The sequence below is a fragment of the Vibrio splendidus genome, assembly GCF_001557875.1.
GTDB classification, from domain to species: Bacteria; Pseudomonadota; Gammaproteobacteria; order Enterobacterales; family Vibrionaceae; genus Vibrio; species Vibrio splendidus_F.
In genome coordinates, this window is the sequence record NZ_LNRF01000002.1 from 288,357 (window position 1) to 346,027 (window position 57,671).

General features: G+C 43.7%; 59 protein-coding genes and 1 pseudogene (2 of these 60 cut by a window edge). 11 read left to right on the forward strand and 49 right to left on the reverse strand.

The annotated features are described in order from the left end of the window. On the forward strand, positions 1-173 hold the 3' portion of the coding sequence (locus tag ATB74_RS08930; RefSeq protein ID WP_061018021.1) for a BamA/TamA family outer membrane protein. It extends 1,006 nt beyond the left edge of the window; 173 of the gene's 1,179 nt are visible here — the last part of the coding sequence; its start codon lies beyond the left edge, outside the window; the stop codon is at positions 171-173. Between the two features lie 33 nt (positions 174-206). Here ATB74_RS08930 and catB read toward each other — a convergent pair whose 3' ends face one another. From catB to ATB74_RS08950, 4 genes are all read right to left on the reverse strand, one after another. Then, positions 207-833, reverse strand: a complete 627-nt coding sequence (catB, locus tag ATB74_RS08935) for a type B chloramphenicol O-acetyltransferase (RefSeq protein ID WP_060981989.1) — start codon at positions 831-833, stop codon at positions 207-209. A gap of 93 nt (positions 834-926) precedes the next feature. Further along, positions 927-1,658, reverse strand: coding sequence for a glucose 1-dehydrogenase (locus ATB74_RS08940; RefSeq protein ID WP_060981988.1), 732 nt, complete (start codon positions 1,656-1,658; stop codon positions 927-929). A gap of 16 nt (positions 1,659-1,674) precedes the next feature. Beyond that, positions 1,675-2,094, reverse strand: a complete 420-nt coding sequence (locus ATB74_RS08945) for a nuclear transport factor 2 family protein (protein ID WP_061018023.1) — start codon at positions 2,092-2,094, stop codon at positions 1,675-1,677. Between the two features lie 70 nt (positions 2,095-2,164). Next, complete coding sequence (locus tag ATB74_RS08950; protein ID WP_060981986.1) at positions 2,165-2,881, reverse strand: HAD family hydrolase; 717 nt, start codon at positions 2,879-2,881, stop codon at positions 2,165-2,167. 255 nt (positions 2,882-3,136) lie between these two features. Here ATB74_RS08950 and ATB74_RS08955 point away from each other — a divergent pair, with 255 nt between their 5' ends. Next, positions 3,137-3,469 (forward strand): PBPRA1643 family SWIM/SEC-C metal-binding motif protein, encoded by a 333-nt coding sequence (locus tag ATB74_RS08955; protein ID WP_060981985.1) that lies wholly within the window; start codon positions 3,137-3,139, stop codon positions 3,467-3,469. 96 nt (positions 3,470-3,565) lie between these two features. Here the strand turns inward: ATB74_RS08955 and ATB74_RS24400 are convergent, their stop codons facing one another. The 12 genes from ATB74_RS24400 to ATB74_RS24260 form a co-directional block, all read right to left on the reverse strand. Continuing rightward, the gene (locus ATB74_RS24400) at positions 3,566-3,790 is read right to left on the reverse strand and encodes a hypothetical protein (RefSeq protein WP_061018025.1); all 225 of its coding nucleotides are present in this window, start codon (positions 3,788-3,790) and stop codon (positions 3,566-3,568) included. 158 nt (positions 3,791-3,948) lie between these two features. Further along, positions 3,949-4,401 (reverse strand): DUF302 domain-containing protein, encoded by a 453-nt coding sequence (locus ATB74_RS08965; protein WP_061018026.1) that lies wholly within the window; start codon positions 4,399-4,401, stop codon positions 3,949-3,951. A gap of 170 nt (positions 4,402-4,571) precedes the next feature. Next, positions 4,572-5,153: an HD domain-containing protein gene (locus ATB74_RS08970; protein ID WP_061018028.1), complete on the reverse strand. Its 582-nt coding sequence runs from the start codon at positions 5,151-5,153 to the stop codon at positions 4,572-4,574. 63 nt (positions 5,154-5,216) lie between these two features. After that, entirely contained in the window at positions 5,217-5,633 is a 417-nt protein-coding gene (locus ATB74_RS08975) for a VOC family protein (RefSeq protein WP_060981979.1), read from the reverse strand. 48 nt (positions 5,634-5,681) lie between these two features. Beyond that, positions 5,682-6,152 (reverse strand): GNAT family N-acetyltransferase, encoded by a 471-nt coding sequence (locus tag ATB74_RS08980; protein WP_061018030.1) that lies wholly within the window; start codon positions 6,150-6,152, stop codon positions 5,682-5,684. A 36-nt stretch (positions 6,153-6,188) separates the two neighbouring features. Continuing rightward, positions 6,189-6,545, reverse strand: a complete 357-nt coding sequence (locus tag ATB74_RS08985; RefSeq protein WP_061018032.1) for a hypothetical protein — start codon at positions 6,543-6,545, stop codon at positions 6,189-6,191. Between the two features lie 89 nt (positions 6,546-6,634). Next, positions 6,635-7,054: a GNAT family N-acetyltransferase gene (locus ATB74_RS08990; protein ID WP_061018034.1), complete on the reverse strand. Its 420-nt coding sequence runs from the start codon at positions 7,052-7,054 to the stop codon at positions 6,635-6,637. Positions 7,055-7,086: 32 nt separating this feature from the next. Further along, positions 7,087-7,494 carry a bleomycin resistance protein gene (locus ATB74_RS08995; RefSeq protein ID WP_061018260.1) on the reverse strand — a complete coding sequence of 136 codons (408 nt, stop codon included), beginning with the start codon at positions 7,492-7,494 and terminating at the stop codon, positions 7,087-7,089. Positions 7,495-8,024: 530 nt separating this feature from the next. Beyond that, positions 8,025-8,633, reverse strand: coding sequence for a sugar O-acetyltransferase (locus ATB74_RS09000; RefSeq protein ID WP_061018036.1), 609 nt, complete (start codon positions 8,631-8,633; stop codon positions 8,025-8,027). 96 nt (positions 8,634-8,729) lie between these two features. Next, positions 8,730-9,104, reverse strand: coding sequence for a VOC family protein (locus ATB74_RS09005; protein ID WP_061018038.1), 375 nt, complete (start codon positions 9,102-9,104; stop codon positions 8,730-8,732). A gap of 78 nt (positions 9,105-9,182) precedes the next feature. Continuing rightward, positions 9,183-9,881, reverse strand: a complete 699-nt coding sequence (locus tag ATB74_RS09010) for a pseudouridine synthase (RefSeq protein WP_060981964.1) — start codon at positions 9,879-9,881, stop codon at positions 9,183-9,185. Beyond that, positions 9,881-10,042: a hypothetical protein gene (locus tag ATB74_RS24260; RefSeq protein WP_179946904.1), complete on the reverse strand. Its 162-nt coding sequence runs from the start codon at positions 10,040-10,042 to the stop codon at positions 9,881-9,883. The genes ATB74_RS09010 and ATB74_RS24260 overlap by 1 nt, the downstream gene beginning before the upstream one ends. 208 nt (positions 10,043-10,250) lie before the next feature. Here ATB74_RS24260 and ATB74_RS09015 point away from each other — a divergent pair, with 208 nt between their 5' ends. Further along, complete coding sequence (locus ATB74_RS09015) at positions 10,251-10,652, forward strand: YkgJ family cysteine cluster protein (protein WP_061018040.1); 402 nt, start codon at positions 10,251-10,253, stop codon at positions 10,650-10,652. A gap of 72 nt (positions 10,653-10,724) precedes the next feature. On the opposite strand, the gene ATB74_RS09020 is transcribed toward ATB74_RS09015, so the two are convergent. The 11 genes and pseudogenes from ATB74_RS09020 to ATB74_RS09060 form a co-directional block, all read right to left on the reverse strand. Continuing rightward, positions 10,725-11,126 carry an NUDIX hydrolase gene (locus ATB74_RS09020; protein WP_061018042.1) on the reverse strand — a complete coding sequence of 134 codons (402 nt, stop codon included), beginning with the start codon at positions 11,124-11,126 and terminating at the stop codon, positions 10,725-10,727. A 228-nt stretch (positions 11,127-11,354) separates the two neighbouring features. Continuing rightward, the gene (locus ATB74_RS09025) at positions 11,355-11,735 is read right to left on the reverse strand and encodes an STAS/SEC14 domain-containing protein (RefSeq protein WP_061018044.1); all 381 of its coding nucleotides are present in this window, start codon (positions 11,733-11,735) and stop codon (positions 11,355-11,357) included. A gap of 112 nt (positions 11,736-11,847) precedes the next feature. Then, positions 11,848-12,351, reverse strand: a complete 504-nt coding sequence (locus tag ATB74_RS09030) for an HAD family hydrolase (RefSeq protein WP_061018046.1) — start codon at positions 12,349-12,351, stop codon at positions 11,848-11,850. A gap of 43 nt (positions 12,352-12,394) precedes the next feature. Next, positions 12,395-12,895 (reverse strand): GNAT family N-acetyltransferase, encoded by a 501-nt coding sequence (locus ATB74_RS09035; RefSeq protein WP_061018048.1) that lies wholly within the window; start codon positions 12,893-12,895, stop codon positions 12,395-12,397. A gap of 38 nt (positions 12,896-12,933) precedes the next feature. Beyond that, positions 12,934-13,068 (reverse strand): annotated as a pseudogene (locus ATB74_RS24405) (D-2-hydroxyacid dehydrogenase family protein); the annotation flags it as partial. A gap of 72 nt (positions 13,069-13,140) precedes the next feature. Then, complete coding sequence (locus ATB74_RS09040) at positions 13,141-13,608, reverse strand: ASCH domain-containing protein (protein WP_061018050.1); 468 nt, start codon at positions 13,606-13,608, stop codon at positions 13,141-13,143. 244 nt (positions 13,609-13,852) lie between these two features. Next, positions 13,853-14,908 carry a glycerophosphodiester phosphodiesterase gene (gene glpQ / locus ATB74_RS09045; RefSeq protein ID WP_061018052.1) on the reverse strand — a complete coding sequence of 352 codons (1,056 nt, stop codon included), beginning with the start codon at positions 14,906-14,908 and terminating at the stop codon, positions 13,853-13,855. A 77-nt stretch (positions 14,909-14,985) separates the two neighbouring features. Continuing rightward, complete coding sequence (gene glpT / locus ATB74_RS09050) at positions 14,986-16,359, reverse strand: glycerol-3-phosphate transporter (RefSeq protein ID WP_061018054.1); 1,374 nt, start codon at positions 16,357-16,359, stop codon at positions 14,986-14,988. A gap of 457 nt (positions 16,360-16,816) precedes the next feature. After that, positions 16,817-17,071: a DUF3297 family protein gene (locus ATB74_RS09055; RefSeq protein WP_179946905.1), complete on the reverse strand. Its 255-nt coding sequence runs from the start codon at positions 17,069-17,071 to the stop codon at positions 16,817-16,819. 298 nt (positions 17,072-17,369) lie between these two features. Then, positions 17,370-17,504, reverse strand: coding sequence for a hypothetical protein (locus ATB74_RS24480; RefSeq protein ID WP_017059202.1), 135 nt, complete (start codon positions 17,502-17,504; stop codon positions 17,370-17,372). Between the two features lie 23 nt (positions 17,505-17,527). Further along, positions 17,528-18,658, reverse strand: a complete 1,131-nt coding sequence (locus ATB74_RS09060) for a PcfJ domain-containing protein (RefSeq protein ID WP_061018058.1) — start codon at positions 18,656-18,658, stop codon at positions 17,528-17,530. 235 nt (positions 18,659-18,893) lie between these two features. Here ATB74_RS09060 and ATB74_RS09065 point away from each other — a divergent pair, with 235 nt between their 5' ends. The 4 genes from ATB74_RS09065 (at position 18,894) to ATB74_RS09080 (ending at position 23,194) form a co-directional block, all read left to right on the forward strand. Beyond that, on the forward strand, positions 18,894-19,316 hold the full coding sequence (locus ATB74_RS09065) for a universal stress protein (protein ID WP_061018060.1): 423 nt from the start codon (positions 18,894-18,896) through the stop codon (positions 19,314-19,316). Between the two features lie 193 nt (positions 19,317-19,509). Further along, entirely contained in the window at positions 19,510-20,886 is a 1,377-nt protein-coding gene (locus tag ATB74_RS09070) for a DASH family cryptochrome (RefSeq protein WP_061018062.1), read from the forward strand. After that, on the forward strand, positions 20,883-22,454 hold the full coding sequence (locus ATB74_RS09075) for a cryptochrome/photolyase family protein (RefSeq protein WP_061018064.1): 1,572 nt from the start codon (positions 20,883-20,885) through the stop codon (positions 22,452-22,454). The genes ATB74_RS09070 and ATB74_RS09075 overlap by 4 nt, the downstream gene beginning before the upstream one ends. Beyond that, the gene (locus tag ATB74_RS09080) at positions 22,454-23,194 is read left to right on the forward strand and encodes an SDR family oxidoreductase (protein WP_061018066.1); all 741 of its coding nucleotides are present in this window, start codon (positions 22,454-22,456) and stop codon (positions 23,192-23,194) included. Before ATB74_RS09075 ends, ATB74_RS09080 begins: the two co-directional genes overlap by 1 nt. A gap of 146 nt (positions 23,195-23,340) precedes the next feature. On the opposite strand, the gene ATB74_RS09085 is transcribed toward ATB74_RS09080, so the two are convergent. The 6 genes from ATB74_RS09085 to ATB74_RS09105 all read right to left on the reverse strand — a co-directional run bounded on the left by ATB74_RS09085 (position 23,341) and on the right by ATB74_RS09105 (position 31,303). Further along, on the reverse strand, positions 23,341-24,225 hold the full coding sequence (locus ATB74_RS09085) for a PA4780 family RIO1-like protein kinase (RefSeq protein WP_081090095.1): 885 nt from the start codon (positions 24,223-24,225) through the stop codon (positions 23,341-23,343). Positions 24,226-24,386: 161 nt separating this feature from the next. Further along, entirely contained in the window at positions 24,387-24,521 is a 135-nt protein-coding gene (locus ATB74_RS23765) for a DUF2256 domain-containing protein (RefSeq protein WP_081090094.1), read from the reverse strand. A gap of 231 nt (positions 24,522-24,752) precedes the next feature. Beyond that, entirely contained in the window at positions 24,753-28,469 is a 3,717-nt protein-coding gene (locus ATB74_RS09090; protein ID WP_061018068.1) for an SbcC/MukB-like Walker B domain-containing protein, read from the reverse strand. Between the two features lie 5 nt (positions 28,470-28,474). Further along, positions 28,475-29,728, reverse strand: a complete 1,254-nt coding sequence (sbcD, locus tag ATB74_RS09095; protein ID WP_061018070.1) for an exonuclease subunit SbcD — start codon at positions 29,726-29,728, stop codon at positions 28,475-28,477. Positions 29,729-29,955: 227 nt separating this feature from the next. Further along, positions 29,956-30,612, reverse strand: a complete 657-nt coding sequence (locus ATB74_RS09100; protein ID WP_061018073.1) for a glutathione S-transferase family protein — start codon at positions 30,610-30,612, stop codon at positions 29,956-29,958. 196 nt (positions 30,613-30,808) lie between these two features. Further along, positions 30,809-31,303, reverse strand: coding sequence for a GNAT family N-acetyltransferase (locus ATB74_RS09105; RefSeq protein ID WP_155645136.1), 495 nt, complete (start codon positions 31,301-31,303; stop codon positions 30,809-30,811). Positions 31,304-31,599: 296 nt separating this feature from the next. On the opposite strand from ATB74_RS09105, the gene ATB74_RS09110 reads away from it, so the two are divergent. The 3 genes from ATB74_RS09110 (at position 31,600) to ATB74_RS09120 (ending at position 35,123) form a co-directional block, all read left to right on the forward strand. Further along, positions 31,600-32,895, forward strand: a complete 1,296-nt coding sequence (locus ATB74_RS09110; protein ID WP_061018076.1) for a sensor domain-containing diguanylate cyclase — start codon at positions 31,600-31,602, stop codon at positions 32,893-32,895. 211 nt (positions 32,896-33,106) lie between these two features. Then, positions 33,107-33,850, forward strand: a complete 744-nt coding sequence (locus ATB74_RS09115) for a class I SAM-dependent DNA methyltransferase (RefSeq protein ID WP_061018262.1) — start codon at positions 33,107-33,109, stop codon at positions 33,848-33,850. Positions 33,851-34,118: 268 nt separating this feature from the next. Next, positions 34,119-35,123, forward strand: a complete 1,005-nt coding sequence (locus ATB74_RS09120; protein WP_060981948.1) for a substrate-binding domain-containing protein — start codon at positions 34,119-34,121, stop codon at positions 35,121-35,123. Positions 35,124-35,252: 129 nt separating this feature from the next. Here ATB74_RS09120 and ATB74_RS09125 read toward each other — a convergent pair whose 3' ends face one another. From ATB74_RS09125 to ATB74_RS09165, 8 genes are all read right to left on the reverse strand, one after another. Next, entirely contained in the window at positions 35,253-36,830 is a 1,578-nt protein-coding gene (locus tag ATB74_RS09125; RefSeq protein WP_244270918.1) for a glycoside hydrolase, read from the reverse strand. Positions 36,831-36,890: 60 nt separating this feature from the next. After that, a complete protein-coding gene (locus tag ATB74_RS09130) occupies positions 36,891-37,847 on the reverse strand; it encodes a hypothetical protein (protein WP_155645078.1) in 957 nt (318 codons plus the stop codon). A gap of 25 nt (positions 37,848-37,872) precedes the next feature. Further along, a complete protein-coding gene (melB, locus tag ATB74_RS09135; RefSeq protein WP_060981945.1) occupies positions 37,873-39,225 on the reverse strand; it encodes a melibiose:sodium transporter MelB in 1,353 nt (450 codons plus the stop codon). Between the two features lie 82 nt (positions 39,226-39,307). Beyond that, a complete protein-coding gene (locus tag ATB74_RS09140) occupies positions 39,308-42,358 on the reverse strand; it encodes a beta-galactosidase (protein ID WP_061018083.1) in 3,051 nt (1,016 codons plus the stop codon). Between the two features lie 565 nt (positions 42,359-42,923). Then, positions 42,924-45,113, reverse strand: a complete 2,190-nt coding sequence (locus ATB74_RS09145; RefSeq protein WP_061018087.1) for an immunoglobulin-like domain-containing protein — start codon at positions 45,111-45,113, stop codon at positions 42,924-42,926. 488 nt (positions 45,114-45,601) lie between these two features. Continuing rightward, complete coding sequence (locus tag ATB74_RS09150) at positions 45,602-46,600, reverse strand: hypothetical protein (RefSeq protein ID WP_061018089.1); 999 nt, start codon at positions 46,598-46,600, stop codon at positions 45,602-45,604. Between the two features lie 241 nt (positions 46,601-46,841). After that, positions 46,842-48,566 carry a methyl-accepting chemotaxis protein gene (locus ATB74_RS09155; RefSeq protein WP_060982171.1) on the reverse strand — a complete coding sequence of 575 codons (1,725 nt, stop codon included), beginning with the start codon at positions 48,564-48,566 and terminating at the stop codon, positions 46,842-46,844. A 471-nt stretch (positions 48,567-49,037) separates the two neighbouring features. Then, positions 49,038-49,910, reverse strand: a complete 873-nt coding sequence (locus tag ATB74_RS09165) for a LysR family transcriptional regulator (protein WP_061018091.1) — start codon at positions 49,908-49,910, stop codon at positions 49,038-49,040. A gap of 206 nt (positions 49,911-50,116) precedes the next feature. Between ATB74_RS09165 and ATB74_RS09170 the strand changes: the two genes are divergently transcribed. Next, positions 50,117-51,376: an adenylosuccinate synthase gene (locus tag ATB74_RS09170; RefSeq protein ID WP_061018093.1), complete on the forward strand. Its 1,260-nt coding sequence runs from the start codon at positions 50,117-50,119 to the stop codon at positions 51,374-51,376. A gap of 90 nt (positions 51,377-51,466) precedes the next feature. Here ATB74_RS09170 and ATB74_RS09175 read toward each other — a convergent pair whose 3' ends face one another. From ATB74_RS09175 to ATB74_RS09210, 8 genes are all read right to left on the reverse strand, one after another. Next, positions 51,467-52,408: a sensor domain-containing diguanylate cyclase gene (locus tag ATB74_RS09175; protein ID WP_060981938.1), complete on the reverse strand. Its 942-nt coding sequence runs from the start codon at positions 52,406-52,408 to the stop codon at positions 51,467-51,469. 157 nt (positions 52,409-52,565) lie between these two features. Then, positions 52,566-53,195: an OmpA family protein gene (locus ATB74_RS09180; RefSeq protein ID WP_061018095.1), complete on the reverse strand. Its 630-nt coding sequence runs from the start codon at positions 53,193-53,195 to the stop codon at positions 52,566-52,568. An 8-nt stretch (positions 53,196-53,203) separates the two neighbouring features. Beyond that, a complete protein-coding gene (locus ATB74_RS09185) occupies positions 53,204-54,760 on the reverse strand; it encodes a TadE/TadG family type IV pilus assembly protein (protein WP_155645137.1) in 1,557 nt (518 codons plus the stop codon). 10 nt (positions 54,761-54,770) lie between these two features. Continuing rightward, on the reverse strand, positions 54,771-55,328 hold the full coding sequence (gene tadF, locus ATB74_RS09190; protein WP_061018099.1) for a tight adherence pilus pseudopilin TadF: 558 nt from the start codon (positions 55,326-55,328) through the stop codon (positions 54,771-54,773). Then, on the reverse strand, positions 55,318-55,800 hold the full coding sequence (locus tag ATB74_RS09195; RefSeq protein ID WP_061018101.1) for a TadE family protein: 483 nt from the start codon (positions 55,798-55,800) through the stop codon (positions 55,318-55,320). Before ATB74_RS09195 ends, tadF begins: the two co-directional genes overlap by 11 nt. After that, a complete protein-coding gene (locus tag ATB74_RS09200; protein WP_061018103.1) occupies positions 55,787-56,524 on the reverse strand; it encodes a tetratricopeptide repeat protein in 738 nt (245 codons plus the stop codon). Before ATB74_RS09200 ends, ATB74_RS09195 begins: the two co-directional genes overlap by 14 nt. 10 nt (positions 56,525-56,534) lie before the next feature. Beyond that, positions 56,535-57,377: a type II secretion system F family protein gene (locus ATB74_RS09205; RefSeq protein WP_048611302.1), complete on the reverse strand. Its 843-nt coding sequence runs from the start codon at positions 57,375-57,377 to the stop codon at positions 56,535-56,537. After that, positions 57,374-57,671, reverse strand: partial view of a type II secretion system F family protein gene (locus ATB74_RS09210; RefSeq protein ID WP_061018105.1) — the end only. Its footprint extends 605 nt past the window's final position; 298 of the gene's 903 nt are visible here — the last part of the coding sequence; the start codon falls outside the window, past its right edge; the stop codon is at positions 57,374-57,376. Before ATB74_RS09210 ends, ATB74_RS09205 begins: the two co-directional genes overlap by 4 nt.

Sequence of the window (57,671 nt, forward strand, 5' to 3'; positions counted from 1 at the left end):
TTGGCTATGCGGGTAGCAGTAATCAAGACATGTTTGATCAAAGCTCTCACGCGGCTTACGGCGTCGGTTTCCGTTACCTTATCGCACGACGCTATGGTCTTATTTCAGGTATTGATATTGCGTTCAGTGAAGAAGATACCGCCCTCTACTTCCAAGTCGGAGCCGGTATCTAATACTCTCAGAATGATAAAGTAAGGAGCAACAAGTTAACTGAACGTTTTCCAGTACTGGTATAAACCGTCGATATCTGAAGAACACATCAACGACATTGCGCCTTTGATCTGTTCTTCGCTCCACTCCCACCATTTCATTTCTAACAACTGAGCGATTTCAGTTTCATTGAAACGATAACGGATGTGACGTGCTGGGTTTGAACCAACAATCGAGTATGGTGCGACGTCTTTAGTCACAACGGCTCTACTTGCAATGATGGCTCCGTCTCCGACCTTAACACCACTCATGAGCATGGCTTCTGTGCCAATCCACACATCGTTACCAATCACGGTATCACCAGAGCGTTCAAAGCCGTCTATCGCATCTTCAAACTTCTCGTCGTCTTGATAGAAGAACGGGAAGGTACTCACCCACTGATTTTGGTGGCCTTGGTTGCCCGCCATCATAAATACAGCACCAGAACCAATCGAGCAGTAGCTGCCGATAATCAGCTTATCGATGTCAGTTCTATCCGGTAATAGGTAACGCGCACAGTCATCAAAACTGTGGTTATGGTAGTAACCCGAGTAATAGCTGTGCTCACCCACAATGATGTTTGGGTTGGTCACTTGTTCTTTGAGTGACTTTCCAACAAACGGGCTTTCAAAATAGTTTTTCATGGTTGTACTCTTAGTTTCGTTCTTTTAGTTAGGTACTTGTGTTGCGTGTTTATGGTTTTAACTTATTTATCTTAGTGTAAAGGCCAACGTGCCCTATCGACCGCCTGCAATATCAATAAACGAGCCGGTGACATACGAAGCTTCGTCTGATAATAACCAAGCGATAGAGTTCGCTACTTCTTCTGGTGTTCCACCTCGTTGTAATGGTAACTGCGAAGCTAGTCTATCGACTCTATCTGGCTCTCCGCCGTCTGCGTGCATCTCAGTATAAATACAACCTGGCCTTACACCATTTACTCGGATATTGCGTGAAGCCAATTCAAGCGATAAGCCTTTGGTGAGTGAATCCATCGCACCTTTCGATGCTGCGTAATCCACATACTCAAACGGTGCGCCTGTGCGAGAAGCGGCAGACGATACATTCACAATCGAACCTGCACCATCAGCTTGTTTGATAAAGGCTTTACTGCACAGAAAGCAGCTTGATACGTTGGATTTCATTACCTTTTCAAAGCGATCCAATTCGATGTCAACTAATGGTGACTGGGTAAACAAGATCCCGGCATTATTGACCAAGTGAGTCACTGGACCCAGCTTGTTACGTGCAATCTCAAATAAGGATTTCACGTCTGATTCAACAGACACATCCGCACGCACGCTTATCGCGATTCCGCCTTGTTCACGAATATCATTAACAAGCTCTTCAGCTCGCGACTCATTGTGTATGAAGTTAACGCATACAGCATAGCCTTTACTAGCCAACAATTTAGACGTCGCTGCGCCAATGCCTCGGCTTCCGCCGGTTACAATCACTACCTTGTTCAATGAAACCTCCTAATTTTTACTTTTTCGATGTAACCTGATTATTCGATATAAGCTGATTGCTCGATACTACCTTAACCCACTGCGATCGCCATGCCGGCGCTTCAAATGGGTCTGGCCAAAATTCAGTTTGCTTTTGAATTAAACCATCAACGACCGTGTGAAAGGTGATCACTCGGTCTTTCAATACACTGTCTGTAACCGAAACGTCCGTTACTACGGTATCACCTTCACAGACAATTGAATTGAGCGTGAACTCCCATACACCATTGGCTGGGTATTCAGCATTGACTGCCGTGAAGTTGTCACGCCCTACCGTCAATTCAGACGACTGCGGCCAATAGCCTTCAAAATCTGCGGCTAGCCATTCACTTGCCTTTGCAAAGTCATTACTTCGCATTGCATCCCAAAATCCTAATACCACTTGTTTTGGTGTCATTACTCTTCCTTAAAGTCATTCACGTGTGGTGATTTTTAAGCTTACTGCTTCGTTATGCGTACTTAGCTTTCTATGCGTACTTGCTAATGATCGTTAAAAGATCATCGACACTGTTCGCAATGTAATCGGGCTTGGTTTGCCAATTTTCAGGCTCAGATCGGCTATAACCTGCGGCCACGGCAATCACTTTTGCGCTCTTACCCAGTGCAGATTCAATGTTACGAGCAAATTGTGTGTCCGCTTCATGGTCACCGATATACATCAAACAAAGTTCATTAGCTTGTTCTGCTCCAAATATGTTCTCAACACATTTCACGCCACCAAACGGGTGTGGTTTTTGGTTGCCATTAGAGACATCGTCATAGCCCACTACCGATTTAAACAAATCGCCAATGCCATAACTGTCGAGCACGCCACGAATATTCAATTGAGAGTTTTGAGAGCAGATCCCATGTGGAAGATGAGCAAACTGATTAATCACGGTTTCCATTCCGTCAAACAAGGCAACGGCTGTTTGGTTTTTCTCTTGATGCTCTGCCCACATTCCACCAGCGATCAACATTTCATCGTGTGATAAGCCGTAATAGTCGACATATAAGGCTTGCCAGTTTTTAGCGCCGTGGTTGGCTTCATGATAAAGCGCTTCGCTGAGCAAATATTTAGGTAAATTATCACCTGACAAGTGTGGTGCGACCAAAGAGATAATGTCTTTTGTGATTGCAATATTTTTGGGAACAGAATTGACTAAGGTTCCATCGTAATCCCACAGGATGGCATCTAACTTCATGGTGTATCTCGTTGTTTAAATTGACGATTTAAACTTATCACTTGGAGCCCTGTTGAGGGAAACCTTATTGTATTGAATTTGAAAATTTGTCTAATAGGAGCAAAGCTATCGAGCAAATCGTTGCTAGCAAAAAAAAACCACACAGCCTTTGCTCACATCACTGCTTTATCAATTGCAATATATGCGTATAATCCCCGCTCCATTGCGCTATCGCCGTTAAAAATAGCGCCATTCAACATTTTTAATGAGTACCCAATGTCGAAACTATTTTTCAAAGGCCGTATCGAAACAAGACAGAACCACGTTCTTGCTGGCTACAACGTAAACCGCGATGTAAAAGCGGGTACTGAAGAATCTCCAATCGCAGTAATGGTTCAAACTGAAGCGCGTAAAGCAGAAGTTGAAGCACTAGCCGCTGAAAATACTATCTTCGTTACTATTACAGTCGACGCAGACAAAGAAGAGAACACCATCGAGCTTGATACTCTACTGAACAAGCCAAAAACGATGACGTTTGAAAAGACCCCTAACCGTAATGACCCATGTTCTTGCGGTAGCGGTAAGAAATACAAGAAGTGTTGCGCATAAGGCTTCTTACTCAAACTGCCAATTGCACGATGAGTTAAGTAATACCTAACGGGAAGATCATTGAGGTCTTCCCGTTTTTATTTGTATAAGCCAAACTCAGTCTAGGTTGTCTGGTGTACGTAAATTGGTTCCACATTTTATACATTTATAATCACCGGTTTCGCCATTTGAAGCTAGCGACGATAAAATCATTCCAAGCAACCCTGGCTTCTTTTCATGTTGTGGCGCTTTTTCGGCTTGGTTACTGAACATAGTGTACTTATGCAGTGTCACTTCCTTACAGTTACAGCAGAACGCTCTCGTCCTCTCACTTCCATACATAATATCTATCGCCTTAACTCAAAGCACAAACCAAACATATGGCAAATATGCCACACGTAGAGTTAAATCTAAATATTTTCATAACGTTATGAGCAAATACGGTGGTAGATACTAGGATGGCATACATCACTGGTTAGGCAAAAGAATGGAATTAGAGCTTACTTAGCCACTGTCGCTTCCGATAGCTTGCTTAGTACACCCGATACTTTCTTAACTACCTCATCACAGCCATTGATCGCGTGACGCTCTACCAAGTAATTAGGATCGTTGTAAGACAACCATACTTTCTTATTAGAATCTTCAGTGACTAACACCTTCTGCGGTAAATCTATCGCGACTTCTTGAGCACATTGCATTAATGGTGTCCCTACTTTTGGGTTACCAAAAATGATGACTTCCGTTGGTCTCAATTCAAGATCGACCTTACTCGCGTTTTTCTGATGATCGATTCTCGCAAACAAGGTCAAACCTTTGCTTTTGGCGATTTCTTCAAAGCGATCAGCAGTCTCTTTCACTGAATAATTACTCTGGTATTTAATCAAACCATCAGAAGCCGCAACTGAAAATGATGTCGAGAGTAAAATGGCGCATAGTGGTAGTAATTTTTTCATCGTCACCTCTGAGATTTAACCTCATCAAACTTACATTCATAGCGCCACTTATAAAATCAGCGACGTAACCCATGTCAGTATAGTCGCGTTTCCATTCTCAGTTTGCAGAGAGGATCACTTTTCTAATGCGTCTTATTATCATTTCATCCTCGTATGGGTACCGAACTGATCTACTTGAGTAACCCCTGCTCCGCAGCACCTTCAAGTTGCCCTTCTAGTTCTTTCCATAGAGCACGACTGCCTTTAGAAATACGCTCGCCATTAAAGGTCAGAACTTTGTCTTTGGATATGTTGTGCTTCTTCCAGCTGTGACCATCACCATGGATGTTATGAAGCAAAGGTGGCACTCTATCGATCGCCTTACCAAATCTAGCTTCCGGTGACTCACCCGCTTCGAACTCAAGCCATAAATCCAAATACTCGGTTCTTAAATGGCTCGGCAATGATTTCAGCAAGCGCTCGACACAGTTTCTCTCTTTGAGCTTGTTTTCTTCGGTTTCACTGGCATAAATGATGGTGTCTCCGGCATCAATTTCCCCAAGGTCATGAATCAGCAGCATCTTCATTACTCGGGTAATATCGATTTCTTCATTGGCATAGTCTTTCAACATGAGCGCGCTTAAACACACGTGCCAACTGTGCTCGGCGGAATTTTCATAACGAACCAATCCAACGGGTCTTGTTTGTCGATGAACATCCTTTAACTTTTCAATTTCGACCATGAACTGCAGAATGCCTTTGATTTCTTCCACGATGAGCTTCCTTGAATTAAATTAAATTGAGATTGAGTAACACACGAATCCGCCTTAGCGAACCTACCTGTTAGCCATAGGGTGTTCTGGGTTTAACTGAAGCAGATCCCACAAGTTACCGTATAGATCTTCAAACACAGCAACGGTACCATAACCTTGCTCTTTAGGCTCTCGGACGAAGTTAATGCCCAAAGACGTCATGCGCTCATAATCGCGCCAGAAATCATCGGTGTTTAAGAAGAGGAATACTCGTCCACCAGCTTGGTTACCGATAAAATCGAGTTGTTCTGGCTTGGATGCTCTAGCAAGTAACAAGCTCACACCAGTTGAACTTGGTGGAGCAACAACAACCCAGCGCTTATCTTCTTCCGGTAGATAGGTGTCTTCGATAAGATCAAACTTAAGCTTGTTAACATAGAAATCGAGGGCTTCGTCGTAGTCTTTTACGACCAGCGCAATATGGACAATATTCTGTTTCATAACATACCTTATTGGGGTTTTAACTCAGTGGAAACTTGTTTAATGTTACTAAGCAATTCGCCCACACATGATAAATTGCGGGCCTGCTGCGCCACCTAGATACTGTTCATTGGTATCTTCGAAGCCGCCTTTCTGATAACAGTTGAATGCTGCCGGATTTTTGCAATTCACAGTTAAGTAAATCGACTGATACGCTGAGTAATTCGCTTTTAAATATGGAAACAAAGCTTTGACCGTGCCGGTTCCTAGACCTTTACCTTGCTGGTTTTTATCAAGCACAAAAGATCTTAAGCCAATGCTTCCTTCAGGGCAGAATTCGTAGTGCTCTGCGTAAGCGATATCCAGCTTAAAGAAACCCACAACTTCGTTATCAGACTTAATCACGTGCAAGTGCGTAGTTTCACTGCCGTCTAATAAAAACCCTGCAGCTGTACCAGCAAACTTAACTTGTTCATCGGCGAGTTGGATGACCTGAACTGACGCCACATGTGATTCTTCAAGCCTTTCGATAGTTATCATTGTTGTTCCTTCTGTATAACACGCACGAAAAACCGGCTAGAGCTCATCGCTAGTGTCTCGAGAACCGTAGTTTGGGAAGTTGATATTAAGAACGTTATCGTCCTCAAGAGTGAATAGAACACTTCCATTCTCTACACCGGTTTCGTTCCTATCTGAACATCCTAGAAACAGCTCCCAATCAAACGAATATTGAAGTCGGTATTGATTCGCATTGATGTGTAGTACATCTGTGATTTTAATACCGTTCACCACATGTGCCATATCATCGATGTATGACAGGTCTGGGATTAACTTTTCTTCGAATTCACGTTTATGCTCAGTTAAGAAGTTGAGCAGTTCAGAACATAACTCGGAGCCATGAACCAATGGTTTAGACAGACTAGAAAACAACATTTCTAAATACTCCAAGGATTGTTTTGATATTAGAGGGTACTTGAATGTTTACCACTCTACTCTCCTTGTATATACGGGCACTTAATACGTTACTTTTTGACGAGCGACTTGATGAGAAACGATAGCGAGGAATCTACAGGGTAATTTTCTAACACCATCTGGCATTCATACCCTCGTTTCTCATAGAAAGGCTTCGCTTGAAAACTTAATGTATCGACCAGTGACGACGTACAGCCTTGAGACTGTGCATATTCTTCAATACGCTCAAGTAGCTCACTGCCGACTTGCTTTCCTCTCATCGAATCATCGACCCAGAGGAACTTAATCAGTAACCAGTTTCCCCAAAGGTCAGCGATAATGCCACCAACTTTGTTGCCTTCCTCCATCGCGTAGTACGCAACTTGAGACTTGGGGATCCCTTCCAGAAACGGTGTGTTGTGTTTGATTAATCCGCCTCTGACTTCATTAATGTCGTCATCAGAAGGCTCGATATCTAATTGGTATTTCATTGATTTCCTATCTTTGGATTAACGGCTTATATCTAACTAATATCTTGGCAGAACCTAAAGAGATAACCGTCTGGGGTTTGAACGATGAATTGCTTCTGAGTCGCGATCGAGTCCCCACATTGATAAGACTTCGACTCTAACGCTAAGTAAATAGAATCAGCGCCGCTTTCGTTTACTCTCTGATAAAGAGGTTCGATGTCGAGAACATCCCATTGAAAGTTAACACCACGCCCTAAAGGTAACTCCAGATCACCCGATAGCCATTTTCGACTTTTGCCCGCAACCCCTTCAAGCATCACATCAACACCATCAAGCGTTAGGTAAGCAAACTCCTCATCTGGGCGCTCATATTTCACTTCAAACCCTAACACATCGACAAAGAAGGATTTACTCACATTAATATCAAAACAATAAAGCTCTGGAACTACTCGTAATGTCATCATTTGTCCATTCGTTGAATATCTAAAAATACAGGAAAAGCACCTTGTTAGTTGACTTAGTTCGCTGCACCCCCACGTCTCGACATACGCTGGCTGTTTCGATTCGCTCAGGAACTTGTTGGATGAGGTTCTTTAGTTTTTGTTTCCCTTCTCCGACAGATACGCGGCATACTTTTTAGAGATCCATTTATGAATATGAAGCCCTGTTTTGCGGACAAGATACCAATCTATAGCAGCTAGAATCACCAAACCGAGTACAGTTCCCATTATAAATCCTCCATAAACATCGATGTGTAAATCTATCAAATTGTTAAGAACACCTGCGAACTTACACAGACTATAAATCCGAGTTCTCGTTCTTTACTTAACCCTGTATAAACACTGAGACATTACAGCTATCAAACAGAAAAATTCTGTACTTAAATACTGATTAATTCTGTCTAGTTTCTAAGATAGGCAAGCAATATACAACAAGCCATCGCAGAACAATGGCTTATGTCACAGCTAATTTAAGGCATGTGAAAAATCGCTTACTTTAGGTCATCTGGAATGCGGCGATCTTTGTGGTAATACTCTCGGTCGCGTTCGTTGATTTCGCGTACCACTTTGCATGGGTTGCCGACAGCAACTACATTGGCTGGGATGTCTTTGGTGACGATGCTCCCTGCCCCTATTACTGAGTTTTCACCAATGGTGACACCGGGAAGCACGACGGTGTGCGTGCCAAGCCATACGTTGTTGCCAATACGAACGGGAACATTGAACTGCGCTGCTTTTAGCCTGAGTTCTGGGCTAATGGGATGTGTACCAGTGGCGATGGTCACGTTAGGCGCAATCATCACGTTGTCGCCGATGAATACGTCTGTGTCGTCGACCAGAGTTAAATTGAAGTTTACGTATACGTTGTTGCCTAGGTGCGTGTGACGCCCCCAGTTCGCGTGCAGTGGTGGTTCAATGTAGCAGCCCTCACCGACTTCGGCGAATAGCTGCTTCATGATTTGTTGTCGTTTATCACCTTCGCTCGGGCGAGTGTGATTGAAATCGTATAGCACTTCTAAGCATTGAGTTTGCTCAGCAACCAAATCAACGTCGTCACAGTAGTACACGTCTTGGCTGTGCATTTTAGCCTTTATATCCATGTTTGAACCTATTTGATCATTGCCTTATGTCGGCATAAATAAAGAAACAGATGGATAATTTGAAGTTTTCACTGGCCTTAATGCAAGTTAGATGAATTAACGCGGCCTAATGTTTTCAGCCACACGCCACAGCACACCACTTGGGTCAGTGATACAAAACTCAAGCATTCCCCATGGCTGTTCAACAACCTCGGAAACGGTAACTTCAAATTCCGACACTACATTAGAGTTTTGGATGTGTTGATACCAACTTTTTACGTCTTCAACCAGCAAGTGCATCATGTAATTGTGACAGTGCGCAGGTTCATAAAAGTTTTGCAGAAGGAACGCACAACCGCCGTGACGCAGATAGGCGATATCATGGAATTCAGACATGATTTCAAAGCCGAGAGTTTGATAAAAACGCTTGGACAAATCGAAGTCTTTCGCGGGTACGAAAGACTTAATTTCTGAGACTTTTAGGTTTTCCATCCTATATCCTTATAGTATTGATGTTCTGGTGCTGACACGCTTAACGCTTTAAGTGGTTACGGCGTTTATTGACAGCTCTTATTGAGAGTCTTGCTGAAATGAGTCAACTTCGGCTTTGGTTAGATAACGCCACTGGCCTGCTTCAACATCTAAACGAACATCACCAATCTGTTCACGGTGCAGGCCAACAACTCGATTCCCTACTGCAGCAAACATTCGTTTCACTTGATGAAACTTACCTTCTGTAATGGTCAACAGCACTTCTTTACTGGTAATCACTTCGAGCTCTGCCGGACGCGTCGGTTTTTGTTCGCCCTGCAATTGAATGCCCGCTTTGAACTTATCAGCGACATCGTCTTTGATATCTCGTGACAATGTCACGCGATAGACTTTCTTACATGACTTGGTTGGCAACGTGATGTTGAATGACCAGCGCCCATCATCGGTAATCAAGACTAAGCCTGTAGTGTCGGCATCTAAGCGCCCTGCTATGTGCAGTTCTGATGCTTTGTCTATCTCGATGTAGTTAAACAATGAAGGATAAACTTCGTCGATGTTAGAGCAGATAGTACCCGCAGGCTTGTGCATTAAGAGGTATCGAAATTCACGCAACTTAAGCGGCGTGCCATTTAACAAGATGGTGTTGCTTTCATGAACCTGAGTCGATTCATCGGTGACAATCTCACAGTTTACGTTCACCTCGCCATTATGGATGCGTTCAATCGCTTCAGGCTTGGTTAGGTCTGTGCTTTTACATAGGTATTTATCAAGGCGCATTAATCGTCGGCACCACATTTAGCACAAGGCTTGTAAGTTCGTTCACTTTGCTCGATAACCACATAGTCACCAACGCACTTGTCACATAAAGCGAGCTTTGGGTAAGCCTCTTTTTGTTTCTTTGCGTTGATGTTGCCTTCGGTGGTGTATACGGTTCTCATTTTGATGCCTTTGCTTGAATAACGTGAGAGGCGCAAATTGTATCACTGTTTACAGCTTTGGTTGGAGTGGTGCGCATAGATAAGTTGATTTTAAGTGCCGCTATTCCATGTTCCCGCCCCGTAACGGCTTAACCATGAACAACAAAGTCAACGTGCCACGCCTATCAGTGGTAAAATGATAAAAGCTCACCAACTTATGAAGTCGATAATGAAAGATTGTAATCAATGCGGAAAATGCTGTATCAAATACGGAGATGGCGACCTTGCCGCGACTCAAGAAGAGATCGATTTGTGGGAGCTGTTCAACCCAGACATCTTTGAATATGTTCGAGGAAGCGAGATATGGTTCGACCCTGAATCTGGCGAACGTTTATCTCGCTGCCCTTTTCTGGAACTGGTTCCGACGAAAGACACCAAGGCTCAGGCCAAGTACACATGTAGTATTTACTTAGACCGTCCGGAAGATTGCCGACACTACCCAAGCCTGATTAATGAGATAGTACGAGATGAGTGTGAAATGATTGAGGTGGTGGATTTACAAGACACGAAGAAAGCTCAAAGGAAACTCGACCTGTTGATGAAAGACAGCCGACCTTCAAGCTATTCGTAAGCGATGATCTTTTGAAGATCAATCTTCAGCATTAGCTAATATGTAATAATACAGCTAATAGCAGCTAAAACCTTAAGCCAAATACTGGTTCGCTTCTAACCAATCAAGCGCAACCAGTGCTGCCAATGAACATACTGCTCTGTCATTGCCATCAACAAACTTAAGCTCTTCGATTTCGGCATCTGGAGACAGTTCACCATTATAATCAGCAAGATAACAAGTCAATTGCACCGATACGCCTTCCGCTTTGCCATCAGCTTGGCCTGTAAACGTCTCGACGTATTTGATGGAATCAGGCACTAAATCAACTGAGATCTCTTCTTTGATTTCGCGAACCAGTGCTTGCTCATCACTTTCGCCCGCTTCACGCTTACCACCCGGTAGATAGAACAGTTCTTTGCCTTTTGATCTCACCATCAACAGCTTGCCGTCTTTGATGAATATCCAAGCCAGCTTATCAATTACCTTATGCATGTCGTTAGACCTTATTTCTGTTTTAGTTCTCGTTATTACTGAATCTGGCCACACAATTCGTCACGACCAAACAAAGCCTAGGTATGTTACACGCTGGAGTGAATAGACTCTATTAAATCGAATGGGAAATATCATAGCCAAAACGAAAAATGACAGCCTTCGAGACAATGCTCGTCAACTGTCATTGGCGTTGTTTAGGGATTGTTCGCTAGTTGCCTGCAGATAGGATCAATCGACTAGCCACTTAAGCGCAGAGTCGTGTTCTTCGAATGACTTAATCTCACCAGAAACAAACCAGCTCCCTACTTTTGAAGCGAATTCTTGCCAGCTTTTATCACCATAAATCGCGATTTTGTCTATCTTCGAATTGAGCTCTAATCCCAGTTTGAAATCATCCCAAGCAGCACGTAACTCCCAACCCGTTAAGGTGGAGATGTCGACCAGCATCTTGAGTTTAGATGAGTCGAGTTCTTCTAGCGTGGTATTTAGAATTGGCATCATTGCTTGATAGTCATCGTGTGTGAGTTTGCCTTTCGCTTTAAACACAACGATGGTTTCACCGCTAACACGTTCGATTCCAACCGATATTCCGTGACGTTCGATACTCATAACCTAGCCCTCATAGTGGAAACTAGACTTAGCTTAGAGGATTAAACAACAAAGAGATGAGAGGTCGGCGTCAAAACAGACAAGCGCTTTATCTGAGCTTAATATCAGCGAGTTAATAGTTCTTCCCCAACAGTTCGCTTAGGGATTGAACTTGCACGATACGTGGATGCTGTGACTTAAGATCAACACCTTCCGTGTTCAACCACACCGCTTGCAAACCCGCTTCAAGTGCTGGGTAAATGTCTTTTTCTAAGGTGTCACCGACCATGGTGATGTCTTGTGGTGCAACACCGATCTTAGAAATAATGGTAGGATAGAACTCCGGCTCAAACTTAGAAAAGCCAATGCTCGCCTTACAAAAGTAACCCAAGATATATTGAGACAGGCCAACACGCTCGAAGGCACGAATGATGTCGTCTTTACTGGAATCACCAGCATTGGTGGCAACATACACTTGGTGATTTTTGGAGAGTTCAGCCAGTAATGCACGAGCACCACTCACTTCTTGTACGGTTTCCCAGTCACACATCTTCCCTTGTGCGTCTGGGAAATCGACCATCAGCGTATTGCCCCAGTCGAATAAGACTACTTCTGTTAATTCGATTAGCTTTGTCATCTTGCCTCCTGCATACGATGAATTATCTAATGTTTAAGCGAGCCTATAAAAACTTCTCGATAAGAATCTCGTCAAAGTACTGATCGCCAATCTTACCGTGTTTCTTAGCCGTTCCGACGATTTCAAAACCTTGCTTAAGGTATACCGCTAACGCGCGCTCGTTGTCTGCTCTTACATAGGCGAACAGCTTTTCGTAACCTTTCGCTTTGGCTGCCTTAAATGTGTAATCGAACAACTGTTTTGCAACGCCCTGCCCACGGCTATTTGCATCAACATAAGTGCCAATAATACCAACATGGTCAAAGGCCTTAGTGTAAGTAGCAAATGGTTCTACATTCTGAAAACCAAGCAACTGGCTTGTCGTCTCGTTGACTGCAACGCTAAATACACCGCGCTCAGGGAACGACTCAATGAATCCCTTTTCTTCATCAACAGTAAAAGTCTGATCCAAGATCGTATAACGCGCTTCGATAATGATTGGATTCAATACATCAATAATGCCTTGTGCATCTTCTACCGCGACTTCTCTGATTATTAAGCTCATACTTCTCTACCTTTTATTGCTTTGGGCAGATTCTATCGCTATATGCCATCCCTTTGATAGGACAGAGTGTTGTCGAAGGCGATATCAAAGTAGAGTTCGTAGCTATTTTGTTCAACATAGCCCAAATGTGGAGTCGCAGTGACGTTTGGTAAGGACAATAGCGGTTCGGTGTCTAGTTATCTTGCTTTAGTCAAAGACAACTAAAGTGCCATGCCTTCCGATTCAACACATCACGCGCTGGGACTTCACTGTTGGTAAACCACTTTGAAACGCTCCAACATAAGTAACATGTCTTCGCTTGGTGAGATCTTGAGCTCCTCACATTCACGTGAGAAGAAATTCCAATGTGCTTCTCTCCACCATTCGAGTGTTTTATCGCCCTCACCTTCTGCAGCAGCAAACTCCGCCGTCACTTCGTTGTATTTGCACGATGACACCGACGTGATCTCTACAATGCAAACTGGCTTGCCATCCCAGTCAGTGACGACTTGCAAGTGACCAACTACTGGTCTCATCTCGCCTTCATGGGTATACCAATGTTCAAGGCCGCAAGACGCTTGTTTTTCACCCTTGAGAATTAACTGAGCACATAGGTTGGCGTTGTATTCATCAGCACAGTAATAGTCGGCACTAAAGGAGGTGTATTGCGAGGCAACCTCTGCTGGCAATGTGTTGAGGTAGCTATCGAGATAAGCTTTGCTTCTTTCTTCCATGATCTTTCCAAATTCAATATCAGGTTGAGCCGATAAATACTTATATATTAAGCGTCTGGCTGCATTGGGAGTAACCTATCAAGTCAGGTTATTGCTGTAAACCGAGTGAATATCAAAGTGTGGGCTGAGAAAGAAGAATCTCGTTAGGATTTCGAGGCCAGTACAAGGAGAGCCAAAAAGTACATTTAGTGTGTGCTTTTGGCTCTGAATATCTCGTTAGTAGTCGCTCGTAATTGGCAGGATATTAACGGTTCAAGAAGTCGACCGCTTTGTCTGGGAAGTCGGTAAACACACCATCGACTTTGACTTGGTTGTAAAAGACATCCAACATACCATCAAAGTTATCAGCATAAGCTGGGATTCTTCCCGGGTCGGCACGGAACGTGTACGGGTGAACGTCTAAGCCCACATCTTTTGCTGACTTCATTAATGGTTTAATAATGATGTTATCTTTGGTCGATGCATCGTCTACCAACATTGGCTTCCAAGGGCCAATTCCTTCCGCATAAGTCGCCACTTTTTCCATGCCACCAGCTTCAAACATCCAGTCATAACTGTACGGTGTTGCTTTGCCACCTTGGTACGTCATGGTTTCATTCCAGTCTGTATAGGCCATCAACTGAACGAGCTTAAGATCCATCTCCATCGCCGGCATGAGTTCATCATTTATGCGCTGAAGTTCATTAGCATCGAAACACTGTAAATACACTTTGTCGTCTTTCGATAGGTAACCATATTGATGCAAGGTCGCAAGTACAGCTTTAGAGATGTCTTTGCCTTCGTGACGATGAAACCAAGGCGCTTTAATTTCAGGATAGATGCCCACGTCATAACCTAAGGTCTTGTTGAGACCTTGGATCAGCTCGATTTCTTCTGCAAAGGTAGCGACACGAAAATCAGACTGCCACATGGGAAAACGTGTTGGGTACCCTGCCACTCTTTTACCTTGTTCATCTAGGTTAAAGCCTTCGGTCACCTTTAATGATTTGATCTCAGCGAGTGTAAAATCAATCGCGTAGTAGCGACCATCTGCACGAGCGCGCGTTGGAAAGCGATCCACGACATCGGTGACTCGGTCTAGATAGTGATCATGCAAAACCACCAATTGGTCGTCTTTAGTCATCACGACATCTTGTTCGATGTAGTCTGGTTTCATCGCATAAGCGAGCGCTTTAGCGGGTAATGTATGTTCAGGTAAATAACCAGAAGCGCCGCGATGCGCAATTACTAAAGGATCGGCGAACGCATTTGCAGATAAGCTTAGTGCTAATAAGGTCAGAGACAGTGACGTTGTTTTCATTATTGTTTCCCTTGATAAAACAGAAGCAGGATATACCTGCCTCTGTTGTTATTTATAGATGCGATTCAGTAAATACACTACTGAGCTAACGCTTCTCTCTCTCGTTCGAGATCTTTTTGTTTATGGTGCGCACGCTCACCTAAGAAGGCGTACAACAGACAGATTATTGAAGCCACACAAGCGCCGACCAAAATAATGAAGCCGCCACCCCAGCCGTAATGGTCAACCATAAAGCCGAGTATTGCGTTCGCAGCGACCGCGCCACCTAAGTAACCAAACAAACCCGTTAGACCAGCCGCTGTACCCGCTGCTTTCTTAGGTGCAAGTTCCAGTGCATACAAACCGATAAGCATTACAGGACCATAGATAAGGAAACCAATCGCAACCAGTGCCAACATATCAACCGTTGGGTTACCTGCTGGGTTCAGCCAATATACCAACACAGCGACGGTCACTAGAACCATGAACAAGATACCTGCAGGTGCGCGTCGGCCTTTGAATAACTTATCTGAAATCCAACCACACAATAACGTGCCAGGAATACCAGCCCACTCATACAGGAAGTAAGCCCATGATGATTTATCTACTGAGAAGTCTTTTGCTTCTTTTAAGTAAACCGGAGCCCAATCGAGTACGCCATAACGGATAAGGTAAACAAACGCGTTAGCGATCGCGATTGACCACAACAGCTTGTTAGAGAAAACGTACTTAAAGAAGATCTCTTTCGCCGTCATTTCTTTCTCATGAGACGTATCATAGTCGTCTGGGTAATCGTCTTTGTGTTCTTCAATCGGTGGTAAGCCGCAAGATTGAGGTGTATCTCTTACAGTAAACCAAACAAAGACAGCAACGAGAGTGGCAAAAAATGCAGGAACATAAAAAGCGGTTCGCCAATCGTCGTTAAAAGCCCACAGCCCCAACAAGAACATTGGACCAATCAAACCGCCACCCACGTTGTGAGCAACGTTCCATACCGATACGATCTCGCCACGTTCTTTGCGTGACCACCAGTGAACCATGGTTCGTCCACAAGCTGGCCACCCCATACCTTGGAACCAACCATTCAAGAACAGCAGGATAAACATCGCAGTAATGCTGCCTGTAGCCCATGGCATGAAGCCAAAGCAGAACATCACCAACGCCGACATTAACAAGCCACCGCTGAGGAAGTAACGAGGGTTAGAACGGTCAGAAACACTGCCCATTAAGAACTTAGATAAGCCGTAAGCGATAGATACCGCCGCTAATGCAACCCCTAGTTCTCCGCGGCTAAAACCTTGTTCAATGAGATAAGGCATCGCCAAACTAAAGTTTTTACGGACTAAGTAGTACCCCGCGTAGCCAACGAAGATACCGAGAAACAACTGCCATCGTAGTCGTGTGTAGGTGCTATCGATCTTATCTGATGACAAGCGATCGATATGCGCCATAGGTTTGAATATTCCAAACATAGGAACCTCATAATTATTGGGCGAAGGAAGAATTTAAATGCTCGAACGAAAAAATTTAGCGCTCATTCGAAATCAAGGGAATTGTATGTGCTTCAGGATTAATTTCTGTGATAGAGGTAGTCATTAACAAAAAATAACTTTAAATACAGCATATTAGTTTCATTTAATTAGACTACGCTTCATATTTTCAACTATACGCATTTATTTATTCGAAGGTTTATCGAGTGATATTTAGACAAAAGTGCGTGTTCGAACATAATACACCCAGTGACTATTTTAATATTCTTGCAAATGCATAATGAAAACGGCGTTTTTTTGAAAGCTATAAAGGAGAATTTTGTCTTATTGAAAGGATTACGTTGTAAATCGTGATACAAACAAAAAGGGCCTAGATTGCTCTAGACCCTTTTAGGTAATAACGCTTGGTGACTCGATATGATCGAGTTACACGAAGTGATTATGCTTCGATGTAAAAAGCTTCTACAGTGCCTTTTAGAGTAATAAGCATTGGCTGGCCAAAACGATCTAGCGCTTTTGGAGAAGGGATCTTAACCCAACCTTCGCTGATGCAGTATTCTTCAACATCAGTACGCTCTTTACCATTTAGACGAATGCCGATTGGGTATTCGAAACACTCAGCAACGTGGTGTGGGCTGCGTGGGTTGCCTGCAAGATGATCTGGTAAAGCTGGTCTTGAATTAGTATCGCTCATGTTCATTACCTGTATGTACGTAAATAAAAAAAGTGCGTCATTCTAGTCAATATAGGCTTTGTGCTCAACAACTGCTGCAATAAATCGTCTTGATCGTTTTAATCAACAGCGAGTTGTTTGATTTAAAGGCAATATCGACATGAGTTCCAACGAAAATTTAACAGGTTTACTCGTTATGGATGAAAGGATGAGCTTCATTACTCAAAAGGCAGATAACCTAACATCAGGCTTTTATTCCGTCCTTTGAAAGGGAGTAATTTGGCCACCCTAACCTTAGTTTATATCAGAGTAGATAAAGCTACTCTTCTTCGTCATAGTCGTCTGCTGGGTCTTGATTAATTTCTTCGCCGCATCCTAGGCATTCACCTTGCAGATCTGTAGGCATCACAATAATCAAACCACAATGCGGGCATAAATCACCTTGTTGAAACACCCTGTATTCCTTCTGCTTCATGGCTATTGCTTAGGATACTTTTGCTTACTCGCTTCTAACCAATCATGAATAACTTGGCGAGCGGACTCCGATGGCGGAGCATTTCGTTTTCCGCAGATTTGATCAATTTCAAACGGAAATGCTTTGCTCGGAACGCGGCGTAAACCTATGGTTAAACGCTGAGGTTTGAGCATGCGGAACACCACATAACGATCGCTCATGATTCGGTTGTGATACACGCCAATACAATGCTTCTGCTCTATGCCTTCGTGTTCAAGGTCGTAATAATCCGTAAGCGGGTAAATGTTGTCATTACCGAGTAAAGGAACTGGATAAGGGATGTCTTTATCCATTGGGCGATTCCCCTCCAAACGACGTAATTGTCGTTGCTCCGTCCAGCGATCATGGAGTTGTTCAAACATCGCGAATGAGTTCTGACTGGTAATGGCTCGCAGTGGGTCATCCATCTCCAAATCTTGCCCTAGCAATATCGCATCTTGGAACATCGCCATTTTCGACGGTGCATTAAGTCTGCCCTCTTCCACCATTGCAATTCCTAATCGACTGCCGGTTAGAAATGGATGAACTTGGTCCAAACGCAGGGCTGTGTATCCAACTTTTGAGTAATGCTTGAATTTAAGAACTCGTCTTTGCAACGGTTCGAGAATACGAACAATGTGGTCAAGCTCATCACCAACATTGTAATGCAATTCTAGCTTGTCGATGAATTTGAGTGTCGCTTTGCTACTGTCTAAGCCCAACTTGGCAAGGATCTTCTTCTGCCCTAAGCGACTTAGTGCCAATGCTTTCTTGTTGTCGACGCTGTATTGCATGCAGATAAGAGCCAAAATAACAGGCCTTAGTTCAAGTAGCTGTGCAGCTTCGTAAGTGTTCGCAGCTAACCACAACATTTGGTATTGATATTCAGGAAAGTCATCGGTGATTTCACGATAACGAGCAGGCAACGAATCTAGCCAACGACCATTCACATCAAACTGCTCAACGAGGTTTAGACTAAGCCCAATCCCCCCATCAAGCGGTCGTCTACCATCTTCGAACACATGAAAGCCGACGAGCTTTTGAGACCAATCTAGGATCTCAATATCGTAGTCAAAACCTAATGTTCGAGTGGGAATGGTTAGTCGTGCTGTCATTGATGCCTCTTCGTTATTGGCGCATTGAACTATCAAGCCTATCTAAAAGCATAAGCTAACGCTTCAACCACTATATCAACCTTTTGTAAATTTCTTATCAATCAAAGCGATATAAATACGATAGTGCTTAGAAGAACATTGAATGATGATTTTACGCAATATGAGATCTCTTCGATATCATTTGTGTCAACACAAACTATGCTTGTTACATAACTCACAACAAGAGGCTTAAATTATGGAATACCGACATATTCTGGTCGCAGTTGAGCTGTCTGACGACACCAAGATTCTTATTGATAGAGCGACCTTCTTCGCTGATAAACTTGATGCGGGCATTTCATTTGTTTATATCGATGGTACGCATGGGGAGATTTACCCTGAACTCGTTGATATTCAAGGAAATGACGGTGATTTACCCATCAATGAAGATGCTGTTAAGCACTTGAAAGAGTTTGAGGCTTACGCCAAGCACCCAATCAAGCACATTTTCGTGGGTACCGGCGATTTGAACGATAAGCTCAAAAATGTCATCAAAGCAAACGGCATCGACCTATTGCTGTGTGGTCATCACCATGATTTCTGGCATAAGCTCATCTCCCATTCTAAACAGATCATCGATACGTCTCCTATCGATATTCTCGTTGTTCCTATGGAATAGCTGCTGCAGTTCGATTCCTAAAATCATCATGCATTGCCAACCTCTATCGGTATTATTGGTTGGCTTGATACCCTGCTCAACCCCCTTATCCTAACCGAAATCTGCTATTACCCACTTAGAGTAGCCATTTGTGATCTTGTCAGCTTATCAACTCGTAAGCGTCTAATAATTAACAAATCGCCGAGTGGAAGTAATGAAAAAGATTGGTCTGTATCTTTTTACAAACGACTTAAGAATCAAAGACAATACGCTACTTTATCAAGCAAGCCAAGTCGTCGATGAGCTCGTTTGTGTCGTCGTCGAACCGGTTCTGCCTCACTACTCTTCACAGTTCGCCCAAGAACAACAATATGGCGCTCACCGCACAGCTTTCATTTCACAATCGATAAGCGATCTTAAGACTAACCTGAGCGACCTAGAACAAACACTCATCGTCCTTAGACAAGACCAAGACAAAAGCGATAACGTTAAAGACTCGCTCAAAGAGATTATCTCTACTCTAAATGTAACTCGCCTCTTTGCGAATGCTCATTGTGGCTACGACGAGCAACAACTAGTGCAATCAACGTTGGCTGACTGCCCGAACTTAACTGTGATTCAAGCTCATAACTCGACTCTGTTTGAGCTCGATGACTTCACTTTTACGTTAGACAAATTACCCCGCTCGTTTACCAAATTCAGAAAACTCATCGAACACTTGGCCATCGATACACAAAGTTTGACCATAACGACGTTACCACCAGCACCAGAATCAACAATTAAGTTACGCCGTCATCTAGAATTCTCCCTTATTAAGACGAACGATTTGACGAGCGAGCTGAGCTTCAAAGGCGGTGAAACATCGGGGTTAGTACATCTCGACCACTACTTCTCACATGATTACGCGAGCCGCTATAAACAGACAAGAAATGCATTGGACGGCATCGAGAACTCGACCAAGTTTTCACCGTGGCTCGCATTAGGTTGTGTCTCACCAAAAACAATCTGCAGACACCTCACGCGCTTTGAGTCGCATCTTGGTTCCAATGATTCAACCTACTGGATCTATTTCGAGCTGTTATGGCGAGAGTATTTTTATTGGAAGTGCATGTCGTTGAAGGCATCGTTATTTACAGGCTCATACACAAACCCCGTTGTAGCAGAGAGTAGCAAGCAATCGGCAAGCCCTAACTTTTCCAAGTGGAAGAGGGGTAACACCAACTACCCGATTGTCGATGCATGTATGCGCCAACTTAATGCGACTGGCTACATGTCCAATCGTGGAAGGCAGTTAGCCGCAAGCTGTTTGATTTACGAGTTGGGCGTCGACTGGCGACACGGCGCAGCCTATTTTGAAAGCCAGCTTGTCGACTATGACGTGGCATCTAACTGGGGAAATTGGGCTTATATCGCCGGGGCTCTCAATCAACCCGCCCGCAACAACCAGACGAAAAACCAATCACAACCTAAATCACGCCATTTTGATTTGGCCAAGCAAACTAAAATGTACGACCCAGACCATGCCTTCATCAATCAATGGACAGGCGGTAACGCGGTCACAACAAGCCTCACAAACCAGGACGCATTATGAAATTTAAAACGGTACGACTTGCATTAGGTGACCAACTCAACATTGAGCATTCATGGTTTCAACAAGTTGACGATGACGTTATTTACATCATTGCTGAGCTCAAACAAGAAACGGATTATGTTGCCTCTCACATTCAAAAAGTGGCCGCTTTTTTCTGTGCGATGGGTTACTTCGCTGACGAATTAAAAGAACAAGGCCATCAAGTACTGCACCTAACCCTTGACGACACAACGCAATTTGAAAACCTAGATTCACTTCTAAAGCACTATGTACACGAATTCGGCGCAGAGAAATTCGAATATCAAAGGCCAGATGAATATCGCCTTTTAGAGCAGATGAACAAGCTCAAACTCACCAATGCAACCAAAGGTTGTTATGATACAGAGCACTTCCTCTTTCCATTCGAGGAGATCGAACAACAATTTCCGAAAGACAAACACATCATGATGGAACACTTCTATCGCCGAATGAGAAAGCGTTTCGACATTTTGCTAGAAGACGGAAAGCCCGTTGGAGGCAAATGGAATTACGACGCGAACAATCGAAAGAAACTCAAGAAACAAGACATCGAAAACCTGCCTCAGCCGCTGATGTTTACCAATGACATAACCGAAATTTTGCAGCGTATCGAACGCCACCAAGTGCAAACCATTGGTCAAGTCGGTAGCCAGTTATTATGGCCGGTGAACCGGGCACAAAGTTTGTCTTTGCTCGCTCATTTCTGCCAAGTTTGCTTACCGTTATTTGGGCAGTTTCAAGATGCGATGACAACAGAACACGACTCTAAATGGAGCTTGTATCATAGCCGCATTTCGTTTTCGTTGAACAGTAAACTGCTGAGCCCTAAAGAAGTGATTGATGCAGCACTTTCGGCTTACCAAGCATCCTGTCATCGAGACAGTTCTTCAAATAAACCAAGTATAGACATTGCACAAGTCGAAGGGTTTGTACGCCAAATACTGGGGTGGCGAGAGTACATACGCGCCGTCTATTGGGCAAACATGCCTGCTTACGCCAACAAAAACCATTACTCAGCAAACAATAACCTGCCCCATTACTTTTGGGACGGACAGACCAAGATGAACTGCATGAAGCATGCGATCGACCAGTCTCTTGAATTTGCTTACGCGCACCACATTCAAAGGTTAATGATCACTGGCAACTTCTGTTTAATCACAGGCATAGACCCTGACCAAGTAGACAGTTGGTACCTTGGTATTTACGTCGACGCGATTGAGTGGGTTGAAATGCCAAATACGCGAGGTATGGCACTGTTTGCGGATGGCGGGATCGTCGGAACCAAACCATACTCTGCCAGCGGTTCCTATATCAACCGCATGAGCGACTACTGCAAAGGCTGTCACTACAAGATAAAAGAACGCAGCGGCGAGCAATCTTGCCCTTTCAATAGCTTGTATTGGCGCTTTATGAACCAACACCGCGATGCGTTAAACCGTAACCCACGCATGGGCATGTTATATCGCTCTTGGGACAACATGGACGAGCAATCACAACAAGCGATTCTCGATACTGCAGAACAACGAATCACAAACTTGGAGAACTTATAATGGTGGAGCAACTCAGATTACACATATTGGTGGTCGGTGGGAGCGGCGGTATTGGTTTCGCTGTGGTTAAACACCTATTATCTGAGCTCTCTCGGTTTGATTTTCTTGATGTGCATGTAGACGCGACTTACTACTCTCAACAGCCGGAACTAGAAAACCGTCGCTTGAGCTGGCACAAAGTCGACGCCACCGACGAAGCTGATATTAAGCGCTTGAGTTCTGAGTTTGAACAACTTGATTGGCTGATCAACTGCGTGGGTATGCTCCACACTCCAGATCTTGGACCGGAGAAAAACTTGTCGTCCATCGACCCTGAGTTTTTCCTCAAAAACATCTCTGTGAATACCCTGCCCAGCTTGTTATTAGCAAAACACTTCACGCCGATACTTAAAGCGAGCGACAATCCAAAGTTTGCTGTGGTATCCGCAAAGGTTGGCAGTATTTCAGACAACAGATTAGGCGGTTGGTATAGCTACCGCTCATCGAAAGCAGCCCTAAATATGTTCATCAAAACCATGTCGATCGAATGGCAACGCACCATTAAGAAAGGTACCGTGCTGGCTCTTCACCCGGGCACAACAGACACCGCTCTATCGAAGCCTTTTCAGACCAATGTCCCTGAAGGCAAGTTGTTCGAATCGAGTTATGTCGCCCATCAATTGGTCGATATTATTCGCACTGCTAGACCTGATAACAGTGGGCACTTCTACGCTTACGATGGTGAGCAGTTAAGTTGGTAATTAATACCAGTGGCCGTCTTTCATGAGAGCTAAAAAAGAAAACCCAACAGAGCTGAGGCTCTATTGGGTTATTTTTTGAAAGAACGCCTCTGTTTTATAAGGCGTTTGGTTGATATCTAGCTAAAGATCAAAACTGATCATCACGATTACTCAACCCAATTGAACTTGCTATCGTCGACACCTTCTTTCTCTTCTTTCGCTCGCTCGCGTCGGTGTTGTTCTTCAATTCGCGCAGCGTCTATCTCTTGCATGATGGCTTCGATATCAGCCAAGTCGTCCGTTTCCGTAAACTCGCCCGTCAGCTTGCTGTCTGGCTTCAAGTCGCCTTTCTCGTACAGCGCCCACATTTCCTTGGCATACTCGGTTTTCGCCAATTCAGGGGCAAACTGAGCGTAGTAGTCACGGATGTTATTGATATCACGAGCCAACATCCACTCAGCATTGTTGTTCGCCGAAGCATCAACCGCTTGTGGTAAATCGATAATCACCGGCCCGTATTCATCCACCAATACGTTGAACTCAGACAAGTCACCATGGATCAAACCAACACACAGCATTTTAACCACATAGGTCATCATCACGGCGTGGTCTTCAATCGCTTGCTCTGCTGACATCACCACATCGTTCAAACGTGGTGCTACATAGCCTTCGTCATCAGTAACCAGCTCCATAAGCAGTACGCCATCAAAGCAACCATAAGGGACAGGCACACGAACGCCCGCTTCTGCCAGTTTATACAAGGCATCCACTTCAGCACTCTGCCACACTTTTTCTTGTTGCTCACGACCAAACCCAGAGCCTTTTTCCATCGCTCGAGCACGGCGGCTATTTCGGACTTTTCGGCCTTCACGATACGCGGTCGCTTTTTTGAAGCTGCGTTGGCTAATTTCCTTATATACCTTGGCACAACGGATCGTATCGCCGCAGCGTACAATGTACACCGATGCTTCTTTGCCACTCATGAGTTGGCTTGTCACCTCGTCGACCAAACCATCGTCAACTAAAGGCTGTATTCTTTTAGGTATCTTCATGCCGCCTTTATACATCACTTATCTTACAGATAGAAATATTAACTTGAGAAATGAATGACGAAACGATTAAAGGATCATCAAAATGATGACAAAGGAACGAAATATAGGAGTTAATGGGTTTAGATCATGAGGAATGACCTGATCTGTTCAAAAGTATGATACTAAGATTTATTACGACGACAACGTTCTGAACAGTAAATCACGTCGTCCCAACAACGCTGCCACTTTTTACGCCATGCAAAAGGCTTTTGGCAAACGGGACATGTCTTAGTAGGTAAATGGGACTTCTTATGCATGGCCGTTTCCTTTTTTATTGAGCCCACTTCCTGCGTTTACTAGAGATTCCCTATTATCACTTTAGGGAAAGGCATAGGCTTTTCAAACGTTCCTAACTTTAGGGAGTGACGGCTTAGTGATTAATCACGACTCCCGACTCCGTCATCCTCGAGAAGGAGGAACGACTGAGTCGGGGATCTGCTTCATCTAACTCTGGTTCTATTTCTGCACTGATAGAATATAGCAAGAACCTAAGCGACAACCTTGTACTGCTTCTCCATCTCACTCACACCTAGGCCAGAGTGTTTTGTTACTTTAAGCTGAACTGGCACCCGCTCTTTTAGTGCTTCAACGTGGCTAATGACACCAATCATCTTGCCTGATGCATTCAAGTTATCGAGCGCGTTAAGTGCAATGTCCAATGTGTCGCTATCCAGCGTACCGAAACCTTCATCCAAGAACAGAGAATCAATACTGGTTTTATAACTCACAAGATCAGAAAGCGCTAATGCCAACGCCAAGCTCACCAAGAAGCTTTCGCCACCTGATAACGTTTTAGTGTCACGCATCACATCACCCTGCCATGTGTCCAGCACTTGCAGCTCTAACCCATCGTCGGCTTTACGTTTTAGTTCGTAACGACCATGCAAACGCTGCAGCTGCTTGTTCGCAAGGTACACCAAATTTTCCAGCGTTAGACCTTGGGCAAACTTACGGAATTTGTCGCCGTTCTTAGAACCAATAAGTGAGTTAAGACGTGAGATATCATCAAACTCGACTTGTTGCTCATCGATTTGCTTAAACAGATCTTGTTGATTACTGCGGTTCTGGCTATCCGTTTCTAGATTTGCAGAAATCGCGCCGATCTTTGTTGCATGGCTTTGTTGTGCGTTTTGGCATTCAGTTGTAGTAAGTTCAACTTGCTGTTGGTCTTGCTCTTGCCATGCTTTAGCATTTGCGTGGTTTTGTAGCTCCCCTTGCGCCGCTTTAGCTGTGTTCAACCTTGCTTGCGCACTGACAATCGCTTCGTCTAAAGACTTCTTCAGGCTTTGAAGTTGAGTTCTAACCTCTTCATCCAACAACGCCGCTTCAAAATTAGTCTCATCTTCGAATGGGCTCATTTTCAGCGCTTCTAACCAAGCATTCGATGCTTGTGTGTAGCTCAATTGCTTACTGACCAACTCTTCAGAGAAGCTAATGTGTTTGGTTTGCTCGGTTCGATGTTCAAGTTCGCAGCGGTTAAGCACTAACTGCGTTGCATCAAATGCATTTACCGCTTCAGTGACTTTTTGCTTCATCGCATTGCTGGTGGCTTGAATATCTTTGTCGCCAAACAACTCTGTTCTTTCAGCAGTTACACGAGTGAGCTCTGACTCTAGAGACTCACTCTCTTGCGTCAGTGTCGCGAGCTCTTTCTCTGCGCTACTTAGCTTGTCGTCTAACGTTTTCAATTCGGCATTTTGAGTGATCAGTTGCTTCTCAATATCGGCCTGTTGCTGTTTAGTTTGCAGCCATGTGCTTGATGCTTGCAATTTCGCAGTAAACCAATCATCGATATATTCCAGCTCAGGCGCTTCGATAGCCGTTTGAACAATATTCTCTTTCAAAGAGCTCCATTGCTGCTCTTTCGCTTGAGCGATCTGAGCCACTTGCTCGTTAGTGCTGTGATTTTGCTTGTTCAGATCCGCTAAGCGTTGCTCGGCCAACTCAAGGTTAGATTGCGCTTTGTCAGCCATAACACTCACTGATAAGCGTTGTTTCTCAGCTTCGGCATAGTGCGCTTTAGCATCAGCCAACACTTTGAGTTGCTGCGCGCTTTGACTTAGTTGAAGCTCACACTGCTGAGCGAAGGTCGCAACTGTAGCTTCATTGCCTAAATCGTTAATCGTTAGCAGCTCCAGTTCAGGAGCCCTGCCAACGAAATCCGATAAGCTCTGCTGAAGCTTGCCAACAACGCCTTGCCAATTCAGTTGAGCCTGCTGAATATCCGCTTGAGCACGTTGAATGTCATCGTTAACTGCTACAATCATAGGGGCAAGAGAATCTAATTGCTGACGATGCTCTTGGCCTTCTTTTTTGATAGCCGTTAGCTCTAGGCTTTCTCTATCTTTTTGAGCAACCAAATTTGCAATGTCTTGCGACTGTTCAATCGAATGGTCTGTCGAACCACACAGTGGGCACTCAGATCCAGACTCCAAAGCTGCACGATATTTTGCTAATTCGCCTTCTTGATCAATCAAACGCGTTAATCGCTCAAGCGAAGTCTTTTTTTCTTGATATCGATCCGCCAGCACTTCACGCTCTTTCGAAAGCTTGCCACGCAGCTCCGTATTAGTTTGATGTGCCTGTGTTTTCACGTGCAGCTGTTGCTGGGCATTTAAGAAACCACGATTGATCTCAAGTAATGAGTGCGTATTGCGATTCCAAAACTCCAACAGATCTTTTTGCGCATGTAACAGCAACTCGCTGGTGTTACCTTGCAATGCTTCCCACTGTTGCTTTGCACTACTCTCTAGCAAAACCAATTCAGCTAAAGTTTTGTCTTGCGTTGCTTTAGCGTCTTGCGCAGATTTGATGATCGTTTGCTGAGCATCAACCGCAGACAAAGCTTGCTTCGCTGAGTTCAACTGTTCTGAATGCTGACGCTCTAGAGTGCGAACTTGCTCTACCTTTGCTTGCCACTGACCTAGATATTTTTCCAGATGCTGATCAGCTTGATGTGTATTTAGGTACTCAGTACTGAGTTGATCTTGTTGCTTCAGTGCATCTGTTTTTTGGACTAAAACAATCTGTTGATTGCGCTGCTGCGTATGTTGCTCGTTAAGCGTATTCGCTGCACTAACGGCCGCGGTTTGTTTATCTTTGAGTACGGCGATTTGGTTATCTAGCGGACGCACCAGATCGATGATCTTCTCTTGATCTTGTTGCTCGGTTTTTACCTGTTCGGCAATCGCACTGCTTTGCGTCAGTTTAGCTTGCGCGTCTTGCTTCTCTGCATCACGAATAGCAAGTAACTTGGTGCTGTTATCTAAGTGAGCTTGAGTGGTGTGCACCTCTTGTTCGCAACGCTTTAAGTCTTTGTGCATTGGACGCAACTTTTCAGCCGGCTCACTGTTTGCCAAGCGCTCTAGTGAAGGTTGGTTAAGGTCTAGTTCATCTTGAGCTGTTTTAAGATCGTGCTCACTGGTAGCAATAGTTTGCTCAGCTTTAGTCACGTCTTTCCACCAGCTGAGATGCGCTTGCCACTCTTTTAACTGCTCGGCTAAACGCTTCTGCTCGACTTCTAGCGTTTCACGCGATGCGGTCAGATCTTGGATTTGCTCTTCAGACAGTAAGCTCACACCTTCTGCTTTCGCTTTAAGGCGATTAAGCGACTCTTCACTTGACTTAAAGTGATCGTAGATGCGCTCAGAGATCAGGCTATAAACTTCGGTTCCAGTCAGCTCTTCAAGTAGCTCTGCGCGGTCGTTAGCATTGGCATTTAAGAAGGCAGCAAATTCGCCTTGAGATAGCATGATCGATTTAGTGAAACGAGAGAAATCCAGCCCCGTCACCTGCTCAACCAACTTGGTTTTCTTGGTCAGCATGGTCTCTAAGACTTTGTCGGTGTCAGCATCGGCAAATTCACACGTTGGCGTTTGTAATGCACCATCGTGTTTCCCACGCGCTCGCTTTTGATGGAAGTTAGAACGGTACGTTTTGCCCTGCACTTCAAACTCCAGCTCGGCGAAACACTCACCCGTGCCACGCGTCATTAATTCGTTGTTGCCTTTGGCAATGCTCTTTAAACGCGGCGTGCGGTGGAACAATGCCAAACAAATCGCATCAAGAATGGTGGTTTTACCCGCCCCTGTTGGGCCAGTAATCGCGAACAGGCCATTTTCCGCAAACGGTGATTGGGTAAAATCGAGCTTCCAACGGCCTTTCAAAGAGTTCAGGTTTTCAAATTCTAGGCTTAAAATCTTCATACTGGTTACTCTTCTACTTTGTTTGGCGCTTGAGCGCTCTCAGACACTTCAACCATCACTTGCTTAAACTTCACCGTCATGCGTTCTAAACGCGCTTTTTCAGAATCCGTTTCAAACTCTTCTAAGGCAATACGCTTGCTAAATACGTCCATCGGGCTCAGTTCAGATAAGGTTTCTGCTGACTCTTGCTCTAATGCTTGATTACGACGCTCTCTTGCTCGGCGTAATTGAAGTACTTCCACATTCAAACCTTCGGTTAATGCGCGCATACGCTCTTGTAGATCCGACAAGTAATCTTGCGCTTGCACTTCTATCGATAACCACACGCTTTGTTCGCTATCTAAACCCATGTATTGGTTCAGCTGAGATTCGATTTCGCTCAGATCACCTTTGATTTCGGCTAGGGGTTGGAACGTTGGAACTGGCAATTGAGAAATCGTGCGCTCACCTTCAACAAACTCAACTACACATATCTGCTTTTGAGATTTAAGTTCATCAAAGCTTAATGGGATTGGAGAGCCTGAATAACGAATGTATTCACGCTTTGCCACCACTTGTGGGCGGTGGATATGACCAAGTGCAATATAATCGGCATCTGGGAAGCCATCAGCGGCGAAACCATCAAGGTTGCCGACATAGATGTCGCGTACCGAGTCCGATTGTTGAACCCCCATCGCCGTTAAATGACCAGTAGCGATGATCGGCATGTGCTCGCTGTTTTCAAACGTCGCACGTTTAGCAACCGCCGCATCATAAACACTTTGATAATGCTGTTTGATCGCATCGCCGAGTTGTTTTTGGCGCTCAACGCCGGTGACACCCGCCTGACTGGTCAACACATCACGAGGGCGAATAAAAGGAATGGCACAAACCAGCGCTTCTACATCGCCGTTCTTGCCTTTTAGTTCGACAACCTGAGTCGCATGATCTTCATTGGTATTAGGAATCACGTCCGCACCCATGTATTTGAGCAGCTGTTGTGTCTCTTTAAGCACAGAGACTGAATCGTGATTTCCACCTAATAACACCAATTGGCAGCCAATCTTGTTCGAATCGACCACAAACTTGTTATACATCTCACGAGCGTAACTCGGCGGTGTACTGGTATCGAAAATGTCGCCAGCAACAATGATCGCGTCGATATCGTGCTCTGTAACTTGCTCAAGTAACCATTGTAAAAACCGTTCATGTTCATTCTTACGGCTTTTATTGTAGAAGTTTTGGCCAAGGTGCCAATCGGACGTGTGAAGAATCTTCATTGCTGCTCACTGGAAGTCTGTAATACCTTTAATCTACCAAAATAGTCGACATAATTCCCTTTTATAAGCTTGTGAAAACCAACTAATTTCAGGCTTTGTGCCAACTCCGTTCAGAGCGTGACCAATCGTTATTTTTGACATAAAAAAACCGCTCAACGTTAGAGCGGCTTTAGCCTCAAATAAGTGCAGCATGCCATTAAAATATATTTCACGTTATGATTATATTATTAACGCCCTTTTGCTAGGCCTGCCAGATAGTTGTTAGTTAAATAGAAGCAACTGAATTTCTCAATAAAGTCCGCAGGAACAGTTTTATCGGTCAAGCCAGATTCAATCAGCGCCGCTTGCCACTTCTGTACTTTCGGGAAGCCTTCAAGCATATCAAAACCAGAGCCTTCTTTAATTACTGACGCTCGGTGCAACAGTGGTAGCCAAGCGATGTCGACATTAGAGATGTAATCGCCTTTAAAGAAGTCACTGCTACCCAATTTATTCTCGGCCTTTTGGAAGGATTTTTGAAGATTCGCTAAACGCGTCTCAAAGGTTTCTTTATCTTTACTGCCCATTGTTCCACATTGTGGCATGTAATGTTTGCTTGCCTGATAAGACCAAGCACGGTCTAGTGCTTTTTGCTCGGCAGACACTTCTTCTATCGGCGCATATTTATCATCTAGGTATTCAACAATTGCATCTGACTCAAAAAGAACCGTTTCATTTTCTGTAATCAATACTGGCACTTGTCCGTTTGGCGAAATATCTAGGAACCATTGAGGTTTATTATTTAGCTCAATGTATTCAATTTCAAATGGGACATTTTTCATTACCAAAGCACCCATTACACGTTGAACGAATGGGCAGTTTTTAAAGCTAACAAGTTTAATCATGGTTGACTCCGAATTAGGTCATTATTGTCTATTCATACCCCTAAGACGCTCACCAAAATCAATAGACGAAAAATAATTCCAAATTTACAGAAATAATTAAAAGCAACCACCTTAAACAGTACATTCCACTTAGATTAAACCAGGGATAACAGCCCAAAATAAAAACCTGCGAAGTAAGTCGCTATCAAAGGATCTCTTAACGCAACTCAATACTCATAAACTGGCTGTGCGGGTCCAATATATAATCTGCAAATGGTTCACAGTATCCAAAGCCAAACTTTTCATACAGGTTACGTGCGGCCTTAAAGTAGTCTTCTGAACCTGTCTCTAAACTGATTGTTTGATACTGGCGAATGGCTGCAGTATCCAATACGTGTTGTAAGAGTTGGCTGGCAACGCCTGACTTTCGAGCAAACTGCGAGGTTCTCATCGATTTGAGTTCAGCGTGTTGTGTATTTAGCTCTTTAATGGCAACACACCCAAGCAGTTGGCTGTCTTTCCAAGCGCTGAAAAAGGTAATATCTGGCGACTTCAGCCCTTCCAGATCCAATGCATGAACGCTTTCGGCCGGCGAAGTTGCATACATATCAGCGAGGTGCTCTTCAAGCAACTCAACGACTTCCCCGCCCGATAAGTCATCAAGCTTAATTTCTATCGATGTGCTGCTTTTCAATCCTGTCCCGTTTTCCATAAAGTCGCTCGTTTTTGCTGCTAGTTTCATGATCTCAACATCCCTTGTTTAACTCACTTATTCGGCTTTCATCACTCACCAACTCTCCCCTTCATTACCAATGTTTTCAAAGGCTAGGTTAGAACCAGTAAAATTACTGATTAATCATTAAATTATAAATGCCATACTGAGCCCACCTAAATAGCATATTTTTATTATTGAGTCTCTTCATAAAAAGCGGCCAACAACACCTTTGTTGTAGCGATACAGAGGGAGCAACAGCTGTTTCAGTTTAACGAATAAGTAGTCCGGTCGATATGAGCATTCAAGTAGATTTAACCACCACAACACCCTGCCAGAACTTCGACTCCGCGCAAGGGCATATGACTCTACAAAATCACCGAATTATTGATGTCGACAATGAGATCGCCCGAATCTTTGGTTACCGAAGCCGGGAAGAGCTTTTACTGAACGTAGAATTTGTTTATGCATTGGTCCCTGATAGTTACCAAAACCTAGCAAAAAAGCGTTACTTAGAAGCAATAAAAGGTAAGCTCAACAAAGGCAAGTTGTATACAGATATTCCAGCCAATGACCGCAACATCTCTATCTTCTGCCTATCACATATTATTGAACTCAATGGCAAACCCGCGCTCAAAGTGACTATCATCGACATTACATCCGTAGTCGAAGCTCAGCGCAAACGTAACGAAACCGATCGCATGTACCGCAAGTTACTCAGCACATCAAAACAAGGGATCTTGATCCATAGAAACTTCAAGCCTTTAATGGTCAACCAAACATGGGTTGAGCAGCAAGGTGCAGGATCTATAGAACAAGTGCTTGCTATGGACTCAATCATATCCATTGTACCTGAAGATCAGCGCGAAGCTGCGATAAGACGCTGTGGCAATATTCTCGACGGCCATACACCGAACTTTAGTTCCGTGGTATCCAACCAGTGTTTCGATGGCTCCTATAAATACTTCAACCTCTATGACAACGTGATTAACTGGGAAGGTGAAGACGCCATTCAAGTGATTCTCGAAGAAGTCACAGACAAGGTCTTGTTAGAAAAAGAATTGTTGCACCGAGCTATGCATGATGACTTAACGCAGGTACTCAATCGACGTGCTATTTACGATTGGTTAAAAAAACCGGTTAATCAGCATATGGTGATGTCATGTATGTTGATTGATATTGATGACTTCAAATCGATTAACGATAGGTTTGGGCACACAGTCGGTGACACGGTCATTAAGCACTTAGCAGACACCATTAAAACTCACGTTGAATTGTTAGGGGGGGTAGTAGGACGATGGGGTGGCGAGGAGTTTATTGTGTTCATACCAAAAGCGAAGTCCGCGCATACCAAAATCATTGGCGAAAGAATCTGCCACACCTTCAATCAACATATCTTTTTTGGATTTAATCGCCACCAATTTACATCGAGCGTGAGTATTGGCGTCACCAACCAGTGCAAGTGCCACTCATCCAACACAATTAACACATTAATTCGCGTGACTGATGAGGCGCTTTATCTTGCGAAAACAAGGGGGAAAAACCAAGTCTCAGTTAACGACGACACGGTGTGCTATGAAGCACTTTCGTAATCATAGCGACCTCCTCTCATTCATAATCTGGAGATAGTTTAAATATACGTAAAGTCAGTCGACTAACTGCATGAATTGAACTCCACCGTCCACAATTAAAGTATAACCACCAACAATTAAAGCGCTTATATTGATCGATATTTGATTGCGTTCTCTGCATTTCGGTATATGATGCGCCACCCTAATTTTTCAGCTTATGCTGCAGGCAAACATGTCCGCCAACGCACTCTATACCGACCTATCCGGTTACTATGATTTAATGTGTGTAGATATTGACTACCAAGCGCAAAGTAACTGCGTACGTAGACTCCATCAAATCTTTGGAAATGAAGGAAAAACACACCTCGACTTAGCTTGTGGCACAGGCCCACACGTTCGTCATTTTATTGATTTTGGTTACCAAAGCGGTGGCCTAGATCTTAACAAGCCGATGTTAGACATCGCAGAAGTTCGCTGCCCAGAAGCCCAGTTCTCAGTACAAAACATGAGTAACTTTGAGGTCACTGAACCACTCGATCTTATCACTTGTTTCTTGTATTCCATCCATTACAACGATGGCCTAGAGAAACTTAAAGAGTGTATTGAAAGTGTACATCGCGCATTAAAACCTGAAGGCATTTTCTGTTTTAACGTGGTGGATAAAGACAAGATCAGTAACGACCTATTTGTTAGACACACAACAAACCAAGACAAAGACGATTTCACGTTCCGTTCTGGTTGGTATTACTCTGGTCAAGGTGATAAGCAAGCGCTAAAGCTTAGTATCGAAAAGACGACCGCGGGTGAAACTCAAGTGTGGAATGATGAACACCCGATGGTGGCATTCTCGTTTAAGGAATTAATCGAAATATTGAAGCCCTACTTCGAGGTTAATATATTCGAGCACGATTACGACAAACTGATACCTTGGGATACTCAATCCGGCAATGCGCTGATCACGTGTGTGAAAATCTAGAGAAGTCGATACGCAGCGAATTAGTCTAAACACATAGATCAACAAAGAACAATGCATCAGCTAACAATAAAGATAACACGAAATCAAATATAGAAATTCACATACAGTAACTAAGCATCAATCAACAGAGTAAACATATGGACTCAGCCTCGTATATTGCTACTATACGTACCATCAGAAAAGTTTAAACAGTACAAGGCGCTCCCCTCTAAAGGAACCGAAGCACTACGATGAAAACTGTTACAACACACTCAATATAAAGAACATTATGGCTAACATAAGAGACGTTGCGAAAGAAGCTAAAGTATCCGTCGCTACCGTATCGAGAGTAATCAATAAACTACCTCATACAAGTGAAACAGCAACAAAAGCTGTGCACGAAGCGATGGAAAGATTGAATTATCGCCCAAATGCGAATGCAAGAGCTCTTGCAAATAAAACTTCGTCTTCCATTGGTGTGTTAGTAGCAGACGTTTCTAACCCATTTTATGGTGCGATGGTTCAAGCCATTGACGAAATCGCACGTGAACACAAAAAGCATATCTTGATTACGCATGGCTACCACAATGAAACCTATGAAAGGGAAGCCATCGAACTTTTGATTAATAATCAGTGCGAACACCTTGTTATTCATAGCAAAGGCCTATCGGATCAAGAGCTGATTGAATTTTCGAAGCAGATCCCTGGCCTTATCATTATTAACCGGTATATCCCAGAGATAGCGGAACGCTGTGTCGCTTTAGATAATATACGAGGCAGTAGCCTTGCACTGAGTCACCTACTTCGCTTTGGCCATCAGAGAATCGGTTACTTAGCGTCTTCGCACAATATCGACGACTCTGTCGATAGGAAGCAAGGATACCGTTTAGAGCTAGAGAAAAATCAACTACCCTACTCGGAGGCTTTGGTGGTGTCCGGCGAACCGAATGAGCTTGGTGGCGCAGATGCCATGCGGAATTTGTTAGCGAAGAATGAACCGTTTACCGCGATTGCTACATACAACGATTTAATGGCTGCAGGTGCCATTTCAGTGCTTAAAGAAAACAACCTGCGTGTACCAGAAGATGTCTCTGTCATCGGGTTTGATGATGCCATGATAGCCAGCTATTTACAGCCAACTCTGACCACCGTTCGTTACCCAGTGCAGATCATGGCGAGCCAAGCGGCAAAGTTGTCTATCCAGTTGGTAGAAAAATCTCCTCACGAGCATACTGGAAACCTTTACCTTCCTACACTGGTGAACCGCAACTCCATTGCACCACCCAATAAGTAACCTATGATTTGTTAGGGAATCGACACAGAATACAAGCTTAGCTTTGGGCTCTCTCGCATTCTCTTTATAAAAGAACCCCCAGCCTTATTCAGACTGGGGGTTCTTTGTTATTACTAGCTAAATTTTACGTTATAGCGAGCCAACAAATGTCACCGTTGAGCGCGGAGGCACAAGGTAATCGTCTTGTTCTTTTTCTAGTTCAACCAACGCCAAATCATGCTGCGCATTGGTAATATGTGTTGTATAAGTGGCAGAGTTAGCAACGCCTTCTAAGTTTATAGAAACATTCTCTACCTTGTCACTCGTATTAACTGCAACAATCACCACTTTGTCTTGTGTTGGACTGACATAAGCCGATGCCATCAAGCCATCAAGATTGTCTACCCCACTCAGCTCTACACGCTGATAACCCGGGCGAACAAAGCGACTGAAGTTACCTACAGTCCACATCATTTTCGAATCTTCTACCGTATTAGCTTCTAACGATGGGTCAATTTTCACCATGCCATCTTTGTAGTCATATGGTGTCAAGCCTAACCACCAATGCCATGCTGATGCGTTCAAACGAGTCAGATCTCGATGAATGATACGTCCCACATGTAGCGCATAATCCATATCATCAGCCTCAAAGCCGTGACCATCAAAGTCACGAGAATAACCGCCACCGCCCAAGATGCTCATTTCGCTCATCCAAATTTCTGCACCTGGAGACACATCCTGCAAATTGCCGTATGTCATATCACGCAGTTTGCCTAGGCGGTCTGGCCAAGCATCAGAAAAATACCCATGTACCGAGATTTGGTTACCAATGATGTCTCTAATTTCAGGATCCCCTAACAGTTCATCAATGTAGTTTCGGTACAAGCCAACACCACGAGAGTTCATGCCATTAGTTTGAGATGAACCATCAAAGTTACGCTTATAAGCATCTCGAAGTGCTGCAGTGAATTCGACGACTTCACCGCCATCAATATGAATGTCGCTACGAATACCCGCTTCGGTCAGCTTTTTATCTAAGCTACGGTATACCGCTTTGACTTCTTGCATATTGTAGCGGTTGCCTTCTTGAGTCTGCCCTTCCCACTCCCACGTCGGCTCGTTAATTGGACTGATGTAATTAACCGGAATCCCTACGTCTTCACTACGTAGATAGGTCAACACTTCAACCAAAAAGTCGGAGAATGCATCCACATTTTCAGGCTTAAGGTTAGTAGAGCCAAGGTCATCCGCTGCTGTTGGGTGTGTTAAGCCGTTTTTTGTTAGGTAATGTGGTGGGCTATTAGAAAACGCGATAAAGTTATCTACACCACGTTGATGAGCCTCTTGCATGAAACGAATTTGTCCTTGCTGCTTAGTCGTGTCTATCGCGCCACCCGGCTCAGGTACCAATAGTTCCGCACGGCGAAGTGGATCACGAATAAAGCTACCATCACCTTGCTCGGTACTACCTGCACCTATATTAAATCGCCACGCTGTTAAACCAATGCCTTTGTCAGTAGAAAACAATAAGTCAGCGAGGTGGTCGATAGCTGCATCGTCCCCTTTTTTCTGCCACTTATTAATTGTTGGGTTAATAGACCAAGCATCCGAAGCACCAAAGCTGTGTATAGTTTGTTTGGTATTTTCAATTTCCACATCTAGTGTTTGGGCATAACTCGGCATTGACAGTATTGATGCGACTGCCATTGATAATAATATTTTTCTCATTTCACATCTCGATATTATTAATTTAATAATCGTATAGATTTAGGATATATTCAGAATTAATTAGAAAGAACGGCGATATCCAAGTTTCACAAAGAAATAATCATCTTCCCATTGATTTTGGTTCCAATCCTGCTCAAAGTTTTCTTTGTCTTCAGTTTGGTAATAGGTTTCGAATACAAACTTAGACTTATCATCTATTTTGTAATCACCCCAGAAGCCCACTCGAATTCGCAGTTCGTCTTTATCACCGTAATCAACACTCTCTGCATTTCGGTAGAAGGTATAACGCACAAATGGCGTTACAGTCAGGTCATTGAATGTTTGTGTATAGTTCATACGCACTTGCCACTCTACGCGCTTTTCTTCTTCCCAAGCACGGTTATCCCCTTCGAACTCACTTTGCTTACTAACTTCACTATATAACGTTAGTTGCAATGTTTTGTCGTAAGCTAAACGAGAGCGAACACCAAAATCTATCTCGTGATAATAATCTGTATAGCTGGTTCTTAGGTCGTTGTTAGCTTCATCCTGACAACCATTTTCGCCGACACAGTCTTCACCACGAGGGCGATTTCTAACACCAACGGGGGCTATAAAGCCATCAAGGATTAAGTCATGGTCTTCTGCTAGATAATACGCCATATTGTTATAAAATCGATATTCAGTGCGGCGTGTATCATTCGCATACATTTCATTGCGAATTTGGAATTTAGGTCCCCACCAAAAGTCTTTGTAACCCTCGGACCAACCAATCGCGACATCCTGTCGAGAACGGTCATTCCAAGTGCGCTCTTCACTCTCAATCATATGACGGTAGCTGAAGTTAGCGTACAAAAACATGGATGAATCTTCGATTGGATTAAACTCCATAGCTATGTACGGCATGGTATTCGAGCGTTGCTCTTGGTCACCCCAGTTCTCATACTCATTACCTAGCTCGATATAACCAGCCATGGTCGATGAAGAAAAAGCAAGCGCGGAGCACATTAAATAAGATGCCTTATTATTTAATTTCATTGTTAACCTTTATTATTGGATATAATTATGTAGAAGAAATCTCTTTTAAAACCATATTTTGATATTCACCATTCAGGCGATATGTTTTTTGATAAATATAAGCGCTAAGTAATACTAATAATGTAGGAATACCAACCATTAACGCTCTTAGACCTAATATAGTTTCTTCACTCTGCTCAATATTAGGAACATAACCCACTGCGGTTAACCCAATGCCGACAAAGAATCCTGAAAGCGCACCCGCAAATTTAACTAGCATGGTTTGAATTGAGAAAATAATACTTTCACTGCGGTGCCCTGTTTTGTATTCTCCATAATCGACTACGTCAGCTAACATCACTGTCGATAGGCCGTTTGATAAACCACCGCCGAATTTGAGCGCTGCACCAGCAATACCTACTAAGACGCCGTTTTCAGGGGCGAAAATACCCGTTAGAACAAGAATTAAACTACACAACAGCGGGAACAGACACGCTACTAGCCACATAAACTTTCGGTTGATTAAGTTGCAAAGCTTGGGGAACAAAAACACACCAGCGATTTCAGCCATACCAGATACTAAAGCGAACATTGGGAACAAATCTTCACGCCCAATTGCGTAACTAAAGTAATAGATAGCAAAGCCGCCAACCAACTGAATAGCGATGTTGAACGTTAGCACTACACCAATTAGTGACTTCAATTGATCATTTTTGCCAATAATGTCTTTTACATCTTTGAACGTGAATTTGTCTGTAGATACACGCTTATCTTTAATGCGCTCTTTAACGTTAAAAAACGTAATCAACGCGCTCGCTATGAATGCCGCGATAATTGCCAAGCTCAGGTATACAAACCCAGCCCCCTTATCTTCACCACCAAAGAAACCAACTAAGTACAGTCCGTACGTACCCATTAGTGTCCATGCACAACTAGCAAACAGACGAGGCCATACCACTAATTTTTCACGTTCAACACGCTTTGAAGACATCGAAGGAATCATCGACCAGTAAGGAATGTCCATGATTGTGTAAGTTACACCCCATAAGATATAAGTAACCGTTGCGTATACATACACCATATTCCCTTCGATATTGTGGGTGTTAAATACCAACAATAAGAATACAGAATTGACGAGTGTACCTATAACAATCCAAGGTCGAAACTTACCAAAGCGCGTGCGAGTGTTATCGACAATCATGCCCATCATAGGATCTGTCACTGCGTCCACAAATCGCGCGACCAGAAACAGCGTACCAACGAAAGCGGCAGAAATACCAACCACATCGGTGTAATAGAACATAAGAAAAATGTAAATAATGGAACAAGCGAAATCTTTTCCCAGTGCACCAAGGCCGTAAGAAAATTTTGTTTTTATCGATATACTACCTTCAGACATATAAGGCTCCTTAGCCTTTATAGTTAAAATAATTGAGAGTTCAGAGAGTGGCCCACCCCTCAATGGAGGCGAGCTCAAATTGTTATTTTAAAGAGAATTTCCATTGGTATTGGTTGCGTAGCAAACGGTATTCTGGTCGAACACTTGGCGTCCAAGAGTCATCTCCGCCTACCCCCATATGGAAACCATCGAAGTAAACGAACAATCCAGGTTGCTTTTCCAATTCATAAGTATGCTTTGCTTGAGTGAGCTGTTGCTGCCCGTACTGACTAACACTGAAATAGAAGTGACCTAATAGTTCAATGTCACCGATTTGAAGTTGTTGGGTATCACAACGTAATCCATTATCAGACGGGAATATGTATGGCGTATGCATACTCGCAATTGGTTGAGTCCAACGGCCAAAGTCTGCACTGACCTTACGATCAGGATAGTTTTCGTGTGGACCTCGGCCTAGCCAAGCTACACTTTGAGGACACTCACTCAAATGCATTTCAGCGCCGATTCTTGGCATTGGTGGCATTGAATCATCAACATCGACAGATACCGATACTTGAGCCTCACCCTGCTGCGTAAAGCGGTAATCCCAAACGGATGTTAAAACCAACTTATCGGCTGCAAAATACGCATGTCGTACACGTACTTCTCCAATCACAACATTAACCTCAACACCTTTACAGCGGTGTTCTAAGTTAAACAATCCAGCGTTTTGCCAACGAACCATCCAAGCATTTGGGTCTTGACGGTCTACTTCACTCACACCAATATCGTTATCAAGTGGTGCGCGAAAAAAGTTATCGCGAATTGGAGAAAGCAGTTGTTCACGGTCCGCTTTTTTCCAACTTTCCACTTCACCTGTGGTCGCATTGATATACCATTGATTATCCGCTGCCGTGACACGCAGCCCGCCATCAACCTGTTCAAATTTAGCTGGTACAAATGTTTGGCTTTCAACGTCTTCAAGCTGAAGTTTCTTACCTAATGTTGCCTGATGTTCAGCAACAATATGCCCAGTATTAGCCCAGTTAGTATCTTGCTGCTGTCGAATCGCAACATTAAGATAAGCCTCTGTGTTAAGCAGTCCAAACTCAGAATCTAATTCAATCAGCTGCGTCTGTTGAGCTGGTAGATTCAGACTCAATTCACCACTTCTAATGACAGATCCTTCATCATTAATAACTGTCCAATCTAAGCTGTGGTGAGCAGTATCAACAAACAAATGTTCACTGGTCACTTTAATTACAAGCGGTTTTGAAGATACAAGTTCAAAACTGAATGGTTGCTGAGCCCGTTTTGCTTCGAATAACGTAGGGTGCGGCGTTCGATCAGGGAAAACTAAGCCATTTATACAGAACTGACGGTCGTTAATTTCGTCACCGAAATCACCGCCATATGCCCAGTAATGAACGCCACCCTCGCTCGTTTTATCAAGCCCTTGGTCAACCCAATCCCAAATAAAACCACCTTGCAGGCGAGGATGAGATCTAAATGCATCCCAATACTCTGCAAATCCACCAAGGCTATTGCCCATCGCATGTGCGTATTCACACAAAATGATTGGACGGTTTTCATCACCAATACCAACCCATTTCTTTAATGAAAGTTTAGGTTCGTTGGTATGCCCTTGCTCTTGGTCAGCGTCGGTTCTTGCATACATAGGGCAGATAATATCGGTTGCGCTTGTGTCCGAACCGCCTCCCTCATACTGAATAACACGAGAAGGATCGACTCGTTTGGTCCACTGATACATTGCGTTATGGTTTGAACCATAGCCAGACTCATTACCAAGCGACCAAATAATGATACAAGGGTGATTAAAGTCTCGCTCCACCATGCGGGTCATTCGCTCTAAGAAAGCACTCGCCCACTGAGGATCATCGGCAATTCGTCCCATTGGTGTCATGCCGTGAGTTTCAATGTTCGCTTCATCGACAACGTATAGACCTAAGCGGTCACACAGGCTGTAAAAGCCTGGCTGGTTAGGGTAATGAGAGCAGCGGACAGCATTAAAATTATGCTGTTTCATCAGCTTTAAATCTTGCTCTACGCGTTCAAGGCTTTCTGCATGACCTGTTGTAGGATCGTGCTCGTGCTTGTTTACACCACGAATCATCAGTGCTTGACCATTGATGCACAACTGACCCCCTATGACTTCGATTTTTCGAAAACCGACATCGTAGGCTTCACACTCAACCACATCACCTTCACTTGTCACTAAGCTCACAACCAGACGGTAAAGGTTTGGAGCTTCAGCACTCCACTTCTTTGGATTGTTTGTCTTTAACGTCGCGAAACAACGTTCGCTGTATCCGCCTTTTTCATCGACTGGCGCTGTACCGACTTCCGTAACATTTGACGCAATTTCTTCCTCATCATCAAACAATGCGGTTTTCACCAACAAACCCTCACCATTCATGGTGTCGACATTAATTTTCAGCTCACCATCTCTATAGGCTGCATCAAGGTCTGGTGTCACTTTTACATCTTTAATGTGGCGAGCTGGTTTATTAAGTAGACGAACAGAGCGGAAAATACCACTCATCCACCACATGTCCTGACCTTCCATGTAACTGCCATCACACCACCGCAGGACTTTGACGGATAATGTGTTATTGCCTTCGGCTAGATATGGACTAAGGTCAAACTCTGCAGCAAGACGACTATCTTGAGAGTAACCAACAAACTCACCATTACACCAAACGTAAAATGCACTATTTACACCATCAAAAACGACTCGCGTTTGTGACTCTTGCTCCCAACTTTCAGGCAATTCAAAAGTCGTCTGGTAACAACCTGTTGGGTTCTCTTCTGGAACAAATGGAGGGTTGCACGGAAATGGGTATTTCACATTGGTATAAATTGGGAAATCATGCCCCTGTAACTGCCAGTTACCTGGAACTGTAATTTTCTGACTCGGAAGCTGTTCATCAGCCGTCCAGTTTTCAGGAACAGAATCAGGAGACGGAAATAGTGCAAAATCCCATTCTCCATCTAGGCTCATAACCGATGAGCTTATACCTCCAGCCTGAGCACAAGATTCACTACGCCAACTAGATAGTGGCGTGTGTGCTCGTAGTCGATTGAAAGAAGTAATTTCTGGACTTTCCCAGACACGTGTATTCGTAGCGTACATTTCAGGACCTAACGTTTTAAATGATCTTGGAATCATGTTAACGAAGACATTTAAACCACACCGTGATTAAAGCCACAGTAATTGTAACCGGTTACAATTAAAACTCAAAAGACCCATCCCATCCAAATTCAGCACACCTCACAGAGTTTAATTCCAAACAACCATAAGAAAAGACACTTATGAGGGGTTTAATACCACCACAACCCATAAAAAAGAGTTAACATCGAAATTAATTTATTTACCAAAGCCATAAATTGACCGGCAATCATACAATTAAGTTAAGAGACATTTGTCATCACATATAAAAACCCTGTAGCACACGTGATGTTACAGAGATTGTTACAGTAACTATTTATAGTATTTGCACCGCACGTTACTTTAATCGTTCATAGATCATTTACCGTGAGAGTCACGTTCAACTTCGGTAAAGTTGGTTAAATTTATAGCGAAGCTCACACCTTTTTAGGTTGCTTTATAGATTTCAAATTCCCCAAATAAAAAAGAGAGGCACAATGGCCTCTCTTTGATCGTCTACTTTATATTTTGCTAACGTTAAGCTATAAGACTAAAGCTTTGTCCAAGCGTCCTGCCAGTACTGGCTGTCACCTGGAGCATAAGACGCGCTTGCACACCAACCTGTGTATGGCCACGGCTTACATTCGTATAAACCATTGTCAGTGCCTACCACGATGTCGCCCGCTTCATAGTTCGTTCCTGCTTCGTACGGAGGGTAGTCACCTGGAGGTGGCGTTGTACCGCCCTCTTCTTTGATAGCGAATGAATTATCGACCATCACCATTTCACCGTCTGTCGCAGTACCAACCACTTCAAGCTGGTACTGACCTTCTGCAACATCACTCAGGTCCATAGTAATCGTGCGGCTATCAGTTAGACTCACGTTAGTCTGTTCAACCACAGCACCCACGCTATTGATCACCGTTGCGGTTACATCAAGCGCTTCGTTTGACGCTAGTGTGAACTGTAAACGTACGTTGCCATTATCTAGAATGTATTCCGACTGAAGACCAGATACACTTAGCTCTAAATCACCACCTGGATCAGGGTTGCCGCCACATGAACTGTCTGACGATTTTTTCCAAACACCCCACTCACCTGTCGTTCCCGGCTCTTCGCCACGAGTATACCAACCTGCAACCCACGTTGCTCCATCATGCGATACTTGGTCACCTTCAACATAAACGGTATCGGCATCCCATGCCGCTGCACAGTTAGAACCATCAGTCACTGACACTTTACGCTCAGCGGTTACAGTTTGATTTGCACTGTCGGTTACACTGTATACCAATGTGTAGTTACCAATTTCATTCACATCGACACTACCAGTGTGTGTAATTGAGCTTGTTAGGTCACCATCTTCAGCATCATTGGCAGCCACACCCGCCATAGCATCAAACGCAGTTCCCAACACAACAGTTGTGTCAGACACGCCATTAAATACAGGCTTCTGGCTATAAACCTCTACTGTTCTCGCTTTAGTGGTTTCGTTGTTATCGCTGTCTTTCACACGGTAAGTGAGTACGTAAGTGCCAATAACACTGGTTTCAACGTAACCTTCAACATCAATTGATGATGTTAAGTCGCCATCTTCTTTATCTGTTGCTGTTACGCCTTCTATTGGGTCGAAAACCGTTCCGTGAAGAACACGCGTATTCTCAACACCTTTCATTACTGGCTCACCTTCAACCGGTGGTGGCGTCACTTGACCATGGACAAACGGGCCGTAGTCTTTAATAAACTGCTCGTTGTATTGTTGACCAGCTTTGTTAGTACCCATGTCCCAGTTGATAGACCAAGTCATCACACCACGTAGCGGTTGGCCTTGCGCCGTTAGGCTATCAAATGCGTCGTATAAATCTTGTGGCTCTTGCACAAAACCCGTTGCTGCGGCATCGATACTTGAAGGAATACCAAACACGAGCTTGTCATGTGGGATCTTGTGGAAGCCACGCGTTCCGTTGATAAGTGAATCAGAGATGTAGTAGATGAACTCTTCTTTTAACGCATCGTTGTTTTGAGCAATCCAGCCCACACCGTCAACCCAGATGCCATCACCACCTTGGTTGTAGAACTGTGGGTTAATCCAGTCGTAATAACCTTCTAGATTATCGATATAAGGAACGTACTTGCCGCCAGTCGTCAGATAAGGAAACTCCGGCGCCATGGTAATAAGGAAGTTTTTACCTTGTGCGCGGTAGTGGTCTTTCACTAGCTTAAGCGCATCAGGAATCACGGTTTGATTGTTTGCTGCGGTTACGGCTGCTTGTTCAAGATCGATATCTAGACCATCGAAACCGTAACGCTCAGTAAGACGGATTATCTCATCAGCAAACGCTCTTTCATCACCAGTTTCAAGCTCTACGTGTGCATCAGCACCACCCAGCGCTATCAGTACAGAACGACCTTGCTTGTTGAGTTCAGAGATTTGGTCAATAAATTGTTCTTCTGAAAGCCCAATGGTTGGGTCCAGTTTAAAAGTTGGGATTCGACCATCTGCCACATCGTACACTTTCATGAATGACACATTCACGATGTTGTACATTGGGTTTACTTCATCCAGTGTCACACATGGCGCATTACCACCTTGGTAGCCGCCACCGTCACACCAGTTATGCCAATAGCCAACCACGACGCCAGAGTCTGGATTCGTCATATCTGAACCATTCGCATAAACAGCGCCAGACATAGCCGCCATGCCGACCGATACTGCTAATTGTAGAGCTTTACGTTTCAACATTAGTCCCACTTCCTTACTTAACAGCTGTGCCAATCACAACCGAACCAATTCATTGTAATCATGAATATTTATAGAGAAGTAATGGAATTTATAGGAAAAGATGACCTTTGATTTAACTTGTGATTTTAAGTCACAGATTGAATATCAGAATCAATATGATTTTGACTTTTCATTCAAACTGAAATTCTAAAATCTGTTGTTTTCGATCGAATACATTGACCATGGAAATATTTAATCAACCTTAATTCACTAAGATAATTAACCAAAAATATAAAAAATCACCAATAGGAAAAAACGAACTTTAAATCGGCAAAAATCACCCCCAAACATACCGTAATTACTGACCTCAGACCAGATGCCGTTGCGAGTGATATCACCAAAATAGCCTGGATATAGTCATCACACATGTGTTAGCGATACACACGTATAACGGAATATAAGAGTAAGAATTTGTGGGATTTTGAATCTATACGCCGGAAATCTTTCAGTTAACCCTCAGCACCAGATGAATAATATGCATCCAATAGTGAAATAAAATTCACCTTATCAAGTTCATTAAGTTGATTAATTCCAGCCGCTGCTTTTCTTCCTCCGCCAGTTACAAAGCTTGAGCAAATTTCGTCCGCGCCCGTTCTGTTTGATAATGGTGCCCGTAAACTCACCGTGTAAGACTCGCCATCTTGGTTTTCCGTTAATACAGCTTGCGCTCGGTTTGGGTCTTGATTAACGATTTCATTACCAAATACGCCACTGATGCGCCTTGCCCAAGTCTCACCTGGTAGTTCAAACACACGTGCGACTTCACTTTCATAAACAGGAGCAAGGTTTGATAACTGCTGGTGATCATTTTGATAAGCAGCTCGTAGTCGATAAAACACAGAGTCTTTATCATCCAAAAGATCAAACGGATTCGGGTATTGAGAAAGGATTTGGTAGAGTTCAGCTGGCGTGAAATGCAAATCACTGAGTGACGAGCCGTAACCGTTGTAGTTAACCAAGGTACCTAGCTCTTCTAAAAACTCTGTTTGAGATTCATCGAATCCATTTTCATCCGCAAGCCGCGTGGCCACAGTTTTTAGATTATCTCCAAAGGCAGCCGCGATTGCCCAAGCCACATACGTACCATTCAGCTTCTGGTTGATCAGCAAGCTCGTGCAACTCTCCGGCGCGGTATCAATCAAAGTATCTAAATGCTTAGAAGTTGGGACATCCCCTGTTCGGTGGTGATCGCAATAAAATACATTGATGTTGGCGTCTAGCAGTGAGTGCAATGCAGGTAGGTTTTTCTCCATCGACACATCTAAAACGGTAACGGATGATACGTCACCTTGTTTGCCCGGCTCCGTAATTTGAGTAACAACTTGAGATACCAACTTAATATCACGCTTTACACCAGTAATGAGCACGCTCTCTCTCGGCTCACTTAATCGCAGTTGTAACAACGCGATTATGCCATCTGCATCTCCATTAAATACGTCGTAGTGCATGTTGTTCCTCTTCCTATAGATTTAACCGATTGTCAGAAACGGGCCAATTCGTTCGTTTAGTCGATAGTCTGTCATTATTTTAGTTATATTTCACAGATACTTAAGTCTATTTTGGAATGCCTTATTCTTATTTCTATCGGTTCATGAACTTGCCTATCCATTAGGCACAAAAAAGGCGCAGATAATCCGCGCCTTCGCTTGAGTTGTTTGGCTGCACTTCTTTAATGCAACTAGGTTGGTTCTAAGATGTCTTAAACTGCGCGACTGCTTTGTCCATGTCACTTGCTTGCTCTGCGACTTTATCGACTTCTACCAAGCAGTGCTGCGCTGACACGTTGTTATCGTTAGAAATGGTATTAAGTTCTGTGATTGAATCACTCACTTGCGTCATCACTGCGCCCTGCTCTTCAATTGCAGAAGCAATACGTTCAGAGTTACCTTGAATGCTTTCCATATCGCTTAGGATGAGCTGTAGGCTTGCATCAAGTTCTTCTGAATCTTTTAGCGTTAGTTGGCCTTGTTGATTACACTCACCAATTTCTGTCATCGAAGCATTCATTTGGCTCTGAATTGCCGTTACTACACTGGTAATTTCAGTCGTTGATTGGTGCGTTCTGCTTGCCAGCGCTCGAACTTCATCTGCAACCACCGCAAAGCCACGACCTTGTTCACCCGCACGTGCCGCCTCAATCGCTGCGTTCAGTGCCAGCAAGTTGGTTTGTTCTGCAATGCCTTGGATGATGTTTACTGCATCGCCGATTTGATCAACATGATGGTTCAGTGAACTGATCGAATCTTGGCTGCTTGAAAGGCGTTCAGACAACTGGGTGATGTTGCTGATGGTTTCAACTACCACTTCACGTCCTTTATCGGCATTCACTTTCGCTTGATGTACACCTTCTGCAGCAACCGATGTGCTTTCAGAAATTTCACCAATGGTGAGTACCATCTCTTGAACTGAGGTTGTCATGGTTGAGGTATGGTTAGCCTGCACTTCAAACTGTTTGATTACTGACTCTAGCTCGTCATGCATGTTCGATGTGCTTTGTGTCAGTTGCAGTGACTTAGATTGAGACGCCGCGATTAAGCCTTCCAACTGATCAAGTAATTGGTTGAAGTATTGGCCTAAAGTACTGAGTTCGTCTTTGCCATCTAGGTGAGAACGAATAGACACGTCGTTTGAATCAACGATATTACGGATAACCGAAAGCAGTGACTCAATTTTGCCAATGATTGAACGGACGATTAACCAACTGAACAGAATGATCGACACTAATAATGTAATACATAGGATGTTGTTGATCAGAGATAGCTTGTCCATCTCTCGTTGGGTTTCTTGGTCTAACACCGCTGAGAACTCTTTAAATTGAGTTTCGATAGCATGAGAACCCGAACGAGCTTGCCCAAGTAGACCTTCAGTGTGCTTCAAGCCAATCACTCGCTTCTGCTCAACCACTTGGCGAGCCGCGTCGATCAAAGCAGCTGAACTACTCATATTCGAAGTTATAAAAAGAACACTCGGGTCAAACTCCCCCTTCTCAATTAAGTCATTGAACAGGTAAAGCTCAATTTTTTGTTCAGCACTGGCTGTCGCGCTGATGTTATCGAGTAAAACATGAAACTCGCCTAGCATGCCTTTGTCGCGTGCTAATCCATACACTTCACTCGCTTTTACTAAGTTAACAAAGCTTGTGTGGTAGGTTTCGATGTCTTCACGTAGGTGTGTGCTGTTGGCTAAGCCTAAATCACTGAGCACTGTATCTAGCTCAGATTCAGACGCTAAGAATTTGTTGTAGTTTACGTCGAACTTGTCGAGGTATTTCATATCGCTACGCAGCAAGAAATCTTTCTCGTTACGGCGAAGGTTGAGCAAGCGCACTTCAAGTTCTTTGGTTATTTGTTTGGCTTCGCTCATTTGAGCGGTGGTGTCTGCAAATTGTGATGTGGTAAACAGCAGTGAAATCATGCCGAAGATGGAGAACATCCCCAACGAGTAGAGCTTTTTCTTTATGTTCATATACGTGGCTCGTCTTTACTAAATTAACTATGAGTATCTAAATAAATCGCATCAAAGAATGGATATCCAACTTGCGCGACCTGATTATTGTTATGGTTTTTATATCGATAATGAGCGTCTAAAACTGTGGCTTCTAAGTCCACTAGCTATGACGTTCTCAATTGCATTTAAACAGCAAATGAAACAGCCGACTAAAGTTAAATTTATCAATAACACAAATTTATTACATGTACATTAGTTGAATGATAAAAGTGAGAGACAGCTATTTGACGGAGTGTGAAGACCTGAGCGCCTTGCTATGTAAGACTTTGAATTAAAACACTTTGAACTATTATTGAGCAGAGGGTTAGAAATGACGTTTTTTTGGCGTAAAAAAGCCCACGCGAGGTGGGCTAATTGAAACAAACTCAATGATGGTATTTATTTGTTTTGCAATGAAGTGATCTCATCATTCACCCACCCCAACAACTGCTTAGTGGCTTTCGACAACACCTGGTTCTGCCTAACAATATAACCGAGGCTGGTGCTCGAGAAGTTGGTCAATGGTGTCACTTTTGAATTCAGATGCTGCTTGGTTGATACCGCGAACTCCGGGACAATAGCCACACCAAAACCGGCTTCTGCCCAGTCGATTTGAGCATCGACACTCCCTACTTCCATCACCCTATAATTAGGTAGATTAAGGCTTGGTAAACCTTCATCAATGAAGTCACGCGTTCTCGTATCATGGCCTAGTAAAATCAAACTAAGCTCTGCATCAGAATCTTGGATATCAAACCCATCGCCAAGCGCACACCAAGAAAGCTCTTGCAGCTTAGTGAAATAGAGTGACTCGTTGTGCTGTTCTTTGGCGATAACAAAACCAATATCCGCTTGAGCATTTTTAACTAAACTCGATGCCTGAGATGACGTGGTATTCAAGAGCGTAAGGTCAATACCGGGATACTGCGCTTTGAACTTCTGGAACGGGCGAATTAGCAAGAATCTAGAAATGATGTCGCTCACAGCAATGGTTAATGTCCCTACTTTAAGGTCGTTAATGGCATTGAGATCAGCCTGACAAATCTGCAGTTCGAGCAGCGTTCTTTGGCTTGTTTCCAATAGCCGTTCACCCGCTTGAGTCAATCGAAAAGGGCTTCTCTCTATCAACTTTATGCGTGTTTGTTGTTCTAATTGTTTCAAGTGCAAACTCACATTGGGCTGTGTCATATGAAGCGCATTAGCCGCTTTCCCAAAATGCTTGTACTCCGCAAGCGTCACAAACGTCTTCAACAAATGGATATCAAGCATCATGTCCTCTCTTACGTGTTACTTCCAACTACAAAGTATGTCCCATCCCGTCATTCCCTACAGTGAGGAACGAACATGATAGGGAATCTCGTTTGTAGATTAAGACTTTAAATACATATGGAATCCTTATCAAGATAATAAAGATAATTAATTTCTCTTATCCACCTTGTAGGCCTAACATGATTTCTCAATCAGTCAGGAGAAAAATTATGCCATCTATTGTTGTTGTAGGCGCAAACTGGGGCGACGAAGGCAAAGGCCGTATCGTTGATTTTTTAGCAGACAAAGCTTCTGCTAGCATTCGTTTTCAAGGCGGAAACAATGCAGGTCATACTGTGGTCAATGACTTCGGTACATTCAAACTGCACCAACTTCCTAGTGGTATTTTTAATCCTGATTGTACAGCGGTTCTTGGCCCTGGCATGGTGATCAGCCCAGCTGCGCTAACTGAAGAAATTGCAGAAGTACAAGCGGCTGGCATCAAAGTTAAAATGGCGATTTCAGACCGCGCGACACTGTGTCTGCCTTTACACGCTCTAGAAGATACACTTGAAGAAGAACGTTTAGGCGATGGCGCTTACGGTTCAACACGTCAAGGTATTGCGCCAGCGTACGGCGATCGCGTAATGAAAAAAGGCATTCTTGTAGGTTGGCTGAATCAGCCTGAGATTTTAGAGCAGCGCATTCAATTCTTACTTGATTGGAAGATGCCTCAGCTTAAAGCGCTATATCCTCAATGTGACTTCTCTCAGAACGCTTCTGAAATGACTGAGTGGCTACTTGAAGTGACTAAAGCGTGGCGCCCGTTCATCTGCAACGTAACTGAGCCGCTAAAAGCATTGCAATCGCAAGACGCAAACCTATTATTCGAAGCTCAGTTAGGCGCAGGTCGCGACCTTGTCTACGGTGAATACCCTTGGACGACGTCTTCGAATGTAACTGCAGCTTATGCAGGCATTGGTAGCGGTTTACCTGCCCTTCGCCCTGAGCGTGTTATTGCCGTTGCTAAATCGTTCAGCTCGTCTGTTGGTACTGGCACGCTAGTAACTGCAATGGAAGAGCAAGACAGCTTCCGCGAAAGCTCTAACGAATATGGTGCAACTACGGGCCGCCCTCGTGATATGGGTTACTTTGATGCAGTAGCAACTCGCAACGGTGTTGATCTGCAAGCTGCAACGGAAATCGCACTGACTAAAATCGATTGCCTATCTGGTTTGTCTGAACTTAAGATCTGTACGGCTTACTCTGGTGAGCACACTGAAAACCCGATTTGGCCACAGACTGCTGAACTAAAGCCTGTATATGAAGATATGGCTGGCTGGGATGAAGACATCACAGGTTGCCGCACGTTTGAGAGCCTTCCTCAAGCAGCACAAGATTACGTGACTCGTATTGAAGAGCTGATGGGTGTGCCAATCGTGATGGTATCAGTAGGCCCAGAGCGTGAACAAATGATCATTCGTGGCTAGTCGGTCAGCAGCTACATCTACATCTACATCTACATCTACATCTACATCTAAGCCCACACTAGTGGGCTTTTTTACGTCTGTCACAAACATCTAAATCTTGTTTTTCTTATTGAGGTACATGTTTTCATCGGACAGTTTTATTAGATTAATGATATTGAAGCTCCGAGAGTCAGCGATACCACAACCATATGAAAATCCGAGTGAAACTTCATCATCACAACGAAAGCTCTTAATGAAATCATGGAATTCAGCGTGAATTTTTTTGACCAACTCACGAGCAAAACCCGGCTCTTCTGAGTGTATGACGACAATGAATTCATCACCGCCAACTCTCGCCGATATAGTGTTGTACTTTGAATTATTTTTGATGCATGACGCAAAGCCTGATATGTAATCATCACCTTTGAAGTGACCATAAGTATCATTGATGTATTTCAGGTTATCCAAATCAAAATACAAACAAACAATCTCTCCATCGCTAATGTTTGCTTTGTTGAATTCATGGAAAAAGCCCCTTCGATTAAGCAGCGTAGTCATGATATCAAAATGACTGTTTTTGTATAAAATCCTGCTCTCTTCTTTTAACAGGATTTCAGAACGCAACAGAGTTGAAATGTTCTCAATCAAGTTAACTTGGCTTTCGGTATAAGTTGTTGGGCTTAAATCAAAAACCAAGAGCACCGCAAACACTTCTTCATCAATATCCCTAACAGGAACACCGCAAAAAGACTTATAGGCATCCATTCCTGTTGCAAAGGCGGATTCGCCACCAGCATAACCACTCAAATAGACCGTGCGATTTTCATTATGTACATACTCACAAAAGCAGCTAATTTTGCTCTTATGTTGATTGCACGATATGTTTGAGGAGCTCCACACACTCTCAGAACCAGAGCAACTCAAATCAGAGATCATAATGATGCCTGCATTAGACGCATCCATTATGTCTCGTATGTTATCCAATATAGATACCCATGTATCGACATCGATATTTCTTTGCATCCCTTCAGAAGAGAACTTATCAAAAAGCATTAATATTTCTTTAGTATCAGACAGTTAAACTTAATCGAATATTCATTAGTATACGTTGTAACAAAAATCCCAAGAGCGGTGTTCTAGGGCGGTTATTACCTACCACTCAGCAACAACCAAGCACTAAGCAACAACCAAACCCTACATCCTAATTTTCTTATTCAGCAGCATCGTTCGAAGAAGCCCAAATTTCTGAGCGTCGATTCTTCGCTCTACCCTCCGGCGTTGCGTTAGACGCGATAGGTTCACTTTCACCAAATGAACGAATAACAAGACGGTTTTTCTCGACACCATCCGCGATTAAGCCATCCGACGTAGTCAGCGCTCTCTGCAGGCCTAGCGCTTGGTTATAGCCTTCTCCGCCTGTGCTGTCAGTGTGCCCATCCACCGTAATTGAACTACCGTTAGTCTTTAACTCACCTGCTAACTGACTCAATGCTTTGCTGCCCATCGGCGTTAAGTTGTGTTGGTCAAAACCAAAATGAAGACGTGCCAATAACCCTTGACGCTCTTGATTACTGATCCAAGTCTTACAACCGGATTGGTTTGTACTTAGATTAGATTGAGCTGCTAATGCTTGTTTTAGCTCACTGCTATTGGACTGCTGCTCAATTTGTAAAAAGCCCTGTCTGTGTTGAGCTATACCCACGACATCATCAACTCTAACACTATGTTGATATTCACTGAATGCAGTGTCGCAATAGACATTGATGCCTTCTTCCGCATAGGCGATAAGGCTAAATTGCAATGTCGATATGACGATTGAACCGATCATTAACTTTTTCATGTTTTCCTCTAGTACAACTTAGTTATTCCGCTTGTTTTTGAGCCTTTACGGATGAGTTCTTCTATCTTTTCAATCAATTCATCGAGGTTAGATACATCGATGATGTCTTCATTGGAATCCACAACACAATCTTGAAAACCACTTTGTTGAGACGCTCGAAAATCAATACCAATGACACCTATGTATAAGCCAGGTATCTCCTCTCTTGCTTTGTCACACATACCTGTATCGACGAGTCCTTTGAGGATGCCGTTATTAGGGCTTTCCTGCCCGTCACTCAAAATCAGTAGCATCTTGATTTTTTTGTTGTAAGCTTGCTGTTCTTCTTGGTCGGCGCTGTTCGGATCACCGTCATGTAGAACTTGAGAACCTCTCAAAATGCCTTGAAAGGCCGCGGTTCCCCCATCTGCCCACATCGAATTAATCGGATTCAAGTCTGAAAGCTTGTTCGATAAGCGAATGTTGGAAAACTGCGATGAATCGGAAGAACCATGCGCGTTAAATAGACGAGTTCCACTCACTCCATAGAAATCAGGCTGTAACCCCGACTTGTCCGTAAACATCGTCGACACTGATGTCGATAAATCTACATAGTTGTATACGTCAGCAACTCGGTAATTATCTTGATTAATCACATCTTTAATACGTTTAGCGTACTTTCGATTATCCGATTTTGGATTTGGACAACGTGACTCGCGACCAGCACATCTAAGCACATAGTCTTGCGAATACGTACGCCAGTAATCCCAGTTAACATCGTTGTAAGAATAAGGCGATACGTTCGTTTTATAGTTATCTTTATAGCTCAATTGGCTTGTCGCGTTGGCTCTATTGCCCGAGACGATTTCCCTCGTTCTAACGTTAAAAGGCACAAAACCTACTCGATTAAGCAGCTTGTCTCCGGTTGTATCCTCTCCCGGCTCATCACAAACGTATTTCCACTCGCCATCGACATAATCTTGGTCAATCGATGTGCAAAGAATTTTGCCGGATATTTCGTCGATGGCGGTTTTCAAATCATCGATTTTTATGTGTCGACTTGAACCCCACTTTTCATTCATTGAACCGGAAAAGTCCGACACGAACACAATGTCGATGTTATTATCACCCAAGTAAACCGGGTACTTTCGAGCTAACGAACGCCCCGCCAAATCTTGCTGCTGATCAAACGATGGGATAAAGCTGCTTGCGAACCATGAGTCATGTGTCGTCTTGGCATTCACTGTGTATTGAATGTATTCAAGAACCCCTGTGCCCTCGTCTTCCGCTTGGTGGAACCGGTCTGCAGAAAGGTTGGTTGATTTGATGTCTCGAACATAGTTTTCGACATACTTGGTCGCCAATCCACGAGCCTGTTCCGGTTGATCTTCAATGGTCACCGCTATGGCCGCCGCCTCTGCTGAATCTCTTAATCGGCTGGTCTCTTGAACATAACGTGTGCCTTCAACCGCCCAAAAGGTCATGCCCATGATTGGAACAAGCAATAAGCCCATCCACACCGCGGCAACCCCTTGTTGTCTTTGGAGACTGATATGCTGGCGATTGATATGACGCCCATACTGCATTTTCATTTCATTATCTCCCTGGCATTATTGAAGAAGAGCCAATCTTAACCGTGGTACTGGTGCCACCATTGAAGAAGGGTTTGAACCAAGAACTTTGCTCTTCACAAAGGCTGATACGGTACAGAGGGTAAACAACGCCCTTCTCTACCGGAGCCAGATCTGCATGCGCGAGAATCGAATCCGTTTGGCAATTTAAACTTCTATATTTGCTGGATGTGAACTCAGCAACATCCGTTTTATTGGTCAACGACTCAATCTTGATCGCCACACTATCTACTGGTGTATTGAGCATTCGACTTGCTACTTTCGTCATGTCTAGTAGTTCTGCGCTTGTCACGGCTAAGTTCTTTCCTGCCAACACATCGGCTTCAAAATAACGAGTACGCTCTTTGATGACATTGACTAAGGCAAAGCTGGATCGATCAAGCTTGGCACGCGCGAGTAATTGATAGCTCAAGTCTGCCCCAAACAGATAAACGCCCCATAAGGCCACAAGAATAAAAACTAGCTCAATGGTGTACGAGCCTTGTTGGTACCTTTTGGAAAGCACACATTTCTTACGGAGCATCATCTTTCCACCCCTCATGCTCTAAGTTCAAAACCATGGTGCGTGAAATATCTCTATCTGCGGTGCCAGTAAGTTTAATCACGGGTGTGTAACGATAAGTCACTGTAATTTCAGCTAAATCGTAATTGAAGTTCAAGCCTTGATCAGAGTGCCCCCTGTTCGCGATAAAATCGTCATAGGTTTTGAAGTACTGTCCTGCAATAGAAAACCGTGAGCTATCTATTAAGAAACTCCATAGATTGTCATCGTCTTCGATTAATGACCTGAACTTGTTCTCGTACTGTTCGTTGATCCCTTTGCCTTCATAGATTTTGGTATTCCTGATGGTTTCTCTAAGCGAATACTCGGCCATGTTCACGACATAGATCTGGTAACTCGATTCGAAAATCGCAAAGGTGGCGAAAAACAGAACAAGTGCACCCAACACAAACTCAATCGCCGTCACTCCTTTCTGCATATCAAGACGCTTCATCGTTAACCCCTAGCTGAGTTAATTCAGTGGCAATGCTCTTTATCTCTTCTGCTGAGAAATCGCCTTTAAGTAACTTTTTGGCTGAGTCAATTTGCTGGGTTTTCATCAACGCGATAGCAAGATTTGCTTTGACGATCTTATTTGCTGGCTCTTCTTTTAAAATCGGAGCTAACGTCTCGATCGCCTGCTGGTACTCACCATTGGCCATTTGAATCATCGCAATGTTGTTCTTAACAACGACATCGTCATAACCTCGTAAACGAGCTCGATTAAGCTCTTGGTACGCTTCATCGAATCTTCCAACTTTGGTATATGACACGCCGAGTAAGACGTGAATCTGGCCTGTTATGTTTCCCGCTTCTATAGAAGTTACATACGCAGCAATCGCACTTTCAACGTCATTTTTTGCATCAAACACTTGCCCTTCTAACTGATACAAGTTGGGATTCTCAAACCCCTCTTTTTGCAAGTGTTGAACATAGAAGTCAGCCGACTCGATATCCCCTTTATGGAAATATGCCCAAGCCAGTTTCTCTTTTACCTCTGGGTCTTCCGAGCCTTGTGCTAACTCAGACTTGTAATAGCTAATGAGGCCGTCATAGTTATTCACTTTTTCCATACTAGTGACGTCGGCAAGCTGCAAGTCTTGTTGTGACGGTGCCGATTGACAGCCCACCAATACACTAAGCGCTAGGCCAACGAGACAGATACGTTTTCCAATCACTTGTAACTCCCTATATGTTCAATGTCATTTGCATGATGCTCGGTGCGAGAATCAAGATAACGATCGGAAACATAATGAAGAGAATCAAAGGCACACTCATCTTCGCAGAAAGCTTACCCACCTTCTCCTCGACGGTAAGAATTTGCACTTTTCGCATGTCTTCAGCAAGGTCACTTAACACACTCGCCACGGATGTTCCGTATTGCAGGTTTTGGATGATAGTCAGCACAAAGCTGCGTACTGGCGGCGTCGGGATGCGTTCACTCAGATCATTGAGCGCCTTTTCCAGTCCGTGTATTTTCGCCGAGTCCGATGTGCGTTTAATTTGGTAACAAAGGTCTGAGTCAAATTCAGCCAACTCTTTTCCCAAATAGACCAATGCAGCTTCAATCGTCATACCGGTTTGCACACATACGGACATCATATCGAGCAGATAAGGCAGTTGAGCTGAGGTTCTGCTGATTAACATCTTACGTCGCATTTGCAACAAGGTATCTGGAACGACAATGACGCCAATCAGCGCGAAAATGACTACGACCAGTTTGTTGGTTGATGTCATATCCCCCAAGAGCACCAACCCAGAAACCAACGCCAATACCAGTAACTTGGCAGGGAAATAGAATTTCGCCCACTCGGTGTTGTAATAACCCGCCTCGATCATTTTTTGCTCGAGTTCATGGCGATGTTCTTTACCAAAACGAACGAAAAAACGGTTAACGCGAGAAGGAGCACGAGCCGAGTTGTCTCCAATATAGAGCGCAACTTTCTTATGTCGTTGCTCTTTACGAATAGAGTCGATAATCAAAAAGAGTAGCGAAAAAAACAACACAATAAGGGAAGCCAGTAACATCATGCGCGTACCCCTCTGACTAATAGCCAAACAATGAACAAGCCGAAAAGCTCACTACCCAGTACGTAAAACAATACGATCCTTCCCTCTGGGTCATAGAGAACAAAATCCACATTCTCAGGGTTAACGTAATTAAGAATAATCATAAAAATCAGAGGAATGGCGGCAACGATTTTGGCGGAGATTCGAGCTTCCGAAGTCATCGCCATTTTCTTTTTCTCTAGTGTTCTAGAATCGACCAGCACTCTAATTAACCGCGCTAACACCCCCTTGAGTTGCCCACCTCGAGCAATATTC

Excerpts from the sequence above, each read along its gene's own strand:
- ATB74_RS08950 (WP_060981986.1), bottom strand. The coding sequence starts at position 2,881 with ATGAAGTTAGATGCCATCCTGTGGGATTACGATGGAACCTTAGTCAAT.
- ATB74_RS09205 (WP_048611302.1), bottom strand. The coding sequence starts at position 57,377 with ATGATGTTACTGGCTTCCCTTATTGTGTTGTTTTTTTCGCTACTCTTT.
- ATB74_RS23765 (WP_081090094.1), bottom strand. The coding sequence starts at position 24,521 with ATGCATAAGAAGTCCCATTTACCTACTAAGACATGTCCCGTTTGCCAA.
- ATB74_RS09185 (WP_155645137.1), bottom strand. The coding sequence starts at position 54,760 with ATGCAGTATGGGCGTCATATCAATCGCCAGCATATCAGTCTCCAAAGA.
- ATB74_RS09065 (WP_061018060.1), top strand. The coding sequence starts at position 18,894 with ATGGAATACCGACATATTCTGGTCGCAGTTGAGCTGTCTGACGACACC.
- ATB74_RS09020 (WP_061018042.1), bottom strand. The coding sequence starts at position 11,126 with ATGCATAAGGTAATTGATAAGCTGGCTTGGATATTCATCAAAGACGGC.
- ATB74_RS08955 (WP_060981985.1), top strand. The coding sequence starts at position 3,137 with ATGTCGAAACTATTTTTCAAAGGCCGTATCGAAACAAGACAGAACCAC.
- ATB74_RS09075 (WP_061018064.1), top strand. The coding sequence starts at position 20,883 with ATGAAATTTAAAACGGTACGACTTGCATTAGGTGACCAACTCAACATT.
- ATB74_RS09005 (WP_061018038.1), bottom strand. The coding sequence starts at position 9,104 with ATGGAAAACCTAAAAGTCTCAGAAATTAAGTCTTTCGTACCCGCGAAA.
- ATB74_RS09090 (WP_061018068.1), bottom strand. The coding sequence starts at position 28,469 with ATGAAGATTTTAAGCCTAGAATTTGAAAACCTGAACTCTTTGAAAGGC.
- ATB74_RS09000 (WP_061018036.1), bottom strand. The coding sequence starts at position 8,633 with ATGGATATAAAGGCTAAAATGCACAGCCAAGACGTGTACTACTGTGAC.
- ATB74_RS09040 (WP_061018050.1), bottom strand. The coding sequence starts at position 13,608 with ATGGAAGAAAGAAGCAAAGCTTATCTCGATAGCTACCTCAACACATTG.
- tadF (WP_061018099.1), bottom strand. The coding sequence starts at position 55,328 with ATGCTCCGTAAGAAATGTGTGCTTTCCAAAAGGTACCAACAAGGCTCG.
- catB (WP_060981989.1), bottom strand. The coding sequence starts at position 833 with ATGAAAAACTATTTTGAAAGCCCGTTTGTTGGAAAGTCACTCAAAGAA.
- ATB74_RS09165 (WP_061018091.1), bottom strand. The coding sequence starts at position 49,910 with ATGATGCTTGATATCCATTTGTTGAAGACGTTTGTGACGCTTGCGGAG.
- ATB74_RS09060 (WP_061018058.1), bottom strand. The coding sequence starts at position 18,658 with ATGACAGCACGACTAACCATTCCCACTCGAACATTAGGTTTTGACTAC.
- ATB74_RS09155 (WP_060982171.1), bottom strand. The coding sequence starts at position 48,566 with ATGATTTCACTGCTGTTTACCACATCACAATTTGCAGACACCACCGCT.
- ATB74_RS09175 (WP_060981938.1), bottom strand. The coding sequence starts at position 52,408 with ATGCTTTTTGATAAGTTCTCTTCTGAAGGGATGCAAAGAAATATCGAT.
- ATB74_RS09100 (WP_061018073.1), bottom strand. The coding sequence starts at position 30,612 with ATGATTAAACTTGTTAGCTTTAAAAACTGCCCATTCGTTCAACGTGTA.
- ATB74_RS09140 (WP_061018083.1), bottom strand. The coding sequence starts at position 42,358 with ATGTACGCTACGAATACACGTGTCTGGGAAAGTCCAGAAATTACTTCT.
- ATB74_RS09085 (WP_081090095.1), bottom strand. The coding sequence starts at position 24,225 with ATGAAGATACCTAAAAGAATACAGCCTTTAGTTGACGATGGTTTGGTC.
- glpQ (WP_061018052.1), bottom strand. The coding sequence starts at position 14,908 with ATGAAAACAACGTCACTGTCTCTGACCTTATTAGCACTAAGCTTATCT.
- ATB74_RS09015 (WP_061018040.1), top strand. The coding sequence starts at position 10,251 with ATGAAAGATTGTAATCAATGCGGAAAATGCTGTATCAAATACGGAGAT.
- ATB74_RS08980 (WP_061018030.1), bottom strand. The coding sequence starts at position 6,152 with ATGATAACTATCGAAAGGCTTGAAGAATCACATGTGGCGTCAGTTCAG.
- ATB74_RS24260 (WP_179946904.1), bottom strand. The coding sequence starts at position 10,042 with ATGAGAACCGTATACACCACCGAAGGCAACATCAACGCAAAGAAACAA.
- ATB74_RS09115 (WP_061018262.1), top strand. The coding sequence starts at position 33,107 with ATGTCCGCCAACGCACTCTATACCGACCTATCCGGTTACTATGATTTA.
- ATB74_RS08975 (WP_060981979.1), bottom strand. The coding sequence starts at position 5,633 with ATGAAACAGAATATTGTCCATATTGCGCTGGTCGTAAAAGACTACGAC.
- ATB74_RS08985 (WP_061018032.1), bottom strand. The coding sequence starts at position 6,545 with ATGTTGTTTTCTAGTCTGTCTAAACCATTGGTTCATGGCTCCGAGTTA.
- ATB74_RS09125 (WP_244270918.1), bottom strand. The coding sequence starts at position 36,830 with ATGAGAAAAATATTATTATCAATGGCAGTCGCATCAATACTGTCAATG.
- ATB74_RS08945 (WP_061018023.1), bottom strand. The coding sequence starts at position 2,094 with ATGACACCAAAACAAGTGGTATTAGGATTTTGGGATGCAATGCGAAGT.
- ATB74_RS09110 (WP_061018076.1), top strand. The coding sequence starts at position 31,600 with ATGAGCATTCAAGTAGATTTAACCACCACAACACCCTGCCAGAACTTC.
- ATB74_RS09055 (WP_179946905.1), bottom strand. The coding sequence starts at position 17,071 with ATGAGCGATACTAATTCAAGACCAGCTTTACCAGATCATCTTGCAGGC.
- melB (WP_060981945.1), bottom strand. The coding sequence starts at position 39,225 with ATGTCTGAAGGTAGTATATCGATAAAAACAAAATTTTCTTACGGCCTT.
- ATB74_RS09025 (WP_061018044.1), bottom strand. The coding sequence starts at position 11,735 with ATGAGTATCGAACGTCACGGAATATCGGTTGGAATCGAACGTGTTAGC.
- ATB74_RS09150 (WP_061018089.1), bottom strand. The coding sequence starts at position 46,600 with ATGCACTACGACGTATTTAATGGAGATGCAGATGGCATAATCGCGTTG.
- ATB74_RS09030 (WP_061018046.1), bottom strand. The coding sequence starts at position 12,351 with ATGACAAAGCTAATCGAATTAACAGAAGTAGTCTTATTCGACTGGGGC.
- glpT (WP_061018054.1), bottom strand. The coding sequence starts at position 16,359 with ATGTTTGGAATATTCAAACCTATGGCGCATATCGATCGCTTGTCATCA.
- ATB74_RS09180 (WP_061018095.1), bottom strand. The coding sequence starts at position 53,195 with ATGAAAAAGTTAATGATCGGTTCAATCGTCATATCGACATTGCAATTT.
- ATB74_RS09170 (WP_061018093.1), top strand. The coding sequence starts at position 50,117 with ATGCCATCTATTGTTGTTGTAGGCGCAAACTGGGGCGACGAAGGCAAA.
- ATB74_RS09130 (WP_155645078.1), bottom strand. The coding sequence starts at position 37,847 with ATGAAATTAAATAATAAGGCATCTTATTTAATGTGCTCCGCGCTTGCT.
- ATB74_RS09195 (WP_061018101.1), bottom strand. The coding sequence starts at position 55,800 with ATGAAGCGTCTTGATATGCAGAAAGGAGTGACGGCGATTGAGTTTGTG.
- sbcD (WP_061018070.1), bottom strand. The coding sequence starts at position 29,728 with ATGAAGATTCTTCACACGTCCGATTGGCACCTTGGCCAAAACTTCTAC.
- ATB74_RS24400 (WP_061018025.1), bottom strand. The coding sequence starts at position 3,790 with ATGTATGGAAGTGAGAGGACGAGAGCGTTCTGCTGTAACTGTAAGGAA.
- ATB74_RS09010 (WP_060981964.1), bottom strand. The coding sequence starts at position 9,881 with ATGCGCCTTGATAAATACCTATGTAAAAGCACAGACCTAACCAAGCCT.
- ATB74_RS09120 (WP_060981948.1), top strand. The coding sequence starts at position 34,119 with ATGGCTAACATAAGAGACGTTGCGAAAGAAGCTAAAGTATCCGTCGCT.
- ATB74_RS08990 (WP_061018034.1), bottom strand. The coding sequence starts at position 7,054 with ATGAAATACCAATTAGATATCGAGCCTTCTGATGACGACATTAATGAA.
- ATB74_RS09105 (WP_155645136.1), bottom strand. The coding sequence starts at position 31,303 with ATGGAAAACGGGACAGGATTGAAAAGCAGCACATCGATAGAAATTAAG.
- ATB74_RS08965 (WP_061018026.1), bottom strand. The coding sequence starts at position 4,401 with ATGAAAAAATTACTACCACTATGCGCCATTTTACTCTCGACATCATTT.
- ATB74_RS09070 (WP_061018062.1), top strand. The coding sequence starts at position 19,510 with ATGAAAAAGATTGGTCTGTATCTTTTTACAAACGACTTAAGAATCAAA.
- ATB74_RS08995 (WP_061018260.1), bottom strand. The coding sequence starts at position 7,494 with ATGACATTACGAGTAGTTCCAGAGCTTTATTGTTTTGATATTAATGTG.
- ATB74_RS09035 (WP_061018048.1), bottom strand. The coding sequence starts at position 12,895 with ATGAGCTTAATAATCAGAGAAGTCGCGGTAGAAGATGCACAAGGCATT.
- ATB74_RS09145 (WP_061018087.1), bottom strand. The coding sequence starts at position 45,113 with ATGTTGAAACGTAAAGCTCTACAATTAGCAGTATCGGTCGGCATGGCG.
- ATB74_RS09080 (WP_061018066.1), top strand. The coding sequence starts at position 22,454 with ATGGTGGAGCAACTCAGATTACACATATTGGTGGTCGGTGGGAGCGGC.